General features: G+C 40.8%; 47 protein-coding genes, 1 pseudogene and 1 other annotated feature. Of the genes and pseudogenes, 26 read left to right on the forward strand and 22 right to left on the reverse strand.

Annotated features, from left to right (window positions below; translation table 11 throughout):
• The 3 genes from FCV43_RS04125 to FCV43_RS04135 form a co-directional block, all read left to right on the forward strand.
• The coding region (locus FCV43_RS04125) for a tyrosine-type recombinase/integrase (RefSeq protein WP_136994109.1) at positions 1-2,320 on the forward strand (2,320 nt) is incomplete at its 5' end.
• A gap of 2 nt (positions 2,321-2,322) precedes the next feature.
• The gene (locus FCV43_RS04130) at positions 2,323-4,359 is read left to right on the forward strand and encodes a hypothetical protein (protein ID WP_136994110.1); all 2,037 of its coding nucleotides are present in this window, start codon (positions 2,323-2,325) and stop codon (positions 4,357-4,359) included.
• Positions 4,359-4,838 carry a hypothetical protein gene (locus FCV43_RS04135; protein WP_136994111.1) on the forward strand — a complete coding sequence of 160 codons (480 nt, stop codon included), beginning with the start codon at positions 4,359-4,361 and terminating at the stop codon, positions 4,836-4,838. The genes FCV43_RS04130 and FCV43_RS04135 overlap by 1 nt, the downstream gene beginning before the upstream one ends.
• Before the next feature lie 31 nt (positions 4,839-4,869).
• Here the strand turns inward: FCV43_RS04135 and FCV43_RS04140 are convergent, their stop codons facing one another.
• Together FCV43_RS04140 and FCV43_RS04145 are read right to left on the reverse strand one after the other, a co-directional pair.
• Complete coding sequence (locus tag FCV43_RS04140) at positions 4,870-5,730, reverse strand: thymidylate synthase (RefSeq protein WP_136994112.1); 861 nt, start codon at positions 5,728-5,730, stop codon at positions 4,870-4,872.
• An 80-nt stretch (positions 5,731-5,810) separates the two neighbouring features.
• Positions 5,811-6,128 carry a helix-turn-helix domain-containing protein gene (locus FCV43_RS04145; protein ID WP_136994113.1) on the reverse strand — a complete coding sequence of 106 codons (318 nt, stop codon included), beginning with the start codon at positions 6,126-6,128 and terminating at the stop codon, positions 5,811-5,813.
• A gap of 114 nt (positions 6,129-6,242) precedes the next feature.
• On the opposite strand from FCV43_RS04145, the gene FCV43_RS04150 reads away from it, so the two are divergent.
• Together FCV43_RS04150 and FCV43_RS04155 are read left to right on the forward strand one after the other, a co-directional pair.
• Complete coding sequence (locus FCV43_RS04150; protein ID WP_276607063.1) at positions 6,243-6,755, forward strand: hypothetical protein; 513 nt, start codon at positions 6,243-6,245, stop codon at positions 6,753-6,755.
• Positions 6,749-8,128: a DEAD/DEAH box helicase gene (locus FCV43_RS04155; RefSeq protein WP_136994115.1), complete on the forward strand. Its 1,380-nt coding sequence runs from the start codon at positions 6,749-6,751 to the stop codon at positions 8,126-8,128. Before FCV43_RS04150 ends, FCV43_RS04155 begins: the two co-directional genes overlap by 7 nt.
• A gap of 96 nt (positions 8,129-8,224) precedes the next feature.
• Here FCV43_RS04155 and FCV43_RS04160 read toward each other — a convergent pair whose 3' ends face one another.
• Genes FCV43_RS04160 through FCV43_RS04170 form a run of 3 tightly spaced genes read right to left on the reverse strand, consistent with a single transcriptional unit; the run spans position 8,225 to position 12,118 of the window.
• Positions 8,225-9,091, reverse strand: a complete 867-nt coding sequence (locus tag FCV43_RS04160; RefSeq protein ID WP_136994116.1) for a transcription elongation factor GreB — start codon at positions 9,089-9,091, stop codon at positions 8,225-8,227.
• Entirely contained in the window at positions 9,091-10,863 is a 1,773-nt protein-coding gene (locus tag FCV43_RS04165) for a hypothetical protein (RefSeq protein ID WP_136994117.1), read from the reverse strand. The genes FCV43_RS04160 and FCV43_RS04165 overlap by 1 nt, the downstream gene beginning before the upstream one ends.
• Entirely contained in the window at positions 10,853-12,118 is a 1,266-nt protein-coding gene (locus FCV43_RS04170; RefSeq protein ID WP_136994118.1) for a metallophosphoesterase family protein, read from the reverse strand. Before FCV43_RS04170 ends, FCV43_RS04165 begins: the two co-directional genes overlap by 11 nt.
• 623 nt (positions 12,119-12,741) lie before the next feature.
• Here FCV43_RS04170 and FCV43_RS04175 point away from each other — a divergent pair.
• The 4 genes and pseudogenes from FCV43_RS04175 to FCV43_RS04190 all read left to right on the forward strand — a co-directional run.
• Positions 12,742-13,167, forward strand: coding sequence for a hypothetical protein (locus tag FCV43_RS04175; protein ID WP_240697123.1), 426 nt, complete (start codon positions 12,742-12,744; stop codon positions 13,165-13,167).
• Between the two features lie 637 nt (positions 13,168-13,804).
• Positions 13,805-14,281, forward strand: coding sequence for a hypothetical protein (locus FCV43_RS04180; protein ID WP_136994119.1), 477 nt, complete (start codon positions 13,805-13,807; stop codon positions 14,279-14,281).
• Positions 14,281-15,348 (forward strand): ParA family protein, encoded by a 1,068-nt coding sequence (locus tag FCV43_RS04185; RefSeq protein WP_136994120.1) that lies wholly within the window; start codon positions 14,281-14,283, stop codon positions 15,346-15,348. The genes FCV43_RS04180 and FCV43_RS04185 overlap by 1 nt, the downstream gene beginning before the upstream one ends.
• 258 nt (positions 15,349-15,606) lie before the next feature.
• Positions 15,607-15,903, forward strand: a pseudogene (locus FCV43_RS04190) (thymidylate synthase); the annotation flags it as partial.
• 138 nt (positions 15,904-16,041) lie between these two features.
• Here FCV43_RS04190 and FCV43_RS04195 read toward each other — a convergent pair.
• Complete coding sequence (locus tag FCV43_RS04195; RefSeq protein WP_216599552.1) at positions 16,042-17,190, reverse strand: Na/Pi symporter; 1,149 nt, start codon at positions 17,188-17,190, stop codon at positions 16,042-16,044.
• 396 nt (positions 17,191-17,586) lie between these two features.
• Here FCV43_RS04195 and nhaR point away from each other — a divergent pair, with 396 nt between their 5' ends.
• Positions 17,587-18,477, forward strand: coding sequence for a transcriptional activator NhaR (gene nhaR / locus FCV43_RS04200; RefSeq protein WP_113799362.1), 891 nt, complete (start codon positions 17,587-17,589; stop codon positions 18,475-18,477).
• A gap of 85 nt (positions 18,478-18,562) precedes the next feature.
• On the forward strand, positions 18,563-18,859 hold the full coding sequence (locus FCV43_RS04205) for an ArsR/SmtB family transcription factor (protein ID WP_017053674.1): 297 nt from the start codon (positions 18,563-18,565) through the stop codon (positions 18,857-18,859).
• Positions 18,860-19,043: 184 nt separating this feature from the next.
• Here FCV43_RS04205 and rpsT read toward each other — a convergent pair whose 3' ends face one another.
• The gene (gene rpsT / locus FCV43_RS04210; RefSeq protein ID WP_017053673.1) at positions 19,044-19,304 is read right to left on the reverse strand and encodes a 30S ribosomal protein S20; all 261 of its coding nucleotides are present in this window, start codon (positions 19,302-19,304) and stop codon (positions 19,044-19,046) included.
• Positions 19,305-19,566: 262 nt separating this feature from the next.
• Between rpsT and murJ the strand changes: the two genes are divergently transcribed.
• The 6 genes from murJ (at position 19,567) to ispH (ending at position 27,249) form a co-directional block, all read left to right on the forward strand.
• Positions 19,567-21,129 (forward strand): murein biosynthesis integral membrane protein MurJ, encoded by a 1,563-nt coding sequence (murJ, locus tag FCV43_RS04215; protein WP_113799360.1) that lies wholly within the window; start codon positions 19,567-19,569, stop codon positions 21,127-21,129.
• A gap of 107 nt (positions 21,130-21,236) precedes the next feature.
• On the forward strand, positions 21,237-22,184 hold the full coding sequence (gene ribF / locus FCV43_RS04220) for a bifunctional riboflavin kinase/FAD synthetase (protein WP_136994121.1): 948 nt from the start codon (positions 21,237-21,239) through the stop codon (positions 22,182-22,184).
• A 64-nt stretch (positions 22,185-22,248) separates the two neighbouring features.
• The gene (gene ileS / locus FCV43_RS04225) at positions 22,249-25,107 is read left to right on the forward strand and encodes an isoleucine--tRNA ligase (RefSeq protein WP_136994122.1); all 2,859 of its coding nucleotides are present in this window, start codon (positions 22,249-22,251) and stop codon (positions 25,105-25,107) included.
• Between the two features lie 84 nt (positions 25,108-25,191).
• Positions 25,192-25,692, forward strand: coding sequence for a signal peptidase II (lspA, locus tag FCV43_RS04230; RefSeq protein ID WP_017053669.1), 501 nt, complete (start codon positions 25,192-25,194; stop codon positions 25,690-25,692).
• A gap of 124 nt (positions 25,693-25,816) precedes the next feature.
• A complete protein-coding gene (gene fkpB, locus FCV43_RS04235) occupies positions 25,817-26,248 on the forward strand; it encodes an FKBP-type peptidyl-prolyl cis-trans isomerase (protein WP_017053668.1) in 432 nt (143 codons plus the stop codon).
• A gap of 44 nt (positions 26,249-26,292) precedes the next feature.
• A complete protein-coding gene (gene ispH / locus FCV43_RS04240; protein WP_017053667.1) occupies positions 26,293-27,249 on the forward strand; it encodes a 4-hydroxy-3-methylbut-2-enyl diphosphate reductase in 957 nt (318 codons plus the stop codon).
• A gap of 116 nt (positions 27,250-27,365) precedes the next feature.
• On the opposite strand, the gene btsR is transcribed toward ispH, so the two are convergent.
• From btsR to FCV43_RS04255, 3 genes are all read right to left on the reverse strand, one after another.
• Positions 27,366-28,097: a two-component system response regulator BtsR gene (gene btsR / locus FCV43_RS04245; RefSeq protein WP_113799352.1), complete on the reverse strand. Its 732-nt coding sequence runs from the start codon at positions 28,095-28,097 to the stop codon at positions 27,366-27,368.
• Positions 28,098-28,106: 9 nt separating this feature from the next.
• Positions 28,107-29,789: a sensor histidine kinase gene (locus FCV43_RS04250; RefSeq protein ID WP_113799350.1), complete on the reverse strand. Its 1,683-nt coding sequence runs from the start codon at positions 29,787-29,789 to the stop codon at positions 28,107-28,109.
• A gap of 174 nt (positions 29,790-29,963) precedes the next feature.
• A complete protein-coding gene (locus FCV43_RS04255) occupies positions 29,964-31,457 on the reverse strand; it encodes a carbon starvation CstA family protein (RefSeq protein WP_017053664.1) in 1,494 nt (497 codons plus the stop codon).
• A 316-nt stretch (positions 31,458-31,773) separates the two neighbouring features.
• Between FCV43_RS04255 and FCV43_RS04260 the strand changes: the two genes are divergently transcribed.
• On the forward strand, positions 31,774-32,151 hold the full coding sequence (locus FCV43_RS04260) for a DUF2799 domain-containing protein (protein ID WP_084654873.1): 378 nt from the start codon (positions 31,774-31,776) through the stop codon (positions 32,149-32,151).
• Between the two features lie 71 nt (positions 32,152-32,222).
• On the opposite strand, the gene murQ is transcribed toward FCV43_RS04260, so the two are convergent.
• Together murQ and FCV43_RS04270 are read right to left on the reverse strand one after the other, a co-directional pair.
• Positions 32,223-33,143, reverse strand: coding sequence for an N-acetylmuramic acid 6-phosphate etherase (gene murQ / locus FCV43_RS04265; protein WP_136994123.1), 921 nt, complete (start codon positions 33,141-33,143; stop codon positions 32,223-32,225).
• 9 nt (positions 33,144-33,152) lie between these two features.
• Positions 33,153-34,316 carry an anhydro-N-acetylmuramic acid kinase gene (locus FCV43_RS04270; RefSeq protein ID WP_136994132.1) on the reverse strand — a complete coding sequence of 388 codons (1,164 nt, stop codon included), beginning with the start codon at positions 34,314-34,316 and terminating at the stop codon, positions 33,153-33,155.
• A 121-nt stretch (positions 34,317-34,437) separates the two neighbouring features.
• Here FCV43_RS04270 and nagZ point away from each other — a divergent pair, with 121 nt between their 5' ends.
• From nagZ to tyrA, 3 genes are all read left to right on the forward strand, one after another.
• Complete coding sequence (gene nagZ, locus FCV43_RS04275) at positions 34,438-35,427, forward strand: beta-N-acetylhexosaminidase (protein WP_017053660.1); 990 nt, start codon at positions 34,438-34,440, stop codon at positions 35,425-35,427.
• Positions 35,428-35,673: 246 nt separating this feature from the next.
• Positions 35,674-36,741 carry a 3-deoxy-7-phosphoheptulonate synthase gene (locus tag FCV43_RS04280; RefSeq protein ID WP_113799344.1) on the forward strand — a complete coding sequence of 356 codons (1,068 nt, stop codon included), beginning with the start codon at positions 35,674-35,676 and terminating at the stop codon, positions 36,739-36,741.
• Between the two features lie 17 nt (positions 36,742-36,758).
• Positions 36,759-37,886, forward strand: a complete 1,128-nt coding sequence (gene tyrA / locus FCV43_RS04285) for a bifunctional chorismate mutase/prephenate dehydrogenase (RefSeq protein WP_136994124.1) — start codon at positions 36,759-36,761, stop codon at positions 37,884-37,886.
• A gap of 115 nt (positions 37,887-38,001) precedes the next feature.
• On the opposite strand, the gene FCV43_RS04290 is transcribed toward tyrA, so the two are convergent.
• The 3 genes from FCV43_RS04290 to ettA all read right to left on the reverse strand — a co-directional run bounded on the left by FCV43_RS04290 (position 38,002) and on the right by ettA (position 41,360).
• Positions 38,002-39,027 carry a M23 family metallopeptidase gene (locus tag FCV43_RS04290; protein ID WP_017053107.1) on the reverse strand — a complete coding sequence of 342 codons (1,026 nt, stop codon included), beginning with the start codon at positions 39,025-39,027 and terminating at the stop codon, positions 38,002-38,004.
• Positions 39,028-39,092: 65 nt separating this feature from the next.
• Complete coding sequence (locus tag FCV43_RS04295) at positions 39,093-39,464, reverse strand: PilZ domain-containing protein (protein WP_017053106.1); 372 nt, start codon at positions 39,462-39,464, stop codon at positions 39,093-39,095.
• 228 nt (positions 39,465-39,692) lie between these two features.
• Complete coding sequence (gene ettA, locus FCV43_RS04300; RefSeq protein ID WP_017053105.1) at positions 39,693-41,360, reverse strand: energy-dependent translational throttle protein EttA; 1,668 nt, start codon at positions 41,358-41,360, stop codon at positions 39,693-39,695.
• 400 nt (positions 41,361-41,760) lie between these two features.
• On the opposite strand from ettA, the gene sltY reads away from it, so the two are divergent.
• Complete coding sequence (gene sltY / locus FCV43_RS04305; RefSeq protein WP_136994133.1) at positions 41,761-43,656, forward strand: murein transglycosylase; 1,896 nt, start codon at positions 41,761-41,763, stop codon at positions 43,654-43,656.
• Between the two features lie 57 nt (positions 43,657-43,713).
• Positions 43,714-44,019 (forward strand): trp operon repressor, encoded by a 306-nt coding sequence (gene trpR, locus FCV43_RS04310; protein ID WP_017053103.1) that lies wholly within the window; start codon positions 43,714-43,716, stop codon positions 44,017-44,019.
• A gap of 162 nt (positions 44,020-44,181) precedes the next feature.
• On the opposite strand, the gene yjjX is transcribed toward trpR, so the two are convergent.
• The 7 genes from yjjX to FCV43_RS04345 all read right to left on the reverse strand — a co-directional run bounded on the left by yjjX (position 44,182) and on the right by FCV43_RS04345 (position 52,804).
• The gene (gene yjjX / locus FCV43_RS04315) at positions 44,182-44,709 is read right to left on the reverse strand and encodes an inosine/xanthosine triphosphatase (protein ID WP_136994125.1); all 528 of its coding nucleotides are present in this window, start codon (positions 44,707-44,709) and stop codon (positions 44,182-44,184) included.
• A 7-nt stretch (positions 44,710-44,716) separates the two neighbouring features.
• Positions 44,717-47,032, reverse strand: coding sequence for a putative bifunctional diguanylate cyclase/phosphodiesterase (locus FCV43_RS04320; protein WP_136994126.1), 2,316 nt, complete (start codon positions 47,030-47,032; stop codon positions 44,717-44,719).
• A gap of 135 nt (positions 47,033-47,167) precedes the next feature.
• Positions 47,168-48,256, reverse strand: coding sequence for an ABC transporter substrate-binding protein (locus FCV43_RS04325; protein WP_113799329.1), 1,089 nt, complete (start codon positions 48,254-48,256; stop codon positions 47,168-47,170).
• Positions 48,257-48,360: 104 nt separating this feature from the next.
• Positions 48,361-49,536, reverse strand: a complete 1,176-nt coding sequence (pheA, locus tag FCV43_RS04330) for a prephenate dehydratase (protein ID WP_017053099.1) — start codon at positions 49,534-49,536, stop codon at positions 48,361-48,363.
• Positions 49,537-49,549: 13 nt separating this feature from the next.
• Positions 49,550-49,667 (reverse strand) — a sequence feature (Phe leader region).
• 106 nt (positions 49,668-49,773) lie between these two features.
• Positions 49,774-50,106 carry a ribosome hibernation-promoting factor, HPF/YfiA family gene (hpf, locus tag FCV43_RS04335; protein WP_017053098.1) on the reverse strand — a complete coding sequence of 111 codons (333 nt, stop codon included), beginning with the start codon at positions 50,104-50,106 and terminating at the stop codon, positions 49,774-49,776.
• Between the two features lie 383 nt (positions 50,107-50,489).
• Positions 50,490-51,947: a lytic transglycosylase F gene (locus tag FCV43_RS04340; protein WP_136994127.1), complete on the reverse strand. Its 1,458-nt coding sequence runs from the start codon at positions 51,945-51,947 to the stop codon at positions 50,490-50,492.
• Positions 51,948-52,078: 131 nt separating this feature from the next.
• Positions 52,079-52,804, reverse strand: coding sequence for an outer membrane protein assembly factor BamD (locus FCV43_RS04345; protein ID WP_136994128.1), 726 nt, complete (start codon positions 52,802-52,804; stop codon positions 52,079-52,081).
• Positions 52,805-52,942: 138 nt separating this feature from the next.
• On the opposite strand from FCV43_RS04345, the gene rluD reads away from it, so the two are divergent.
• From rluD to clpB, 3 genes are all read left to right on the forward strand, one after another.
• On the forward strand, positions 52,943-53,917 hold the full coding sequence (gene rluD / locus FCV43_RS04350) for a 23S rRNA pseudouridine(1911/1915/1917) synthase RluD (RefSeq protein ID WP_136994129.1): 975 nt from the start codon (positions 52,943-52,945) through the stop codon (positions 53,915-53,917).
• Positions 53,917-54,648 carry a peptidoglycan editing factor PgeF gene (gene pgeF / locus FCV43_RS04355; protein WP_136994130.1) on the forward strand — a complete coding sequence of 244 codons (732 nt, stop codon included), beginning with the start codon at positions 53,917-53,919 and terminating at the stop codon, positions 54,646-54,648. Before rluD ends, pgeF begins: the two co-directional genes overlap by 1 nt.
• 142 nt (positions 54,649-54,790) lie before the next feature.
• Positions 54,791-57,367, forward strand: coding sequence for an ATP-dependent chaperone ClpB (gene clpB / locus FCV43_RS04360; RefSeq protein ID WP_113799318.1), 2,577 nt, complete (start codon positions 54,791-54,793; stop codon positions 57,365-57,367).
• Positions 57,368-57,671 lie beyond the last annotated feature (304 nt).

Genomic DNA, 57,671 nt, shown 5'->3' on the forward strand with positions numbered 1-57,671 from the left:
ATATCAGTTGACCACTACAGAATGTAAGGCGAATCCCGATTTGTTATGGGATATTAAGCTATCTATGAAAGGCATGAACTCGTCAAAGTTGACCGATGAAGAACAAGATAATTATTTTGAACAATTTGGGTTTGTATCTTCAACCTATTTAGCAAAAAAGCTTTCGTGTAAGGTAGAGCGTATTAATAAGCCACTTTTAATCGAACTTAGAAAACAGCTTAATCAATTGTTATTGAAAAACAAAGTTTGCTTGCCATATAGAGATGTCAAAAATAGCAGCGATTCAGTCGGTGCAGATCTTAATTATCGTAGAGTTTTTCTTAAGTGGAAATATAGCTTATCAGATGAGGAAAAAGTAGCCCTTCCTATGGTTGGTAAAGTAATTAAACAGGAAGTATTTGTTCATTTAATAAGCACAAAATGCAATGCCAAGAGACTTCCATTATTTAAATGTGAATTTGAAAGATTTTCTAGAGAGATTATAGCACTTAAAGGAATAGACTATAAAACAAAAAAGGAGCGTGATGAAATACGTAAAGAAAATCATTTAAATAAAGAGGAAGGTAAGTTATCAACATTTATTAAGCTACGAGATAAGAAACTTTCTTCTTTTGAGTGCTTTAACTCAGGTAAGGGATGTTATGAAGATGTTAAGCATGCTTTTGCTGTAGCATCTTTAAAAGCAACATCAGACTCTGGTATATCTAATTACTATCAAGCGTATATGCACTATTGTAAGTTCCTAGGTAGTAAAGGAATCTTTTCAGATAGTTGTATTAAGGAATGCTTTGACGCATGGTCTTTGAGGAGGGTTAAGGAGTATCTAGGTGAAAGAGTAAGCGAAGGTGTTCTGTCTATCTCATATGTCAATACAGTGTTGTCATCAATTCGAATGACGCTGAATCGACTGAAAACAATTCGAAACTTCGACTTCAATTACTTACCTGCCGATGGATTTGAAGCTGTCAGAGATTCGATAAGATATAAACCTTACTCACCATATGAAAGAAAACAAATTAATAAGATGCTAGATAAAGAACTAGCAATAGCAAAAATAAAGTTGGAGCCATACAAGAAGATAGATAGAAATCGAGTAAACTTAGATGATCCAAAGATCCAAGCTAGGGTGATTTTTGAGGATGATTGTAATTGTATACCCTTCCATTGGTACGTAATCGAGCCGACTAAAGGGCAAAGAAAACTTCGTCACTTTGTTCACTCGAGGAGACTTTCTTTGGTTGAGTTGTACGATGAATGGGGGGTGTTAACTCGAAACTTGAGAAGTAATGATCTGGGTGTATATATCTTAAAAATAGCACAAGTATTGGGCATGAATTTAACCCCTATTCTTGAACTTGAGTTAAATGATTACCAAAAGCATCACCCTTTAACGAATAGGCCTTGTTTGACGTATTGGAAGGAACGTTCAACAGGGGAAAAAATGGTACATTTAGATTTGTTTAATGCCAATTTTCAATGGTTAACAACGAGTCAAAATGAATTTGTAGCAACTGTATTTGATGAGGTAACTAAGTTGACATCAGAAGCAAGGAAGTTTGCTCATGATGGCATATCAAACAGGCTTTTTATAACGTTTTACAAAAAAAACAGTGTAATATCCGATGCATCTATGTCTAAGTTTTACTCCGATTTAGTCGAAAAATATCAACTAAAAGATGATGATGGAAAACCGTTAATACTTACAGTAAGCAGATTCAGACCCTCTCTTGTGAGTGAGTTAATTGATGCAGGTGTTTCAATTCGAGAAATCCAATATCTCTTAGGTCATTCGTCTATTTACACCACGATGAAATACTTAGATACACTAGATTTCGATAGAGTTATACAAGATAAAGTAAGGAAATCTATAGAGGGAATTTATAGTAACACTATCCCATCAATTAAGAATACTTCGAGTCAGAAACGTCAGCACAAATATGATGAAAGTCAGATTATTATGAAAACCCCTCTTGGTGGATGCAAAAATATATTTGACCCTCCCGATTTTATCAAAGAATCATCTTTTTATGTTAAAGGAAAACCATGTTCTCAGTATAATAAATGTATATCTTGTGAGAATGTGATGTTGACTGAAAATCATTTACCAGAACTTTATGCGATGCAAAGAGATTATTTAGCATCATTGGAAAATAGTGAGATTATAGACACACCCTACAATATGGTTGTGTTAGAGAGTCTATCTTTACTTGATGATATTTTGAATCCTGAAACATCCGAGTTTAGTAAAGATACTTTGATGCAAGCAAAGGAAGATTCGTTATTTATTGAAACTACTATTTTGGATAATTGGGTTAATTGATAATGGATGGGAAAAATTTAGAGGATTTGAGAAAGGTTAAATTTCATTGGGAAAATGTTTTTTCTAATATACTTGTGTTGAATGGAGTTAATAATCAAGAATCGACTGACGATATTCATCCATACGTAACCAAGCTAGCTTTAATTCCTGTGTCTCACAATAGTATATTCAGTGATATGATTTGGGACTATAACGAGGAAACAAAAAATAGGGCTGCTTCAGTATCTAAATCAAAAGTAAAAATAAACTTCGGTTTATATGAAAGGATTCCATTAGGGATTATTGTTGAAATAAAGTGCATGTTTTTGTCTGTATATTCATCACCACGAGATTTTGGCTATAAGAAAAGTGAGGTAAAACCAAACACATTAATCAGTGTGTTTAAAAAAGGATTGAGTTTTTTTGATTTTTTATTTTATGAGTTAGAGATAAGAGTCGGTAGAGAGTATGTTTTAAATAAGTGTAGTAAAATATCTGAAATTACATTATTAGACTTTGAAGAAGCAGCAAAAAAGACTAAATTAAAACTCACTGCAATAAATGGCCAGGTGTCTAGTTATAAGTCATTTTTCGACTTTTTAAATTGCCTTGAAACAAAACACTCCCTTGGTATTGAATGTAGTGCTGATTTCTATGCAATAAAGAAGTCTTTCGAGAAAGAGAACGGTGTACGAAGTGATACGAAAGACGAAAAGTTACCCTACCTAGAAACAGACATGTTCAACTTAGCACTTAATAGAGCTTCGTTTAACGTTGTGAGCTTTTTAAAATCGGTTGGCGAAAAAGTAAATGATCATATTATGGAAGATCACTATCAAATTCTAGCCATCAGGTATGAAGAGTTCCCATATACAAAACAGGAATTTGAAGACTATGGTGCTTATCGTATGTATCAACAAGGATATTCACGCACGGATATCAACACTACTTTTCCTGATAACAAAGTAGCTAAAACCCAATGCAATGTAGAGCATAAATGTCGAAGAAAACATAAGAAATTAATGCCTTTAAAAGATGCTTTTATTAAAGCGTATTACTCTGCACTTTGGGTTATAGGGACCCTGATGGGAGCAAGGCCAAATGTATATTCAGATCTAAAGGTCGATGGCTGCTTAGATTTAGAAAGTATGACTATCGTATCTGAGGAGCATAAGGGGCGAGATAACCGGTGGAACTTGTTTAATGATCGCTGGGTAGCGATACCAATTATGAATGATGCAATAAAAGTGATTGAGTTGATAGGTGGTAAAATATTTAAGAATACGTATATTTTTGCAAACACTTTTACATCAAAACCTGATGAAATCAACACTCCGTTAGAAGGTCTCTCTTGGACTACAAAACAATCCTTTGAGGTAATAACTGGGTTATCTGAAAAAGATATTAATAGCAAATTAAATGGTTATGTATTCAGGCACAGTTTAGCGCACCAAATGTATAGAGCTGATGTTGGCTTACCTGTCATTTCATATCAGCTAAAACATATCGTTACGGCAACAAACGAGCTTGCACGTAAAGGTAAAGTTAGCCAATCCACGCTCGGTTATGGCGGTATAGCAAATCAAATAACAAGTGAAGAGAGCAAATTACTAGATATCAGACATATAGCTGAGTTAGAAGCAGTTAAAGCTAACTTCGATCCGAATGCAAAATATATGGGTGGAAAAGCCGACGAACACTTATCAAAAATCAAAAAATTCTTTAATGGCTGTATGGAAGATGGCTATACGGAAGAAGAAATATATGAAGCAATGGTTAAACAAGGTTTGGCGATCATTAATGTGGGCAGTGGCTATTGCTTTGGTGGGGGAGAAGATTTTGATGAAACCTTGCCATGTATCGGTGGATTAAGGTGTAATCCTGTTCGTTGTGCTAATGCCATAGTGACTAAAGCTAATGCCCCGAAATGGCGTGAAATATATCTTTCGAATCTAAAATTGATCGGTGCTGAGGGATACGAAGACAGGCAAGATCAGATAGTGGAAGTAATAGAAGAGTCAAAAAGGGTTTTAGAGTATTTAGGTGAGGCATTGATCTGATGGCTGAGTATGATCAAAAGAACCAAGAGCAATACGATAAAAATACAGATAAGATTTGGTCTGCGTTAGATGTTATTCGACAAGAAAAAAAACTGAAGGCAACCAAAGCTCAAGTATCTAAGTTAACAGGGCTTCATCGTAATACCCTGGGTGGAAAAGGTTCGAGGGATTGGGTCGGCCTAGAGCTTGAGCTAATAACAAAGCAGCGCGAAGAAGATTCAAACCGAATCAAAGCTACTAAAAAGAAACAAGAAGAGAACTTGCAAGATTTATTGGATCAGTCAAAACTAGAGATCTTGCATTGGTTTACTAAATATTCTGAATCTGAAAGGGACTTAGAGAAGTTAAGAATTCGTTCTGCACGTGATTATGACAGTCTTGAATGGCATAAAACAGAGCTTAGAAAGGAGCGAAAATTAATAAAATCCCTTGAGGAAAGGATTGTACTACTAGAGAACATACTTAAGACAAGTGAGTAAATGGGGCTGAAGCCCCATTACCATATTAAAACTAAACTGAAAAAGGATACTTGATTGGTTCGTGGTGCTGGTAATTAACAACCTCAAAGTCATCCATGGTAACCCATGTTTCTAAATCTTCTAACGATTTGATTTTTGGATTAATGATAAGTTTTGGTGAAGAAAAAGGTTCTCTCTTAACTTGCTCTTTCATTAGCTCTATTTGGTCTTCATAGATGTGAGCATTTACGATCTTATGGAACGCTTTTCCAGCCTTTAATCCTGTAATTTGGGCTGTGATTTGAAGTAGCCAAGCTACTTGAATTTGATTAAATACTAATCCAAGTGGGACGTCACAGCTGCGTTGAGTGCTATTTAAATAGAGAGTGTCGCCAAGTATTGAGAAGTGATGGCTATACATACAAGGACGTAAACAACCCATGTGAAACTCACCAGGGTTGTAAAAATTAAGGATTTCACCTCTGTCATCAATACCTTTGCTTAGGTTATCTATGATCTTCTTGTATTGATCGACAAAACCACCGTCAGGCTTTGCCCACTTACGCCCCTGAACTCCATATACCCTGCCCATATCATCTTCACCTTTACGGTGTGGGTTGTTGAGCCATGATTCATTTTGGTTAGCGTTTGCGTCCCAAGTTTTAGTACCTAATTTACGAAAATCGGCTGCGTTATCATAGCCACGTAAGTAGGCTAGCATTTCAGCTATGGCGCTTTTCCAAAAGGCTTTTCGTGTTGTAACTAGAGGAAATTCATTCGCAGCAACATCATATTCTAAATCTGCATTAATAGCGGTTAAGCAGCGCTTGCCAGTCCTTTCGTTCTCAATCCAAACGCCTTCATTGATAACTCGTTTACACAAGTCTTCATACTGACTATGTTTATTTTTCATTGATTATTCTTTTCAATTTGAATTTTGATCATTGTTCCAAATGATAAGCTGTATCAGTGCACTTGTAAAACAGGGCATTATTAGGATTTTTCGAGTAACTGTGCGGCAACCTCTAGAACCTTTAATTGGTCGCTTGGTGACAGTTGACTAAAACTCACTGCTAATTCTGCCTCTACTTTAGTCTCACAAAAAAAGTAGCTTAAAGGGACTCCGAGCTTATCTGCAATTAACTTAAGGGTCTGAATATCAGGAGAGTGTTTACCCTTCTCATATTGATTCATTCTAGGGCTAGCTGAGCTTTCATCCATACCTATGCTCACTCCCAACGATTTTTGCGAGAGTTTTGCTTTTTTACGTGCTTCTTTGAGCCGTACTGGAATTGGGTTTTCGAATGGCACTTGAGTTTCATGTCTCTGATCTCATGGTAACTAAGATTTTCTTAGTTTTACCTATTTCTGTATACTAAGCAATTCTTAGTGTTTTGGTGGTGTAAGCTATACATGAAGCGTTTTTTGAAAATCAGTGATGAAATGCACAAGCTATTGATTGAAATGGAGATGGATGGTTTTTTGGTTGTAGAACTAAGAGATGCATTTGTTTCTATTGATGACTCCTACGTTGATCGAGATGATGCTCGTCGTAAGATTTACCGACAAATCTTACGCTTTATGAAGAACAATTGGCTCATAAGTGAAGGTACAGGGCAAAAGAAACGCTACTTTCAAACCGATCTATTCAAAAGTCTTCAGGCCGATACGGTGTCAGAAAACTCTAACATTACCATTTCCGCTTCGCCTGATTACTCGGTATTAAGGCATGAGCGCAACCAATACAAAGGTGAGCTAGAAATAGTCTTTGGGGAAATTAGTGAGTATCAATCGACCTGTAGTCGCTTTCCTGAGCTGGAACCAAAGCTAACGCCACTTCTTGAGCAAGCGAGAGACAACTCTGCGCAGCTATTAGGAAGAGTGAATGCACTAACGAACGTTCTTAAAACACTTTCTGAGAACATTTCGTCATGCTAAGGCAGTGGCAAGCAGAATGCTCAGAAAAGGCATTACAGAAATACAGTTCAAATCAACAGCACTTCTTCTGCCAAGCAACTCCAGGGGCAGGAAAAACGGTATTAGCAGCAACTATTGCTTCAAGGTTATTAGAAAAGAATATGATCGACCTTGTGTTGTGTTTCGCACCGTCTTTAACGGTCTCAAGTGGAATAAAAAAAACCTTTTCGAAGACCCTCAATTGTACCTTTAATGGTAGGTTAGGTTCTATCGGACAGGCTCTTACCTATCAGTCAATTCAATTTCTAAATGATGAATTTTGGCAGACATTACATAATCACCGAGTATTCGTGGTTTTTGACGAGATACATCATTGTTCTGGTTCTGAGATTGAAAATGCGAACGTTTGGGGGCAACAAGTCCTTACTAAGATTCAAGGGCTCGCAACGTATACGCTTGCAATGTCAGGTACCCCATGGCGTTCGGATTCTTTACCAATAGTGTTGGGAGAGTATAGCGACCCTGACGGAAGGCTATTGGTTGATTATCAATACATGTTGAAGCAAGCAATCGTTGATAAGGTTTGTAGATCCCCAAAGATTGTATTAGTTGATAACGAACATCTGACAGTGACAAACGATAACAAGGTTGAGTCGTTTTCTTCAATACTGGAAATGATTAGGCAAACAAAGATTTCTTATCAAAGCGTCATCCATAATCAGGATGCAATGGAGTACTTGCTTGGATTAGGTTGCAAAAAACTTGCAGAAATCCGCTCTCAATCCCCGAGTGCTGGAGGGTTAGTTGTCGCGGCTTCAGTTCAGCATGCACAAACCATTGAAAAGATACTTTCTGAAAAGTACGCTCAATCGGTTTCAATAGTGACCTATCGGCATGAAGAACCTATGGTAGAGATTGAACGTTACAGACGAAGCAATACTCAATGGATTGTTAGCGTTGGAATGATTAGTGAAGGTACTGATATTCCACGTCTTCAAGTATGTTGTCACATGAGTTCGGTAAAAACAGAACTGTACTTTAGGCAAGTATTGGGGCGTATCCTTCGAGTTAGTGGTGCAATTAACCAACAAGCATGGCTATTCACATTTGCAGAGCAAAGCTTGATAGAGTTCGCCGAGAGGATCGAACAAGATATTCCAAAGTCGTGTATATATGCAAAGTGGGATAAGTTTGCAGAAGCTGAATTGGTCATTAAGCGTGACTATATCTGTGAAAAAAGGTTTTTAGAGCCGCGAGAAGAGATAGATTCTAAGCTGGTATGGAATAACTCGTCTTGTCAGGCAGACAATATAGCTAGGTCACTTGGATCGTTCGATGAGCTTAAGCTTGGGAGTTTTAAGCAGAGGGTAATATCGGCTTTTTTGATTTCTTGATAGATGAAACAACATTTGTTGTCTAAAGTCGTCACCTGAAAACTCAGGAGACAACCTTCATCGTAGTTTACAAGCTTTTATAAGTAGTTCTCTGAATTACGTTCTAGCAGCTGATATGTCAAACCTGAACCCAATCAAACTAGAAGCGCTCCTATCTTGAGATGAGTCACCATCTCCACTTTCACCACTGACATACCATACTGACACTTCAGGGTGTGGTATCGATGAGAGTAGAGAAAGAGCGTAGAAAATCTTGGGTCCGAAAGGTAACAATACTATTTTATACTTATTTTTGTTCGCGCTTATAACTGTATCCAAGGAGTAAATAGCTTCTGTAGGTGATTCAAGTTTGTATATAAATCTGTTTCGTAAGCCAAATTGATCTAAGAGTTGAGCATTTTCATTTACAACATCATCAAAGTACTCTTCTTCATTGGATGTGGGTACATATAGAAAAGCTTTCGAACTTTCTAAATACTCAATAGCACCAATCGCTTTATCTTTCTCATACCCAAGTCCCACAACAGACAGAACAGGCATTCCTGGTTGGCTAGACCAACCTGAAAAGAAATGTGAAACTGGTTTTACAATACTATTCGGGTGTACATGATCTGATGGTGGAGCATATCGCGCAAGGGAGTATATAACGCAGATTTCATAATGGTGTTTTAGTGCAAGCTTAGCGATCATCGAGAAAAGGTCTGCTAATGACTTGCGATCTATTAACGAGATATCAATAGCTACCTTTGTCTTTTCGTTTTTTTCTTGGTAGGTATTGAGAACATTTTCTACATCATCTGAAAGTTCAATAACTGACTTATCAATGAACATCGATTCACCTAAGAAGGATATAGAATCTCTTAGTTTACCTCTCTTAGTGATGATTAAGTCACTAGACATCATTTCATCAATAATTGAGTCATCACTAATGTTGTCGAAATTTTTAATATTATAATTTAACATTATGAGAACATATCCCTTTGTTTGTTGGATAACTCAGACTTAGTCTTAGATGATTTCTTAGGACGTTTTGAACTGAGAATTGTGCTCAAATTAATAGCCGTTCCGGTAGTTAAATTCAGCTCAAATTTTGGCGATAGTAAATATGAAAGTCTGAACCTCATACCTTCAAGGCTGTCATATGTACCAAACGTATTTTCAGAATCAACGGATACTATCGCACCATAATTCCAAGCTATCATTAAGGCTGCTTCAACATCTTTAGTTACATTTTTATCTACAGTAAAAGTAGATCTAGCAGACATCTGGAATGGCTCATCAATCAGTTTTGAATTAAAGAAAGCACCTATTTTCTCTAACAACTCAAAAATAGGCTGTTTGGTGGATAGTCCCATATTGTTTGATAATGGGAGTGTTTTGAGCATCGCTGAATATGCATTGGTAGAAGCCTCTACTTTTGACATTTGAGCTGGCTCTGACACTTTATTTACTGAGATATTGGCAAGCAAAGGGCTTAGTACCGATAGAAGCCATCGAGGGTTTCCTTCACTTATAGTTGATATAGCCTCCCAGCCCGAGTAAAACTCGGGTAACGAACGTCGGCCTTTTCTCTTTCCATATTTGTTCAAGAATGCATTTCTAAAGGCAACAATAGGTGATATTTTTCTGACTAAGTTTGATACGGCTTCATCTGATGTAAATTCTTTTTTGTAATCTATATTTCTAGAAGTTATGAAATTTTTAAAAGTATCATCTTTCTCAAATAGGTCGTCAAATTCACCCACCCAATTTCGTGAATTAGAATTGAACCTAGAACCAAACTTAGTGGGACCTAATTTTGTAAGTGGATCACTTAACCCAAATTTGGACAATACTAAGTTTGAGCAAAATTCATTGCTTTCGCCTTTTTTTACATACCATAGTTCAACAATAGAGTAGTCATTGATGGCGCTTGTTTCTGACTTTATCTCTTGATGAAAACCACATGGAACTAGAGCGATTTTAAATACAACTTTTGGAGCTGAGGAACGCATACTGGAAATAACTTTGTTGAGAAGATATTTGGGAGCGATCTCAAATTCATCAAGTAAAAGTGCCCAGCGATGTTCTGGTCTTTCTAAAGCGCGATCGATCGATGTGAGCACAGCCTCGATTGTAAGTTTTAAATCTGAATAAGCGTAAGGTACTTTTTCTTCAAATTCGATTTCATTGAATTGTTCATTTCCAATTAGTGATATTTTTCTAGAGTACTCTCCTAGAACACTTAGCTTTAAAACAAGTTCGTGCCTGATACGCGATAGTGAAATTCTTTCAGGTTTTAGTTTAAGGATCTGGCATATATCTTTGTATGCGTCATACACGTTTTTGTGGTTTTCTTGCAAAAAATCACTAGGTACCTGAAGCAGTGAAGTTTCAATACTATCGATAGTATTAATCATCACGTGTGTAAAGAACGCGCTGTAAGAAAAGGACTCAGAAGTCCTCGAATCTAAGCCAACATCTTCTAAGGATCTAATCATTTCTCCCCAAACTAAATCCCCAGGAACATAAATACCTTGGTAATTAATGTTTAGTTGATCTGATTCTTTCCACTTTGATAGGGTATTAATGCTTAGCATCCGAAGAAATGTGGTTTTACCACTGCCTCTCGGGCCAACAAGTATGGTGTGTTCATTCTTTGCTGCTTCTAAGAATAATTTAGAAGAAACAAACGATTTAGCTATATCTTCACTGTTTAGGTGTTTTGCATTGAATGCGTCAAAATTAGACTTCATGCTTTACCTCTGATTTTTCTAATTTGGAAAATTCACCATCGGCGTTAGTTGTTATATCAACGTTGTAGGCTTGAAGGTTAGTTTCTAAATGTTCTAAATCTTTTGGCAGTCGGTACTTCAATTGTGGAAAAGCTAAGAGTAGGTCTTTCCAATCCAATCCTGTTACAGGATGAACTTCTTTAGATATCTCCTCAGCTAACTCTTCAAGACAGCCTAATTCACCAAAACCTACGCCAGTAAAAACACCATCTTTTTGTCTTTTGGATAGTGCCCAGTGATTCGCTTGCCAGGAGTAAACATCAAGCGTTCCCTTTGGTATCCCTTTAGTTTTTGTTGTATCTATATCTAATATATAAAATTGATTTGTGAAATTATCTCCCAGATGGTCTTTATGGTGAGACAATGTTCCAGCTGAAAATACGACCGTATTTTTACTACCATCAGCAAAATATGATAATTTAGCGTGGTGTTTATGCCCGTGTATAACTATCCAGTTTCCATACCTATTAAGCATCTGTAGGAGTTCATTACCTCCCTTCATGAAGTCATAAGTTCCAATACTATGATCTGAGTGTAGGATGGGATGATGATGACAGACTAAAAGGCCCAACTTTTTGTTTATCGGATCGTATTTTTCTTTAAGAGAAGCTTCAAGCCATTGATGAGTCGAAGAAGAAACATACCCTCGTTCGTACGAAGTAGGGTCACTTGTGTGACTGGCACAACTATTCAACAGAACTAAGTTGAATAGTTCATTTGCTGATGAATATAAGAAGTCCGCACCAAAGTACTGAATACGATTTGCATGACCAACTTGATTTGATGGATTCTTTAAATCTACAAGAGGGTATGCAGGGGTAAGTTGTTTCAGGTTTTCTACTAGGCTTTGGTCTTTATCTAAATCCCGAATGGTGTTCTCAATTGCGACCCCACGGCTGTTAACATCATGATTACCGGTGGCTGTTGCCAATTGGCTACAACTAAGAGCCTTGGCTAATTCATTTAGTTTGGACCATGCAAATTTTAAAGCGGAGCCTTCTGCATGAGTTGTTATATCGCCAGGGCACACCAAGATATCAGCTGTAATATTCTCTTTTTGTATCTTTTCTAAAAGACTGTTCCAAAGGCCATTCTTCATAGATCCATCGGGTTCAAAGATCAACCAAGAATGGTATTTACTGTCTGTGATTTTATCACTGCTTACAAAATGAAGATCACTTACAACTGCGATCTTTAATGAGTTTTGTATAACCAACTCCAATCTTCCTGTAATGATTAAAACCCTAAAGTGTAATTTATCACAGTAATCTAAATACTTATGCCATCATTGTCGTATAAATGATTAATAGTACATCTTAGGGTTTCTAAATTTGGAAACTGAATTCTATTGAGCTTGATGAAAACACTATGCACTAGTGAATAGGTTTTCACTAAGCATTACGTATGCTTACACACTTGTTTTAATCCATTTAAATGAGTTGAAGTGACTCGTTAACTCACATTCTTTCGTTCTATCTCAGGTTGTATGAAGTACCATTCACAGTTGTGAAGATGAACTATCTAATGTGCTAGTTCCTGCATTTACGAGACCAATGCCCCGCGAACGAATACATCCGAAGAATGGTGCACTATAGGTTAGATTCAAATTTTCCCTGTCCGAAAGCAACTAAATCTTGTACATGCCATGAGTAACATCTTGTACGTTGCTTCGTCACTCCAGGAGTTTGTAGGATCCAGAGTGCTTGTCTGAAAGTTGTAAATTGCAATTGATAGTTAAAAAAGGTTGGCTACTTCATTTTTGGCCCATGTGTGTTTTACGGCTAGTAATTCATTGTGCTATAAATTATCTAATGTCTTGGTCGAATAGAGAAGCGGACTATGGATAAAAAAAAATCATTAGAAAAAGAACGGCTTGAAAGGATTACATCTAATGCAACACATGATGATGAATTTGCCACTAGTCGTAAAGATATGGCTTCATTTACTGAGGAGCCTGTTAATGCATCTAACGAAACATTTAAGGTCTTAGTGATTGATTACTATGCGACTGGTGAAGGCAGACATGTATTAATCAAAACTGGTACCGAGGGACTGGTCAAAGAAGGTATTGGTGACTGGCTCTATCAGGGAGCTGATGTATATACTGTAGAACAATGGTTAAACATTGATAAGATTCCTCACAGTCGTAGCTATCAAAACTCTAATATAGAAACCCTTAAATCCTTTGCACCAGTATTGTGGGGCGCAATGAATGAGGGGGTATCAATGTTTGTTGATATAGAGTACCACTGGAGCAGAGGTTAGAAGGTTGATATTACAAAAATATCAAGACTTCAATAATGCAAAGTCTTAACCTAAAACCTAACAAACGACCACATCAACTTACCTTTGGTTACTATCTCTACAAATATTTTACCCTCTCCCTCTCCAGAGAATTAGTGAAACCACTTCCGGTAGCATATTAATGCCCAAAGTTGCTTAGAATAAAGATTTTTTTGAATTTTTGAGGCAACCCCCTCCTAATTAAAGTAATTCAATGTGACCTTTGACAGACTAATTTAGCCTACTAAAAACTATTAATTTATGGTTTGTTGTTAATGTGTGATTATTTATGGTTGGTGGGCGTGTGATTTGTTGTAGAAGCGTGAAGGTGGGGGGGCTTTTCTGTTGTATTTAGAAGGTTGAAAGTGTGCATAGGTGAACCTGTCCTCCAATAACCTTATACAGACATATTTCGTTTACTCTCTGTGTTAAGGATGGTTACACGGGAGACAAAAACGTGTGCGTTAGTTTGCAAGTACAACAGACAAAAAATATTTAAGTTGATATAATACAACAGATTAGCGACGCATGCTTTTATTGATCTAATGATTTAAGTTGTATAGCTGTTAAGCCTCCCTAAATTGAAAAGGAGAACATCAAAGCATGGTGGTACTTTTACATGACTAACAAAGTTGATGAAGGTAATCTTGAGTGGATTGCTGTAATAATAAAATTCATCTTTTCTTGGCTAATACTAATGCCAATCGCAGTAATAGTTTCTGGAAAACTACTTAGCAAGCCCATTAATTTTGGCTCTGATAGTAAGCAGGTATTGAAGATTCCTCTAAAAATATTCCAAATTGAGGCCAATGGAGGGGAAGTCATATTAGGCTTTGCTTGCCTGATTATTATACTTTTCACTGTTGCCATGTTTGGGGGGGCTGATGTTTATGCACTAGTAAAAGAAAATTTTGGCATAGACCCAGGCCAATTTCACTCAATATGCTTCTTTAGCTCGCTAGTTAGTGTTATTTTTTCCACTCTCCTTTTTATTACTCACTATTTGTTTACCAATGTATGGACAACATCCTTCGTTGATAATCAGAGTAAATATGAAAGCACTATTGAACGCCTAGCAGAAAGAGGAAATAAGTAATGGTAAATGACAAAAAATCAACCTCTTGCAAAGCAATAGCAATAGTTAGCGGGAAAGGTGGAAGTGGAAAAACTATGGTAGCTGCAACAATGGCTACTATTTTGGACTCATTGGGTCACAAGGTTCTGTTAATTGATGCTGATTATGGCACTGCAGGCCTAACTTACTATATGGGGTTAAATACCGTAGCCAATATCAGTGTTGGGTTAACAAACCTCTCCTCCCTAGAAAAATTGACTACTGAATCTTTAAACCGATACTCACAGAGTATGAAAGGGTTTGAGAATTCAGACTTTATCGGTGTTGGTGATCACAGAAGGTATTTGAAATCATCATCAAATACTGATGTTGGGACTCTATTTGAACGATTGATTGAAAAGGGTAAAGAAAAGTATGACTTTATTCTAATTGATTGTAGAGGGGGGATTGATACGGAATCACTAATGGTATGCACTGCTGCCGATGATATTGTCATCGTTGCTGAAACAGACACAACGTCTTTTCAGGCGACTCAGTTTTTAGTAGATACACTCTATGACAATAACATGTCAGATAAGCTATCAGGCTTTATGATTAATAAAGTCTTTGATGATCCAAGTTCGATTGCGCGAGCAGGCACTGCTAGCTTTAAATCTCAATATCTGGACTCTGTGCCTTTCGATTTAGACGCAACAAAAAGTTTTCTTGTTGGTGATCTACCTGCCCGGGCTAGCATGTTTTCCTCTCAAATATGGCATGTGATTTACAAACTCTATCCAGAGGTGATTACAAAGCCAAATTTGAGATCGTTGAATTTTAAAGATTACAGAGGTTTAAGCTTAAGGGATAATGATTCACTGATCGGTGGAATGATGATTTCATTTATATCACTAGCTCTTGGGAGTGCAATCTTTTACGACCAGATGTCAATCTTTAATTTTGAAAAAGTTACTATTCAATCATCTATCGCTTTACTGGTTGTCTTGTCTGTATTCTCTGGTATTGAGCCAGCTAGAAGAGCTATTGGAAGAGTGTTTTCAACTTATAGAAAATTAGTTCTTCGGGTTTTTTCTGGTAGTTCAAGATAGGTATTAACTTAGAGGGGGAGGTGTCTTAACCTCTTTCTCCACTTTACCTTTAGCTCTGTCGACTGAAAGGATTCAGAAGTTAGGCAACACCAAGTCTCTTAGCTAGAATGCTTTATTTAGCTCTCCTAATTAAGTTTTTTGGTTAGCATCTTAGCTTTGGGCTGTTATTGTGCACAATCGCAAGTGCATAGTAGAAAAATGCCGGTCAATCTACTTTAAAACATACGAATTATGCATAAAATTTGGGGCTTAAAAATCTTAGGGCTTAATTTTAATATGGTTCAAGTTTATGCATTTCTTGCCATCATGGCGCAGATAACCGGTAAGAAAGCGGGTGTGGCATATCATAAGATTGTAAATGCACATATTTATGAAGACCAACTTGCACCAATGCGTGATATTCAGCTGAAGCGTGAACCTTTATCGGTTCCTCGATTTAAAATTAACCCGAAGATCCAATCGTTAGAAGATCTAGAAACATGGGTGACTTTAGATGACTTTGAGGTTGAAGGTTATGAGTCTCATGAAGGTATCAAATACCCATTCTCGGTGTGATGTCACTGTAAACTCATATTGCCGTAAACGAATCTAATACTAAAAAGCCCCAATACCTTTCGGTGTTGGGGCTTTTTTACTATTCATAGAGAATTAAGCTCATAGTTAACTAAGCTCATCGCTAATTAAGCTGAGAAATTAAACCGTTAATGCGAGGATTGTACCTGGCATGATGATAAACACGCTGACTAAGTAAGCGGCCACAATACCTCTATTCTTAACCGCCATGTCTGAAATAAAGTCAGCACACTTAACAGGCAGTTCACGAAGGAACGGAATACCGAAGATAAATACCGTCGCCAGAATGTTAAAGGCTAAGTGAACCAAAGCAATCTGTAGTGCGAACACGGCAAACTCACCAGATACAGCCGTTGCAGCTAATAGGGCTGTAATACACGTACCAATGTTTGCTCCAAGGGTAAATGGGTACACATCGCGAACTTTAAGCACGCCAGTACCAACCAGTGGTACCATCAAGCTTGTCGTTGTTGAAGACGATTGTACGAGTACCGTAACGATAGATCCTGAAACAATGCCATGAATCGGTCCACGACCAATCGCGTTCTTTAGAATCTCACGAGCACGACCAACCATTAGGCTCTTCATCAACTTACCCATGACGGTGATAGCAACGAAGATGGTCGCAATACCGAGAACAATAAGCGCAATACCACCAGCGACATCCCCAAAGGTTGATAGAGGCTCTTTAAGCGCGCTGACAACAGGTTTAGTGATTGGCTTTATAAAGTTTAAGCCTTTAATGCTCATATCACCGGTTGCTAGCATTGGCGAAACTAACCAGTGTGAAATCTTTTCTAGAATGCCAAACGCCATCTCTAATGGTAAGAAAATAGCGACTGCGAGTAAATTAAAGAAGTCATGGATAGTGGCACTAGCAAAAGCTCGTTTGAACTCTTGATTACATCGAACGTGGCCTAGGCTCACTAATGTATTGGTGACTGTTGTACCAATGTTTGCACCCATGATCATAGGAATGGCGGTTTCAACAGGCAAGCCACCAGCCACAAGGCCAACAATAATCGATGTGACGGTACTTGAAGATTGAATTAAAGCTGTCGCAACTAAGCCAATCATTAAACCGGCTACAGGGTGTGAAGCAAATTCAAATAGAACTTTTGCCTGTTCACCTGTTGCTAATTTGAAGCCGCTTCCAACCATAGAAACAGCAAGTAAAAGTAGGTATAGCATGAACGCCAAGTTAGCCCAGCGTAGCCAACGAGTCGTGCTTGAAATCGGCGCTGCAGCAGCAGTTGCTTGGTTAATCATAGTTATCTCCGTTTGACCATTTAAAGTAGGTTTGGTCGATTGTTGAATCTGTCCGCGATGTTAGAGGTTAAATATTTCAGTAATATGACACTTATGTGGCGAAGAAATTTTTTTGTATGAATTCTCAGGAAATATTCATTTTGCCTGTGATTTGTGGTTTTAAGGTGCTGATATTAAAGGTTTTTAAAGCGTAAATTGTTTGAGGTGTCTAGATGTCTATCGAGTAATTAATTTCAATTAAATGGCATTCCTATTACTTTTTTATTTTAAATATGAACATCATTGTTCGGGAAAAGTATGGAATTAGTTTGAACTGGTCGTAATTTCCGATAGTTTGTTGTGTGATGTAACATTTGCTATAAAGGCATACTCAAATGACTAGCACGATGGCTAACAATGTCTCATTTAAACTATAACCACCTATATTATTTCTGGATGGTGTGTAAACAAGGCTCAGTAACGAAAGCGGCGGATGCGCTGTTTTTGACGCCACAAACAGTTACCGGTCAAATTAAAGCTCTCGAAGAGCGTATGGATGGGAAACTGACTAAGCGTAATGGTCGTAGTATCGAACCGACAGAGCTTGGGCAACTGGTTTTTAAATACGCTGATCGTATGTTCGGCTTGAGCTATGAAATGCTTGATATTGTTAACTACAGTCAGCACTCCAACATATTATTTGAGGTAGGGGTGGCGGATGCGCTCTCCAAGCGAGTTGTAAGTAAAATCTTAATGACTACGGTTCCTGATGATGACAGCATTCACCTACGTTGCTTTGAGTCGACTCATGAAATGTTACTAGAACGTTTATCTCAGCATAAACTGGATATGATTTTATCTGACTGTCCGGTTGATTCAGGCAAGATCCCGGGTTTATTTAGTAAGAAGCTTGGTGAAACAAATATGAGCTTCTTCTGTACGGGTAATGTGGAAAATGTGAGTTTTCCAGCTGTTTTGGAAGAACGCAAATTGCTCATCCCTGGGAGCCGAACATCAATGGGGCGGAAAGTTCTACAGTGGTTTGATCGCCAAGGGCTTCAGCCTAATATTTTAGGTGAATTTGATGATGTTGCTTTAATGAAAGCTTTCTCACGCTACCACCAAGATGTGATTTTCTTAGCCCCAAGCTTGTATATGAACGAGATAGAAGATGAGCGTACATTGCAGTTATTAGGGCATATGGATGAGCTAAAAGAAGAATATTATGTCATTTTTGCTGAAAGGATGATCCAACATCCAGCCGTAAAAAATGTATGTGACGCCGATTTTAGTCAATTGTTTAAATGATCGCTTTTATTATCGCCAGTAAATGGATTATCATCGAATTATTATAAAAACATATAAAGTTACACTTATTTTACAGGGGTAGTACATGAACCTTGAAGAGATGGAAAAAAACTCTGCGAATGCGGTTGTTTTGCTGAAGGCCATGGCGAATGAAAGACGCTTGCAAATCTTATGTTTATTGCACAATCAAGAACTCTCTGTCGGTGAGTTGTGCTGTAATTTAGAATTGAGTCAATCTGCATTATCACAACACCTAGCGTGGTTGCGTAGAGATGGCTTGGTTGATACTCGTAAAGAAGCGCAGACGGTTTACTACAGCTTAAGTAGTAAAGAAGTGAAGGCGATGATTGAATTGCTTCATGGACTTTACTGTCAGGACTAATTTTAGATAGTCGCCATAGAGCGTGATCAATGAGAGAAGGTTGGTATGAAAATATCAGCCTTTTTTATCGTTTAAATATTTAATGATGCAGTCTGAAGGTGAGGTTTTGTTTACGGCTATAAAATTTAGATATAAAAAAACCGGCAAAAGCCGGTTTTTTTCGTTCACTAGAATCAAATTTCTATTAAAGAGCTTTGATTGCAGCAGTGAAACGAGACTTATGACGTGCAGCTTTATTCTTATGAATAAGGCCTTTAGTCGCCATACGGTCTAGAAGCGGTGTAACTTCTACTAGTGCAGCAGTTGCAGCTTCTTTATCGCCAGCTTCAATAGCTGCGATTGTTTTTTTCATGTAAGTGCGCATCATAGAACGACGGCTAGCATTGTGCTGGCGACGTTTCTCAGCTTGGATAGCGCGCTTCTTAGCAGATTTACAGTTTGCCAAGGGTCTAACTCCCAAAAACTTTAGTTCGGTGACAATTTAAGGGCGAGGACTATCCCTCATAGGCGCTTAAATGTCAAATGATTTGTGCAAAAACCCACCTGAACCAAACAAACTTTGGTATGGAAAGGTTATCGCGGTTAAGATGGCGGGGATTCTAACAGCATTTTTATACCAATGCTAATAAATATGATAGTTGAACGACGATAGTCATCAACATGACGCAAACTCAATGACATAGCATTGATAGCATTCCGAGGTTTTTGTGAGTAAACGACTATTAAAGTCAGGCTTGATTGTAAGTGCGATGACTTTTATTTCTCGTGTTCTAGGCTTAGTTCGCGACGTGGTAGTAGCCAATTTAATGGGAGCAGGGGCAAGTGCCGATGTATTTTTCTTTGCTAATAAAATTCCTAACTTTTTACGTCGCTTATTCGCGGAAGGTGCGTTTTCTCAAGCTTTTGTTCCTGTTCTAACGGAATATCACGCCTCTGGAGATAAAGATAAGACTAGAGAACTTATCGCGAGGGCGTCGGGTACATTAGGTGTCATTGTCACTATCGTAACGTTAATCGGCGTTTTAGGCTCTGGGGTCGTAACGGCTATGTTTGGCGCGGGTTGGTTTATTGACTGGCTAAACGATGGACCGGATGCCGGTAAGTTTGAGTTAGCAAGCTTCATGTTAAAGATAACGTTTCCCTACTTATGGTTTATCACTTTTGTCGCGTTATCTGGAGCGATCTTAAATACACTTGGTAAGTTTGCCGTCTCATCATTTACGCCTGTTTTTCTGAATGTGATGATCATTGGCTGCGCGCTTTTTCTTGCGCCTAACTTAGAACAGCCAGAAATTGGATTAGCAATTGGGGTTTTTTTAGGTGGGTTAGTACAGTTTCTTTTTCAACTGCCATTTCTTATCAAGGCGGGCATGCTGGTTAAACCTCAATGGGGTTGGCATGATCCGGGGGTGGTAAAAATTCGCACATTAATGATCCCAGCGTTATTTGGTGTGTCGGTAAGCCAGATCAATTTGTTGTTTGATACTTTCATTGCCAGTTTTCTCGCAACGGGATCAATCAGTTGGCTTTATTACTCAGACCGTTTACTCGAATTTCCTTTAGGGCTATTCGGTATCGCGATTGCGACCGTCATACTGCCTGCGTTATCGCGTAAACATGTTGATGCTCAAAGTGAAGGCTTCTCCCACACGATGGATTGGGGGGTTCGAATGGTGACTCTTCTTGGGGTACCAGCAATGCTAGGGCTGATGGTATTGGCAAAACCCATGTTGATGGTTCTGTTTATGCGTGGAGAGTTTTCTCCTCATGATGTCCAACAAGCTTCTCTTTCTCTCCTTGCTTACGCATCCGGCCTACTTAATTTCATGCTGATTAAGGTGCTTGCTCCCGGTTATTACTCACGTCAGGATACGAAAACACCCGTTAAATATGGCATTATTGCGATGGTGACCAATATGGTATTTAACGCCATATTTGCATCACTCTATGGATATGTTGGACTTGCCATGGCGACGGCGCTCTCTGCTTTTGTCAATATGGCGCTCTTGTATCGAGGTCTGCATATTCAGGGCGTGTATCGCCTCACAAAGAGAACATTACTGTTTGTCGCGCGGTTAATGGTTGCTGGTGGTGTTATGGTCGCTACGGTGATTTGGTTGCTTGATGATATGTCCCTTTGGTTGACGTGGAACTTTAGCCAGAGAGTGCTCACCCTTGTTTATTTGATCGCAGCGGGAGCGGGTTCTTATCTATTAACCGTGTTACTTCTTGGTTTACGCTTGAAAGACTTAAAAGTGGGAACTGATTAAGCGTTTTTGGATGCTGACTGAGCAATAGTGGAAACGTAACAATTAGTATATAATCCGTCGGTTTCATACAGTGTTTAATGATAAATATAGGTTTTTAGTTAATTCAAATGGAATTGATCCGAGGCATTCATAATATAAAGTCGCAGCATCATGGCTGTGTACTCACTATCGGTAACTTTGATGGTGTTCATTTAGGGCATCAAGAAGTTTTAAGCCAAGTGTCTGAACAAGCAGATGTTTTAGGTTTACCTTCGGTAGTCATGACGTTTGAACCTCAGCCAATGGAATTGTTTGCTAAAGACAAAGCTCCGGCGAGACTAACTCGATTGCGTGATAAATATGTACAGCTCAGCAAGCTGGATATAGATCGTTTACTTTGTGTGAATTTTAATGCGTACTTTGCTAATTTATCGGCAGAAGCCTTTATTCGTGACTTGTTGGTCACTCGTTTGGGTGTTAGATTTCTAGTCGTTGGTGATGATTTTTGTTTTGGTAAAGGCCGAGAAGGCAACTTTTCTATGCTCAAAAAAGCAGGAGAGGAGTTTGGTTTTCAGGTCGTGAGTACTCAAAGTTATTGTTTTAAAAATAATGGCTTACAGAAAAGAGTCAGTAGCACCGCCATTCGAGAAGCATTAGCCGCAGATGACATGAAAGCATCGGCTGAGATGCTTGGCCGAGAATACAGTATTAATGGTCGTGTTTCTCATGGTCGAAAATTAGGTCGAACCATTGGCTTTCCAACCGCGAATATCCCATTAAAACGCTGTGTATCTCCAGTGTCAGGGGTGTATGTTGTTCAAGCATTAGGTCTTGGAGAACAGCCTGTCGGTGGGGTAGCAAATATAGGTCAAAGGCCAACAGTTGATGGCGTTCGTCAGCAACTAGAAGTACATTTATTTAATTTTAGCGCGGATTTATACGGTAAGCAGTTAGAAGTAACGCTTTTGCATAAATTACGCGACGAAAAGAAATTTGAATCATTTGATGCTCTTAAGCAACAAATAGAATTGGATGCTGAAGCCGCAAGGGTGTGGTTGCTTCAGCCTAAACGTTAATCGGACAATTCCACCGATTAGCATAATGTCTAAACTTCGCCCAATATAACGGAATTAAGAATCGATGAGTGATTATAAAGATACCCTGAACCTACCTGAAACAGGGTTCCCAATGCGTGGCAACTTAGCCAATCGCGAACCAGAAATGCTTAAGCGTTGGTATAAAGAAGATCTTTACGGTGAAATCCGTAAAGCAAAGAAAGGTAAAAAATCTTTCGTATTACACGATGGCCCTCCATACGCTAACGGTGATATTCATATTGGTCACGCGCTGAACAAGATTCTTAAAGACATTATTATTAAATCGAAAACGCTTTCTGGTTTTGATGCACCGTACATCCCTGGTTGGGACTGTCACGGTCTACCAATCGAATTGATGGTAGAGAAGAAGAAAGGCAAGCCTGGTCAGAAGATCACAGCCTCTGAATTCCGTGAAGAGTGCCGTAAGTACGCTGCTGTTCAAGTTGAAGGTCAGAAAGAGAGCTTTAAACGTTTAGGTATCATGGGCGAGTGGGATAAGCCATACCGCACTATGGACTTTGGTACAGAAGCGAACATCATCCGTTCTCTTGGTAAAATTGCTGATCAAGGTCACTTACTGAAAGGTTTCAAACCTGTTCACTGGTGTACAGATTGTGGCAGTGCGTTAGCCGAAGCTGAAGTTGAATATAAAGATAAAGTATCGCCATCAATTGACGTTAAATTCCTTGCGGCAGACGAAGCTGCAACAGTAGGTAAATTCTCTCTGGCTGGCGATCACGCTGGTGAAGGTGAGCTTTCTATTGTTATCTGGACAACAACGCCTTGGACGCTACCGGCTAACCGTGCAGTTTGTCTGCGTGAAGATCTTGAATACGTAATGGTTCAAGTCGAAGCAACGGAAGAGCAAGCGGCTCAACGTATTATTGTGGCTTCTGAATTAGCAAAAGATGTGATGGATCGTGCTGGTATTGCACACTTCCATAACCTTGGTTTTGCAAGCGGTGCGGATCTTGAGCTTACTCAATTCAACCACCCATTCTACGATTTCACGGTTCCTGCTGTTCTGGGTGATCACGTAACAACTGATTCTGGTACTGGTGTGGTTCATACCGCTCCTGGCCATGGTCAAGAAGATTTCGTGGTTGGTAAAAAATACGACCTAGAAATCGCAAACCCAGTTGGCTCAAATGGTGTTTATCTACCAGATACAGAGCTATTTGCTGGTCAGCACGTGTTTAAAGCGAACGATTCAGTACTAGAAGTATTGAAAGAGAAAGGCGCATTACTGCACCACCACGCTTATGAGCACAGCTACCCACATTGCTGGAGACACAAAACGCCAATCATTTTCCGTGCAACACCACAATGGTTCATCTCAATGGATCAAGCTGGCCTACGTGCAAAAGCACTAGAGTCAATTAAGAGTGTTGAGTGGTTGCCTGAATGGGGTCAAAGCCGCATCGAAGGTATGGTTGAAGGTCGCCCTGAGTGGTGTATCTCTCGTCAACGTACTTGGGGTGTACCAATTGCTCTGTTCGTTCACAAAGAGACGTCAGAACTTCACCCAGATAGCCCAGCGCTTATTGAAAAAGTAGCGAAGCTTGTTGAAGAGAAAGGCATTCAAGCTTGGTGGGATGTTGACACAGCTGAACTTATGGGCGCAGAAGACGCTGATAAGTACGAAAAAGTCATGGATACGCTAGACGTATGGTTCGACTCGGGTGTGACGCACTTCTCTGTTGTGGATTCTCGTGAAGAGTACAACTTCCCTAATGAAGAGAGAACTCACAGCGCTGATCTTTACCTTGAAGGTTCAGACCAACACCGTGGCTGGTTCCAGTCTTCACTGATTTCATCTATCGCGATGAAAGACGTAGCGCCTTACAAGCAAGTGCTTACGCATGGTTTCGTGGTAGATGGTAACGGCCGTAAGATGTCTAAATCTATCGGTAACGTTGTCGCGCCTAAAGATGTAACCAACAAACTAGGTGCGGATATTCTGCGTCTGTGGGTTGCTTCGACAGACTACACTGGCGAAGTTGCGGTTTCTGATGAAATCCTTAAGCGTTCAGCGGATGCTTACCGTCGTATTCGTAACACCGCACGTTTCTTCCTAGCAAACCTAAACGGCTTCAACCCTGAAACTGATTTAGTACCAGTTGAAGATATGGTTGCTCTGGATCGTTGGGCTGTGGGTCGTGCATTCGCAGCACAAGAAGAGATTGTTGCAGCATACGGTGAGTACAACACACACGGCGTAACACAACGTCTTATGCAGTTCTGCTCTATCGAAATGGGCTCTTTCTACTTAGACGTAATCAAAGACCGTCAGTACACTGCGAAATTGGGCGGACACGCTCAACGCAGCTGTCAATCAGCGCTTTACTACATCGTAGAAGCATTGGTTCGTTGGATGGCTCCAATCATGTCATTCACTGCTGATGAAATCTGGAACGAAATGCCAGGCACACGTGATAAGTTTGTATTCACTGGCGAATGGTTTGACGGTTTGGTTGCTCTATCTGAAGAAGAAGCTCTGAACAACGAATTTTGGACTGAAATCCAAGGCGTTCGTGGCGCAGTAAACAAACTTCTAGAAGATGCTCGTAAAGAGAAAACCATTGGTGGTTCACTTCAAGCTGAAGTGACGCTTTACGCTGATGATGCTCTAGCGGCAACCATTAACAAGCTAGAAGATGAACTGCGTTTTGTATTGCTAACGTCTAAAGCACAAGTGAAAGCGCTAAGCGAAAAAACAGACAGTGCACACGCTACTGATGTTGAAGGTCTATTCGTAGAAGTCGCGGCAACAGAAGCTGAGAAGTGTGATCGTTGTTGGCACCATACATCAGATGTCGGCACAATCGAAGGTCACGAGAAAGTATGTGGTCGCTGTGCAACAAACGTATCTGGTGAAGGTGAAGAGCGTAAATACGCTTAACCAATTCAATTATTTACGATTGCATTGAACTTTTAATCTATTTAGCAGCCCCAGTATTTACTGGGGTTGTTTTTAGGATTTGGAATGACAGAAGTAACATTGAAACAGTCTGGTGTTCGTTGGTTATGGCTTGCTGTGCTGATCTTTATTGCCGACATTAGCATCAAATTATTCGTGATGGATAACATTGGTTATGGCTGGGCGAATCGCATTGAAGTATTGCCCTTCTTTAATTTTTTGTATGTGCATAACTACGGTGCTGCGTTTAGCTTTTTGAGTGATCAAGCGGGTTGGCAACGTTGGTTGTTTACTGGTATCGCTTTTGCTGTAACGGCAATGCTCACCTATTGGATGAGTAAGTTACCTGCAAAAGATAAATGGAACAATATTGCTTACGCCATGATTATTGGTGGTGCAGTCGGCAATGTATTTGATCGAGTTGTTCATGGTTTTGTTGTCGATTATCTCGATTTCTTTTGGGGAACGTATCATTGGCCGGCCTTTAATTTAGCGGACTCTACGATTTGTGTTGGCGCTGCGATGATCATCCTTGATGGTTTTCGTAAAAAAGACGATGCAAAGTAACCGCCTCGCTCAAAATTAGAATAACCTTAAGCGCTGTCCGTTGATTCGGTCGGCGCTTTTTGTTATTTAAGTTAAACGTATAAAAACAATAACGAACATTAAATTGACCCAAGGAAGAACCAACGTGACAACAATACAAAAAGAGAGCGCAGTAACCCTGCATTTTACGATTAAACTGAGTGATGGTTCTGTTGCTGATAGTACACATAGCATGGATAAGCCAGCGAAACTTGTTATCGGAGATGGTAGCCTAAGTGACAGTTTTGAGCAGTGTTTAATCGGGCTTCAAGTGGGTGAGAAGCAAGCGATAGAGCTTAAAGCTGAAGATGCTTTTGGCATGCCAAACCCAGACAATATCCATCATATGGACAGAGCTAAATTTGTTGGTGATGCAGAGGTTGAAGTTGGCACTATCATGGCGTTTAGTGGGCCGGATGGTATGGAAATTCCTGGTATCATCGCCGATATTGCGGGCGATTCAGTGACGGTGGATTTTAACCATCCACTGGCAGGGCAAGATGTCACTTTTGAAGTTGAAATTTTGTCTGTTGAGTAACTCATCGTTTAACGTAAAATAGCCGACCAAATAAGATAATACCCATGAGCAATGAAATGAAAATCATGTTAGCCAATCCACGAGGTTTTTGTGCCGGAGTGGATCGTGCCATTAGTATCGTTGAGCGCGCACTTGAACTGTATCAGCCGCCGATTTATGTTCGCCATGAAGTGGTGCATAACCGTTTTGTGGTTGAAGGGTTAAAGCAGCGTGGTGCCATTTTTGTCGAAGAACTGAATGAAGTGCCAGACGATAATATTGTGATTTTTTCAGCTCATGGTGTATCGCAAGCGGTTCGACAAGAAGCCAAAGAGCGAGAGCTTACGGTCTTTGATGCGACTTGTCCTCTGGTGACCAAAGTGCATATGGAAGTGGCTCGTGCAAGCCGTAAGAATATGGAAGTGGTGCTCATTGGTCACGCTGGACATCCAGAAGTCGAAGGCACAATGGGGCAGTACGCCAGCCAAACGGGTGGGATGTATTTAGTCGAGAAGCCAGAAGATGTAGAGAAACTCGTCGTCAACGATCCGAGTCACTTGCACTATGTGAGCCAAACGACCCTATCTGTAGATGAAACGTCTGACGTGATTGAGAAGTTGCGTGAAGTGTTCCCTGAGATCCAAGGGCCGCGTAAAGATGACATTTGTTACGCGACTCAAAACCGTCAAGATGCGGTTCGTGAGTTAGCGGAAGATGTTGATGTAGTCGTTGTCGTCGGCTCTAAAAACTCATCAAATTCTACCCGTTTGAAAGAGTTAGCTGAAAAGCTAGGCACTCCAGGCTACTTAATTGATTGCCCTGAAGATATTAACCCTGAATGGTTTGAGGCTAAATTGAAAATTGGTGTGACGGCGGGGGCATCGGCACCTGAAGAGTTGGTGAAACAGATCCTAGATCGCATTCAAGAACTCGGCGCTCAGAGCATTGAAGAGGTCTCTGGTCGTGAAGAGAATATGTTCTTTGAAGTGCCAAAAGAGTTACAAATCAAGCAGATTGATTAATTGCATTTCATTATGATTGTAAAAGGCGACCCTATTTGAGGTCGCTTTTTTTATGGGTGTTAATTGACTGAATCTGATCAAAACGTATCAAAACGTATCAAAACGTATCAAAACGTCTACTGGATCCCTAAGGTCTCTTTCAGAGCTTTTAAAAACCGTCGACTGACTGGAATTTCATAATCCGTCAGTGTGAGGATCTCGGCCAATCCATTTTCCAATAGTTTGATCTCTTTAATCGCTTTTATGCTGACCAAATACTGGCGGTGACATCGGATCAAGTCAGTTTTCTCTTCCAAATTTTTCAGCGTTAACTGAGTCGATGCGGTTTGGTTTTGCGTTCTAACATGCACACCACTGATATCACTATAGGCACATTCAACGTTTTCTGTAGCAATGATCATAATACGATTATGTCCAACACAAGGAATCTGGTCTAAGTGCGTGGGGGCAATCGCAGCGATGTTTTGTGGCTCGGATTGAGCGTTAAAACGGGCAACTTTAACGAGACGAGAAACGGTTTTCTTTAGGCGGCAAGGATCGACAGGTTTCAAAAGATAATCAAAAGCATTATCTTCAAAAGCTTGTATTGCGTATTGATCAAAAGCCGTCACAAACACTACCGTTGGCATGGTGTCCGGATCCAGCATGCTCAACAGTTCGATACCTGAAATCTGAGGCATCTGAATATCGAGAAAAACCACATCAGGTTTCAAACTGTTGATCTTCTGTAGGCCTTCGATAGCGTTGCTTGCAAGATCGACGACATCAATTTCGCCCGTTTGTGCCAGTAACTCTGCAAGCTCTTCCCGAGCAAAAAGTTCATCATCTATGACAAGTGCAGTTAACATTCAATCGCCTTAATGGTCAGCTTGATTTGAAGGAAGAATGATAAAGCTCATTCGAGTGTAGTGCTGTGGTTTTACTTCTATTTTTAGTGTTATGTCACGGCCCAACTTATTGGTGAGGCGTTTACTTACAATATCTAAGCCTAACCCCGAGTGATCAGACTCCGGTTTAACATAAGCTCCCGCATTATCCTCCACCACAATTTGATAGCCCTGCTTACATTGTTGGCTATAAATCTTGACGCAGCCACCTTCCAGTAAATTTGAAATACCGTGTTTAATCGCGTTTTCGACTAAAGGTTGCAGAGTAAAACTAGGGATTTTGACTTCCAGTAACCTAGGCTCGATATCAAATTCAACCTCTAACCTATCGGTAAATCTCGCCTTTTCTATGGTTAGGTATGCATTGACGTGTGCCAACTCATCTTTCAGCGTCACCGTCTCGATATTCTGCTTTAAGTTGCTACGGAAGAAGTGTGAAAGGTGCTGTATGAGTTCTCGTGCTTTGTCTGGATCTCTGCGCGTGATCGCACTGATGGTATTAAGTGCATTAAACAGAAAATGCGGGTTAACTTGTGCGTGCAGCAATTTGATCTCTGCTTGAGTGAGTAAGGTCTGCTGCTGTTGATAGTCACAATAAAGGATCTGGCTTGAAAGAAGTTGGGCGATCCCTTCTGCCATCGACATATTAATCGTCGAGAAGAGTTTCCTACGAGGTTCATACAACTTAATGGTTCCAACCACCTCGCTTCCTGCTCTCAGAGGGATAATGAGTGCTGAACCAAGTTTACATTCAGAAGAAATTGAGCACTGGTAAGGATTTTCTGTCCCATCTAAATAGATAATATCGTTTTTCTCCATAGAGGAGAGGGTGCATTGAGAAGATATGACAGTATTGGGTTTATGGTGATCATCGCCAATGCCTACAAACGCGAGAATTTTCTCTTTATCTGTGATGGCGACAGCGCCGACGTTGGTCTCTTCGTAAACGATACGAGCAATTTTTTCTGCATTTTCGGAGTTGAACCCGGTGTGCAAAATGCCGACAGAGCGATCTGCAATCGAGAGTGCTCGACGTGAGAAAGTGGCTGAATATTTTTCAAAAATGGTTTTCCTGTCCTGAAGGATACTCATGAAAAGGGCTGCACCAACGGAGTTTGCGATGATCATTGGTGCTGCAATATCAGAGACGAGAGCATAAGCTTGGTCGAAAGGTTTAGCGACCAATAGAAGCAGCAGCATTTGAACAATTTCCGCAACCAGAGTGATGCTAAATACCACCACCGGATTAAACAGTTGCTCGCTCTTATCTTTACGTACTAAGTAAATATGCAGTAGTCCGCCAATTAAGCCTTCAGCTGTCGTTGAAATGGCACAAGCTACATCGGTAAATCCACCTAATGTATAACGGTGTATTCCGCCAGTTAGACCGACAGCAAATCCGACAATTGGGCCTCCAAATAGCCCGCCCATTACCGCGCCAATGGCTCTGGTATTGGCTATCGCATCGTTGATCTGCAAACCGAAATAGGTGCCCATGATACAAAAAAGGGAGAATAAAACGTAGCAACTGAACTTATGACTGAAACGAGATGAGATGTTCAGTAGAGGCAAAAAAATGGGTGTTTTACTTAGCATGTAGGCCAGTACAAGGTAAACACACATCTGCTGAAGCAGAGATAAAACCAATTCCATAATTGTCACCTAGGGGAGATATAGGGTGTATTTTAAAGCAAACTACTAGGATGTGTTGAGCTTTCGTGATTAAAACTGACTGAATCGATCTCCTTTTGTTTTTAAGAGATAAAATAAAACCCATCACGGAGATGGGTTTTTTCTTAATTTAGCAAGTGAAGGTAACGTTGACGCTTACGCTGTTTCAGTGACAGCTTTAGTTTTATCGGATGTTTCATCTTCATCAGCAAAGTCGTCACCTTTGCCTTTTGAACGTTTAATCACATAAGCAGTAACGGATAGTGCCGTCACAATCCCTGCAATGGTTGAAACCGTCATTGGTAAGCCGAAACCGAGTTGGCTATTGCTTAGAATAAAGGTCACACAAACAGTGGTCATAAATATCGCTGGAACCGTCGCAACCCAATGCAGTTTATTGTGGCGTAGTAGGTAAGCTGAAGCCGTCCATAGCATCATCACTGCTGTCGATTGGTTAGCAAAACCGAAGTAGCGCCAGATGATACCGAAATCAACTTGAGTTAAGATTCCACCAAGAACAAACAGAGGCAGTGCCATAAATAGACGGTTACGCAGTGTTTTCTGTTCCATGTTGAAGTATTCAGCCAAAATCAAGCGGCTTGAACGGAAAGCGGTATCGCCAGAAGTGATAGGCAAAATAACCACACCAAGGAAAGCCAACACGCCACCAAATACACCAAGCAGACCAAATGAAGCGCTGTACACGACGTTACCCGGACCGCCATTCTTAATCGCTTCTGCAAGAGAATCTACTGAGCCGAAGAAAGACAAGGCAAGTGCACACCAGATCAGCGCGATAATGCCTTCACCAATCATTGCTCCGTAGAAGACAAAGCGACCATTCTTTTCGTTTTCCATGCAGCGCGCCATCAAAGGAGATTGGGTAGCGTGGAAGCCAGAGATTGCACCACAAGCGATAGTGATGAATAGAGCAGGCCAAAGTGGCAGATCGTTAGGGTTCATATTAGTGAACATGTCGCTCACTTCATAGCCGCCTAAAATTGTATGTTCATCTGATAAGCCAATTGCAGTGATAAGACCGACAGACATGAAAATCAGCAGTGCACCAAAGAATGGGTAGAAACGGCCAATAATTTTGTCTACCGGAACCACGGTAGCGAGAATGTAGTAAGCGAAGATAATGATGACCATCGTTGTCATCGACATAGCGATATCAGTTTGATCGTTAACTAAAGTAGTGATCATGCCAGCAGGCGCTGAAACGAAAACCACACCAACAAGTAGAAGTAGAATAATGGCAAAAATGTTCATGAAATGTTTTGCGCCATTGCCTAGGTATCGACCTGTGATTGTAGGTACTGATGCGCCGCCATTTCGAATAGAGAGCATACCGGAGAAGTAGTCATGAACGGCACCGGCAAAGATACAACCAATGACAATCCATAGCATTGCCGCGGGGCCGTAAAGCGCACCCATGATAGGGCCGAAAATTGGACCAACGCCTGCAATGTTGAGTAGCTGAACCAAATAGACTTTCTTGGTCGACATTGGTACGTAATCCACACCATCTTGTTTTGTTATTGCTGGTGTAGGGCGGTTTTCATTAATACCAAATACTTTCTCAATGAAAGCACCGTAAATAAAATAGCCACCGATTAGTGCGGCCACACAAGTTAGAAACCACATCATAATTTGTTATCCCTTCTATTTGTATTCCGAATTCAGGTTAAGTTTATCTGTCGTATGAGATAGTAAAACTGCCACTCGCTCACGTCATGCGCTTCTAAGGTGAGTGGTGGAATAGCGAATTAAGTGGTAGCCATTAACGTTAAGTGGTTTTGGCTATTTCGAGAAATCGTCAGTGATATGAAAGTGGATTATTATTATGATTGTCTGCGAAGAGTTTTGGTAAACTAACCTTATTCTGAGCGGGTGAACCTCTTAGATATTAAACGTCTAAGTTTGGCTAAAATACGGTGATTCTGTTGAGCCTAATTGAAAATTAATGTGCACCATAAATGAGTACTACAAAGGATTGAGTGTGAGAAAAACAATAGTAGTTGGCCTGTTAATTGGTTTGGCGGGATGCGCGGCATCGACACAGCAGTTAGCAGAAGATGGGGACTGGTCTGAAATTGGATATCGTGATGGGTTAAGAGGCCAGACTCAACGCAGTTATAGTGCGTTGAATAAGTTTGGGCAGGCAAATCAAGCCGATTATGACCAAGGTTACTTAAAAGGTGTGGCGGAGTATTGTAATCCTGATCATGCTTATCAGATTGGTTTGTCGGGTTTTAATTATGAGGGAGTATGTGAAGGGACAGAGGAAGCTCAACGGTTCCGAATGGAATGGCAACGTGGCTGGGCAGATTCAAATAATTAGAGCCGGTCATTCTGAATCATCCATAGCCAGATCCATAGCCAACATTACTGCTGAACTATGGATGACTGATGTTATTTAGATTGCTCTACCGCTTTACGTAAGAACCCTTGTTGATGGCTTAATTGTTCTTTCGCTTCGTCTAAGTTGAGATCCGTTAAGATCATCAATATTGCCAGTTTTACATCATAGTCTGTGTGTTTCAGCGTAATCACGGCTAATGATTTTGGGCAGTCGGTCGCTTGCATGACAATTCTGACGGCGCGCGCAACTAACTTTTCATTTGTTGCCTTCACGTCGACCATCAAGTTCTGATAACTTTTACCTAAGCGGATCATACTGGCGGTCGTGAGCATATTCAGTACGAGTTTTTGTGCGGTTCCAGATTTCAAACGTGTCGAACCTGTCAGTACTTCTGGGCCTACGACTGGGCAAATCGCGATATTGGCGATATCCGCGATAGGAGAGTTTGGGTTGCAAGAGAGTGCAACGGTTGTGGCTCCAATGTCATTCGCGTACTCCAAAGCTCCTATTACATAAGGTGTGCGACCACTTGCCGCGATCCCAACCACCACATCATTGATATTAAATTGGATGTTTTTGAGATCTTGTTCACCGAGTTCCAGTGAATCTTCCGCCCCTTCTTGCGCTTTTAGAATGGCTTTTGGACCACCGGCAATTAAACCGATCACCATTTGATCTGACACGCCAAAAGTGGGTGGGCACTCCGAAGCATCGAGCACGCCTAAGCGGCCACTGGTTCCGGCTCCCATGTAGATCAAACGCCCGCCAGACTTGAAAGCAGCAGTAATTTTTTCAACGGCTTGCGCGATCTCTGGAATCACTTTTTCGACCGCTATGGGAACTTGTTTATCTTGTTGATTGATCCGTTGGATGATTTCATGCGCCGAAAGCAAATCGATATCCATGGTCTCAGGGTTACGTCCTTCAGACACTAATTGTGAAAGCGCTGAAAGTAGAGCGTCGTTTGTCATTAAATATCCTTAATCCACATGACAGGGATCGATAGGGTAAATTACCCCGAGAGAAGCAAGTCGGCTTGCTCCTGTTACTTGTGGCAAGTTGCTTGGTAAGCCATGAATGCGTTGATGAGCTAACCATGCGAAAGCCATCGCTTCCATATAGTCACTATCAATACCTTTAGTTTGTGTCGAAGCTACTATCCAATTTGGAAGCAACTGTTGCAGGCGAGCCATGAGAAACGTATTTCTTACGCCACCGCCACAAACTAACAGTTCGGGCTTATTTCCTACTTGATAACGCAACACTTCATTGGCAACTGAAACCGCAGTGAACTCCAGTAGTGTTGCTTGTACATCTTCACCCGTAAGTGAGTGGTGGGCTAATTGTAATTCTAACCAAGGTAAATTAAACCGCTCTCTTCCGGTACTTTTGGGCGCGGCTTGAGTGAAATAATCATCACTTAACAGTTGGTTTAGTAATGGTTCACTGACTTGCCCACTTTGAGCATATTGCCCATCATGATCATATTGCTCCCCGAGCTGCTTTTTAATCCATGCATCCATAAGCATATTGCCAGGACCTGTATCATAACCAATAACGCTAGGCTCAAAATTGATGTCACTCGGATGTTCAGGGTTTAATTGCGCTGGAAGTACGGAAATATTTGAAATACCGCCGATATTCAGAACCACGACCGTTGAATCTTGTGTGCTGAAAATATGCTGATGAAAGGCCGGAACCAGTGGAGCACCTTGCCCTCCTAAGGCCATATCTTTACGGCGAAAGTCAGCCACAGTCGAAATATTTGTCCGTGCCGAAATAATATTGGCATCACCGAGTTGCATGGTAAATGGAGCATCACCCGTTGGCTGGTGAAACACGGTCTGCCCATGGTTACCAATGGCAGTGACCGCAGAGGCCAGAGTGTTCGATTTTTCGAGGAGTTGCAGTACGGCATCGGCAAATAGGTGACCAAGCTGGTGGTCCAACTCGCCAATCGCAATCAGATCGGTTTTTTGCCCAATACAGACTTTAAGAAGACGTTCTTTCAGTTCGCTTGGCATAGGAAATTCATCATGCGCGAGTAGAGTGATGTTAGTACCCTCAATGGAAACTAAAGCGGTATCAACACCGTCCATACTCGTTCCAGACATCACGCCAATATAAAGTTCTTTATGATCTATTCTTAAGCTCTTGAACCGCATTCCTAAACTCTTCCAAAGATTGGTTTAAAAACATTGTAAAGCAAATTCAAAGGGAATAATCTCGTGAAGTGTATGAAATTTGGTTTAAAAAGGGATAAATATGGGACCGTTGTGGGTTGATGTTGCAGGCTACGAGCTGACCGCTGAAGACAGAGAAATTTTAGAGCATCCAACGGTTGGGGGCCTCATCCTATTTGCTAGAAATTATCACGATAGCAAACAACTGTCAGCGTTGAATAAAGCGATCCGCAAGGCTGCAAAACGCCCAATACTGATCGGGGTTGATCAAGAAGGTGGTCGAGTACAGCGTTTTCGCGACGGTTTTTCGATTATCCCAGCCGCTCAAGAATTTGCGACAAAGAATAATGGTGAGCAATTAGCAGAGCAGGCTGGCTGGTTGATGGCTGCGGAGCTGATTGCCCACGATATTGATCTGAGTTTTGCGCCTGTATTGGACAAAGGCCACGACTGCAAAGCGATTGGCAATCGAGCGTTTGGTGAAGATATTGAGACCATTGTTCGTCATAGTAGTGCATTCATTAACGGTATGAAGTCGGTTGGAATGGCGACAACAGGAAAGCATTTTCCTGGACATGGCGGTGTGATTGCGGACTCCCACTTAGAAACCCCTTACGATCCAAGAGACGACATCTTCGAAACGGATATGGCAATATTTAAAGCACAAATTGAAGCCGGGATATTAGATGCAATGATGCCTGCTCATGTGGTTTATTCTCACTACGATGATCAGCCTGCGAGTGGCTCTCAATATTGGTTACAGAAAGTGTTGAAGCAACAGTTAGGTTTTAAAGGCTTGGTTTTCTCTGATGACTTAACGATGGAAGGTGCCGCTATTATGGGCGGGCCGGCTGACAGAGCAAAAGCGGCCTTGAATGCGGGTTGCGATATGGTGTTGATGTGCAATAAGCGAGATGCACAAATTGAAGCTCTTGATCACTTAGCGATACAAGACGTGCCTTTAGCGCAATTATTGCTTAAAAAACACAGCTTTGATTTATCTACACTTCACTCAGATACTAGATGGAAAGAGGCCTCAGAGACAATTAAGCGAATGCTTGGCAGTGAGTGATAAATAGACACATTATAATTTTAGATAAGGCGATATGTTGAGTATTGCCTTTTTTGTATGTATGAACCTTACTCTCATCCTATTTTCATCATAAAGCGAGTTAAAATATGAGTGTAAATTTAATCTTACACTTAATGTTTTTTATTGTTTACACTTGCAATCGTTTTTGTAGCTGTTATTGTGTTTTTAAAGATAGTTAGCCCAAATGGAAATATTGGGTGTAAAAATAAATATACAGGTTGAGTTATGCAAAAAAGTGAATTAAGCAATGTCAATATCATCGACGAACAGGTACTGATTACTCCTGAGGAGTTAAAAGCAAAACTACCTTTGAGTGATAATGCTCGTCGTTTCATTCAAGAGTCTCGTCAAACTATCGCAAACATCATTCATAAGAAAGATCACCGCATGCTTGTTGTATGTGGCCCATGTTCTATTCATGATATTGAAGCCGCGAAAGAGTACGCGAAACGTCTAAAAGCCTTATCGGAGCAACTTAGCGACCAACTGTATATTGTTATGCGTGTTTACTTTGAAAAGCCTCGTACCACTGTTGGTTGGAAAGGTTTGATCAATGACCCTCATCTAGACGGTACTTTCGATATTGAGCATGGTTTGCATGTTGGTCGTGAGTTGCTTGTTGAACTTGCTGAGATGGAAATCCCACTAGCGACAGAAGCGCTTGACCCGATTAGCCCACAATACTTGGCTGATACTTTCAGCTGGGCTGCGATTGGTGCTCGTACAACTGAATCGCAAACTCACCGTGAAATGGCAAGTGGCCTTTCAATGCCAATTGGTTTTAAAAATGGTACTGACGGTAATTTAGGTACAGCAATCAATGCTATGCAAGCCGCTTCTTCTAGCCACCGTTTTATGGGGATCAGCAGCGAAGGACAAGTTGCACTACTGACAACTCAAGGTAACCCTAATGGCCATGTTATTTTGCGTGGCGGCAAGCAGACCAATTACGATTCGGTTTCAGTACACGAATGTGAACAAGAGTTGGCGTCAACAGGGCTAGATGCTTCGTTAATGATCGATTGTAGCCATGCGAACTCACGCAAAGATTTTCGCCGTCAACCGCTTGTCGCTGAAGACGCGATTCATCAAATTCGTGAAGGCAATAAATCGATCATTGGGTTAATGATTGAGAGCCATATTAACGAAGGAAATCAGCCTTCAGATATTCCTCTGAATGAGATGAAGTACGGGGTTTCTATCACGGATGCATGTATCAATTGGGATGCAACTGAGGCACTATTAAGACATGCTCATACTGAATTAGTACCGTTTTTAGAAAACCGTCTATAAAGATAAAAGGGACGTTAATGGCTGTTGAATTAAACGAATTACGCGATCAAATAGATGCCGTCGATAAACAGATGCTTGAGCTTCTTGCTCGTCGTTTAGCTTTAGTTGAAAAGGTTGGGGAAGTAAAAAGCGAGCATGGTTTGCCGATTTATGCACCTGATAGAGAAGCGGCAATGCTGGCTTCTCGTCGCGAAGAAGCGGCTAAGCAAGGAGTGCCACCACAACTGATTGAAGATATTTTACGCAGAACAATGCGTGAATCTTACGCCAGCGAAAAAGATTCAGGCTTCAAGTGCTTGAATCCACAGCTTCGCTCGGTAGTGATCATTGGTGGTAATGGTCAGCTTGGTGGTCTTTTTGGTCGAATGTTTAGTTTGTCAGGTTATGACGTCAAAGTGCTTGGCAGCCAAGATTGGCATAAAGCGGATGAACTACTTAGCAATGCAGGTCTTGTTGTCGTGACTGTGCCGATTCATTTGACTGAAGGTGTGATTGAAAAACTGGGTAATTTGCCTGACGATTGTATTTTATGTGATTTAACCTCTATCAAATCGAAACCCTTGCAGAGCATGTTAGCTGTGCATAACGGCCCTGTTGTTGGTTTGCACCCGATGTTTGGCCCTGATGTACCAAGCTTAGCTAAGCAAGTGATTGTTTACTGTGACGGACGTGGTGAAGAGTCTTACCAATGGTTGCTGAAACAGTTTTCGATTTGGGGCGCAAGTTTATGCCAAATTGAGGCGGGTGAGCACGATCATGGTATGACGTTAATCCAAGCATTACGCCACTTCACCTCTTTTGCTTACGGCTTACACCTAAGTAAAGAGAATCCAAATATTGATCAGTTATTGAAACTGAGCTCTCCGATTTATCGTTTAGAGTTGGCAATGGTAGGGCGGTTGTTTGGTCAAGACCCGAATCTGTACGGAGATATTATTCTCGCGTCACAAGATAACATCGACATGATTAAGCGTTTCCATCAAAGTTTTGGTGAAGCCATTAAAGTACTCGACGGGCATGATAAAGAAGCGTTTGTTGATAACTTTAATCAAGTCAGTGATTGGTTTGGTGATTACTCTCAGCAATTTTTGGAAGAGAGCCAGAACTTATTAAAACAAGCGAATGATGCGATTCATCGAGCTTGATTCGACCTTAAGCCTCTATAGAATAATAAGGTTATATAGAAAAGAAATATCGACAAAAAAAAGAGCTGTGAAATACAGCTCTTTTTTATTGTTTAAAATAACGCATTATTCAGCATTAGCGAGTGATGCTTGATTTATCATTTGCGTCATCACTCAATACCGTTTCGATACTGCTGTCAGTATACGGAGCATTAGTTAAGTTGATCTGTAGGCGAACCATGTTATCAATCAATTTGACCAGCGGAGCCCATTTCAGCTTCTTCTCTTTTTCAAATACGTAATTGAAATTTTCTGGTGTCCAATCCATAAGGTATTGTGGATTGAGTGAGCGACCTAGAAATCGTACTTCATAATGAAGGTGTGGGCCTGTTGAATTGCCAGAGTTACCACATGTCGCTAATACATCGCCCTTACTGACAAACTGACCACTCTTGGCTTTGAAGCTTTTTAAGTGAGCGTAAGAGCTCATGAATCCGAATGAGTGACGAACAGTTAGGAAGTTTCCAAACCCTTTTTTGCTTGGTCTAACGGTTTCAACGACACCATCCGCAGGGGCTAAAATCTGCTCTCCGCGCTTACAAGTCAGATCTATACCAGTATGAGTATGGCGTTTTCCGCTAATGGGATTGGTTCTGCGTCCATAAGAGGAGGAGATGCGCTGATAGGTGACAGGGCTATCATTTGGAATCAACCTAAACATGGTTGCGCGAACGGCGGAATCAATGGCAGCGGCATCGATTCTCTCTTCTAAAGAGCTATCATTGGTCAGTAAGTCTTCATCCGCCAAGCCTAATACGGATTCCACATCATAAACGCGCTTTCCTAAAATATGGATTTGCGAATTTTTTTGTTCAAGTGATTGAGATAATGAGTGGCTAGTATCAACTTGTTCCTCATAAAGCGCTTCAATAGCCTTTTTTTCAGTTTTTAGATTTGAAATGGCGGCTTCGAACTCTTGTTGAGTCGTATGCATTTCAGATTGCATTAACTGGCTATCGTTGTATTGCTGGTACAAAAAAGTACCGAGTAATGCAGGCACGGTCGTTAAAGTAGCCAAAATAGCTAATATTGATCTCTTACCGAAATGAAACGCTTGATCCCCGCTTTGTGCAGGGATAATGATGGAAATTTTTTTGGACATATTAACTTTTGTATATATTAACTAATGTGACTACGTAATTGGCAGACAATAGCAAAATCGTTTGATTAAGCCTCTTCGCCTAGATCTGATAAATGTTCTATTTCGCGGTGCAGTAAATGATCATCGCCCACGTTGAGTTCAACCAATCTTTTTAGGTGGCTGATACTATCAATATCAATATTATCAATGATTAGACGAATTATATCGTCTTGAGTGTTTAGAACTTTCGCTTGAAGATGAATAGTTATATCACTTTCAGGCAGTGTAAATGAAACGGTGACCGCCGAATTCATCTCTAGATCTGGAGTTTGCTCTGCTGATAACAGTAGTCCATGTAAAGATAAGTCTTTAATCGTGGTTTTTAATTCATACTCACCGTGTGAAATAAGCGCAGGTGCTTGATAAATAATGCGTGAAAAACGACGTCGCTCAACCATAATATTTCTCTCTGTATCAGTAGGTTGATTGCATTTCATCAATCAACATTATTTGGGTTTATACTCATCATAGCAAATAATGATTATGGCAATTAATCGGATATCAAAAAAGCCCACATGAATAACGAATTAATCACGTATTCTTATTTATGCCAAACGTACCAATACACAAAGGCCGCTGATCATAGCGGCCTTTGATTAAAATACAAGCTCTATCGTAATGGTTTATTACTTAGTCATACGTTTGTATTTAATACGATGAGGTTCTGCCGCTTGAGCGCCTAAAGTCTTTTTCAGCCACTCAGTGTATTCAGTATAGTTACCTTCGTAGAAGTTCACCTGACCTTCATCACGGTAGTCTAGGATGTGAGTAGCAATACGGTCTAAGAACCAACGGTCATGCGAGATAACCATTGCACAACCTGGGAACTCAAGTAGAGCTTCTTCAAGTGCACGCAGGGTTTCAACATCAAGGTCATTGGTCGGTTCATCGAGTAGCAGTACGTTGCCGCCCGCTTTTAGCAGTTTAGCTAGGTGAACACGGTTACGTTCACCACCAGAAAGCTCACCGATGATCTTCTGTTGGTCGTTGCCTTTGAAGTTGAAACGAGAACAGTAAGCACGCGCAGGGATTTCGAAGTTGTTGATCTTAATAATATCAGCGCCTTCAGAGATCTCTTGGAATACGGTTTTCTTGTCGTCCATGCTGTCACGGAACTGATCAACAGAAGCAAGCTTAACGGTTTCACCTAGCTCCACAGTACCGGAATCGGGCTGTTCTGCGCCACTTAGCATCTTGAATAGTGTTGATTTACCCGCACCATTGGCACCCACGATACCCACGATCGCGCCTTTAGGCATGCTGAACGATAGGTCGTCGATAAGAACTCGATCACCAAACGATTTAGTAAGGTTGTTCACTTCAAGTACTTTATCACCTAAACGCTCACCCGGCGGGATGAACAGTTCGTTGGTTTCGTTACGCTTCTGGTATTGGCCAGTGGTTAACTCTTCAAAACGCGCCATACGAGCTTTAGATTTAGCCTGACGGCCTTTAGGATTCTGGCGAACCCACTCAAGTTCTTTCTCGATGGTTTTTTGACGAGCGCTTTCGCCTGCTTTTTCTTGCTTCAGACGCTCATCTTTCTGTTCTAGCCAAGAGGTGTAGTTACCTTCCCATGGAATGCCTTCTCCACGGTCAAGCTCTAGAATCCAGCCAGCAGCGTTGTCTAGGAAGTAACGGTCATGGGTGATTGCCACAACAGTACCGCTGTAATCAACAAGGAAGTGCTCAAGCCATGCAACAGATTCAGCATCCAAGTGGTTGGTTGGTTCATCAAGTAGTAACATGTCTGGTTTTTCAAGAAGTAGACGACAAATCGCAACACGACGACGTTCACCACCAGATAAGAATTCAATCTTCGCATCCCATTCAGGAAGACGAAGTGCATCAGCAGCACGCTCTAGAGCGGTTTCTAGGTTGTGACCATCTTTCGCTTGAATCAGTGCTTCTAGCTCACCTTGCTCTTTAGCAAGCGCGTCGAAATCGGCGTCTGGTTCTGCGTATGCAGCGTATACCGCATCAAGACGAGTCAGTGCGCCTGCAACATCAGAAACGGCTTCTTCAACAATCTCACGAACGGTTTTAGATTCGTCCAGTACAGGTTCTTGTGGCAGGTAGCCGACTTTCAAGCCAGTTTGCGCACGAGCTTCACCATCAATGTCTGTATCAAGGCCAGCCATGATGCGCAGTAGGGTGGATTTACCTGAACCATTGAGACCTAAAACACCGATTTTAGCGCCAGGAAAAAAACTAAGGGAAATGTCTTTTAGAATTTGACGTTTAGGTGGCACAGTTTTGCTCACCCGAGACATGGTATATACGTATTCAGCCATTGCCGATCGTTCCTAATGTTTGCAAATTATGAAGCGGACATTTTATACCAAACGCTACCATTTTGTTACCTTCTGGCGAGACTTTACGGTTTATGAACCGAGACTTTATGGTGAAAATTTGCGGGTATACATGCCTAGGTGGTGAAGTTGTATGCAGAAATAGTGTGTTTTTTCTGGGACCGATTGCACTAAAAGCCAATCGATATGCAAGTTTGGATATATTTACAATTTCTAGCTTTACATTCGAATGTGTATGAGTTGTTAATAGAGGCTACCTAATAACAATTCGCACAAGGGAATTGAGCGTATGACGCAAAACAAAGCGCGAACAATAGGGCCACACTCAGTATTGAGAAATACGCTAACGACGATAGCGAAAGTGATTTCTTCAAGCCTTCTTATGAGTGTCATGGTCAGTCATGGTGTCGCAGCAAAAACCGTTTCTGAACGGGAATTACAACGAGTGAACTATGAAAAAGCACAAGATTTATTAGATAAGAAAAAGGTGGAAGAGTACCAAGCTTTACGCAGTACGATTGCGACTTATCCTCTGACCCCTTACACCGACTATCGTGCATTTTTGGCTCAGCTGAGTAATAAGACACCCCCAGAAGTCGACAATTTTATTGAGAAAAACCGATTACTGCCGTTTTCATCTAGAATTCGAGCTCCTTACTTGGAAGTTTTAGCCAAGCAAGGCCAGTGGCAAACATTATTAACTTTTCAAACTCAGGAGCCTAAGGGCGAGAGTTACCAGTGTATTTATTATCATGCATTGTGGATGGATAACCAGAAAGAGGCCGCGTTTTCAGGCGCTGAGAAACTGTGGCTAAGTGGGCAAGGTATTGCAGACCAATGTGATCCTCTATTTGAGCAATGGGAAGAGGCAGGGCTTCGTAGTGACGCATTGATTTTAGATCGCATGTTGCTTGCGTTTGAAGCTCGGAACGGAAAGTTGATGACTTATTTGATGAAGTTACCAAAGTCTGATGCTGCTAAGAAACAAGCGGAAGCGATGAAAGCTCTGTATAGAAAGCCGGAGCGCGTCACTCAGTTTGCTAAGCAGCATGAGGCGTCGGATTTCTACCGTTCACAAACGGAATTCGCCTTTAAAAAACTTGCCCGTAAGGATGTCTCCGCAGCACAAAAAGCATTACCTCAAGTGGTTAACGCTCAGAAGTTCTCATCCCTAAAATCACAGCAACTCGCAGAATATGTGGCATTTCGATTAACCAATACTGATTCCGATGAGTTAGCGAAATGGAGAGATCAGGTTCTATTAAAAACAGAGCGGGTTGTCTTGCTAGAGAGAAGAGTTCGCTTAGCGATTCAGCATGCAGATTGGCAAGGTGTCCAGCGCTGGATTGCACGATTACCTGAGGTGAAGCAGAGCGCTATTCGATGGCAGTATTGGCAAGGGCGATCTGAGATTGAGCTTGGTGAGAAGGTAAAAGGGCAGCAGCGTTTAAAAAAGCTCGTTGGAAAACGTAACTTCTACAGTGTGGCTGCTGCAAACGCTATCAAGCAGTCGATAAACTACCCTACGACGACTCTTGTGTTAGATAAGGCGATGGTCAATCCTCATCGAATGGCGTTAGAGCGAATTCGAGAGCTTATTGATCTCGATAAAATTGCGGCCGCGAAAAGTGAATGGCGCTGGCTGCTTAGTTATGTATCGAGTGAAGAGAAAGAGATGTTAGCCGCGTATGCAGCAGTACAAGGTTGGCACCACTTAACGGTAACGGCCACGATCTCAGCTCGGATGTGGGATAACACGCATTTACGTTTCCCTATTGCTCACCGCTGGTGGTTTAATTTCTATGGTGAAAAGCACGACATAAACCCGATAACACTTATGTCATTAGCTCGTCAGGAGAGTGCGTTGGATATTGAAGCTCGTTCTCCTGTAGGTGCAAGAGGAATCATGCAGATTATGCCTGCAACGGCTAAATATACTGCGAAAAAGTACCGGATAAATTACCAAGGAAAAGATGACCTGTATGAAGTCGGTAAGAATATTGAAATAGGAAGCCACTACTTAGATGGTTTGCTAGAGCAATATGACCATAATAGAATTTTTGCTCTTGCGGCCTATAATGCGGGCCCTCACCGAGTGAAAACATGGCGAGCTCGAACGGGGGGAGAACTTGACGCTTACGCGTTTATTGAAGCGATACCGTTTAAAGAGACTCGTGGGTATGTGCAAAATATTTTGATGTTCGAGACCTACTATCGAGATATTTTAGGGGTAGAGGGAACCTTCTTGAGTGATGAAGAGAGTAACGAAAAATATTAATTTAAAAGTGGCGCTAAAACTTTACAATAGAGATAAGTAAGTAAAGGTGAAAACAATATGGCATCAGAACCAGAATATAGTGATTGGCAACAGTTAATGAGCTTAGTGAAAGAGGCGTCTGAGCAAGATCAGCAACAGATGTTACTTACCATGATGATGACTCCAGATGAAAGAGATGCTTTAGTGGCGAGAGTAAATATCTTCTGTGAGCTGTTAAAAGGAGATCTATCTCAGAGACAGATTAGCCAAATGCTCGGGGTGGGTATTGCAACAATCACTAGAGGTTCTAATGAATTGAAAAGTAAGTCAGAGGAAGAAAAAACGAAATTAGCAGAGTTGATCTTAACCAACAAGAACGCTTAGTTTTATCTTTCTATGATATAAAGTCTAAATATAAAAAGCACTCGTCAAGCGGCGAGTGCTTTTTGCTATCTTCCATTTGCTAGCATCTGTCTAACATCGTTTGTTCGTTTGCAGCATATTGTGGTACGAAGAATAAACGTGTATCGAGAGTTGCGAACTCGCTTACAGATTCGCAGGGAAGTGAGTAGGATTAGTGAACGGGATCAGTGCCAATATGAGCGCTTGGTGATAAACAGAGCTGCGAGTCAATTGGTCTTGAGTCAGCAAGCTAATTGCCCCGCCTTTCTGCTTAATATTATCCGTTGAAAACACTTCATCCATTACGTCGCCTAGCTCATTTGCTGTTTTTAGTTTCTCAATGACTTCAGGCGGCAACATCAAACTGGCTGAGCGAGACTCACCTCGATGAGTCGCTGATTCAATCACCATCCACGCAAAAGTTACACTGCCCTCAATTCCCGCTTCTAAACCAACAAAGTAGTCAGCATTCGAATTAATTTGTTTCGCATTGCGTACTCGATTAAGGGCTCCATCATGAGTCTCTTGATCCGTCATTGGTTGATCAGCCACTTCGCTTGCTACGCTGACACCTTCAAACTCAAAAGTTTCAGTAGGGAAGGCGGCTTGAAATGCACTTTTGACCGCATTGATTTTTGCAGGGTTAAGAGAGGTGATAATTACGGTTTTCATGACAGGTTTAGAGTCCTTTTAGCTGTTGATACCAAATCGATAGCTGATCAATATCCATTGGTTTTCCAAAATAGTAGCCTTGCATAAAGTCACATTGTTGATCTGCAAGCCATTCATGCATCTCTTGGGTTTCAATGCCTTCAGCCGTTACGGTTTTAGACTGCGCATGGCACAACTCAATAAGTGGTTTGATTACGTTCTGATTATTCGTTGCGACTAACGTTTCTAAAAAGAGTCGATCGAACTTAATCTTTTGTACAGGGTATTGCACAAGTTGAGTTATCGAAGTATAGCCTGAACCAAAATCATCAATGGCGAGGTTGTAGCCTAATTTGGATAATTTATACAGTAGTGGGAACCCTTTTGAATCTGCTGCAAAAGTTTCCGTTATTTCAAAGTCGATCAAATGGCGTGGAATACCATATTGTTGAGCGTGCTCTTCGATAAACATGGCTAGTTTTGTACTACTAAGCTCAGCTGAAGATAAGTTAATCGACAACTGAACAGGAGTATCAAACGCTGTTTGTAATTGATCAAAGCGAGCAAAAGATTGTGCGATTACCCAGCGGTCAATCTCTTCAAATAACCCCGTTTGTTCTGCAATGGGAATGAATTCATCAGGTGAAATGAACCCAAGTTGTTCGGAATGCCACCTCAACAGAGCTTCAACACCAATCACTTCAGTACCTTGAGTATTTAGGTAGGGCATAAATACGAGGCTGAACTCATCGATATATTGATGAGCTCTTAATGCTCGTTCGATATTCGAGCGTCGCTGAACTATTTTATCGAGGTCAAGAGAGTAGTGAGCGAATTGGTTTTTACCCGCACGCTTCGCTTGATACATGGCAGTATCAGCATTCGATAAGAGTTTTTCAATATGGTCACCATCCAAAGGATAAGTGGCGACGCCAATACTTGCGGTGATCGGAAAACTACCAAATTCAGATTTAAACCCGCCCTGAAGAGGCGCTAAAATTTGCTCAGCGAAGGCTTTTGCGGCATCTTTAAAGTTATTTGGTGAGCAGATAAAGATGGCAAATTCATCACCAGATAGGCGTGAAGCAAGGCTCTTGGTCCCATATTGATGGCTAAAATCATCACATAAGCGAGTCACTTGTTCAGCAAATTCAACCAGCAAAGAGTCACCCACCTGATGTCCATATTGGTCATTAACGAACTTGAAGTTATCCAAATCAATATACAGGACCCATATATTACAACTTGCTAATGGGGAGCTAAGTATACTATTCGCGTAATTCTGAAACTGATGACGGTTCGCAAGCTTGGTTAGGTGATCGTTTTCAGCTAATGTTTTGGTTTTTCGATACGTATTATCGAGTTCGTTATACATGTCATAGAAGCGTGTGGATAACCGTCCCATCTCATCATTGGTATTGAGTGGTTGGATATTGTCACGCTGTTTTTTTTCAACTTGTTGGAGTTGCTTATCTAAACGAGTTATTGGATTTATCACATAACGGTAGAGAAGAATAAGTAGCAACAATACCGTTATTAATGCCGAAATCCCAAAAGATAGAATAAGTTGACGCCAAATATCTTGCAGCTTGTTATTGAGAATAAATTGAGCAGGATCGACCGTGATGTATAAATCATTGGCGAGTTTAATAGACTGAGTGAGTCCTTTGTTGGTATTAATTGGCTCGGAAGATGCGAAGATGCTGGTTTGGTTATCAAACTCGATCTGTCTTCGAAGCGTATTGAATTTGTCTAATGAAACGGATACGACGACGAAAAAAATATCGTCTTGTTGTTTAATCAGTGGACGAGCAATGGTTCTTTTGTCTAGTACTTCATAGCGAACTAGCATACCGTCACCTTGAGAACTTAAGACATAATTGATGTTCGAAGCGGCCAATGATGTTTGGTATTTCTGTTTTACATGGTGAAGTATCGCAGGATCAATTTCAGCGAAAGGATCGGTGCTATTTTCAGCATAATAAAGGAGATCTTGATTGCTATCTAGGATCGCCAAAGAAGAGAAGCTACTGTCTCCTGCTTGCAATACTTTTATGGTTTCTTGCAAATTTTCTATGAGCTCAAGCTCACGATATGGATTTTGTGCATTAAGAAAGTATTGCCGAATGATGTCACTCTTGGTCAAGGTGTAGGCGTAGCTGTTTAGAAATGAGCGAGCTTGACGAAAATGACCTGCCAACTTTTCCATATTGAGCTGTAAATAACTGTCTTCTCGTTTAATAAGAGCATCCTTTTGGCTAGCGTAAATAATATAGCTAGAGGCTGCGGCACTAATGATTATTACAGGTGCGATTAAAAGAAGTATACGTTTACTTAACTTCATAACGAATAAATACAAGTTACCTTATTTGGGGAATGTAATACCATGCTGTTGGTAGGTCTTAGCACTTGGTTTATAAAATAATAGCACTCTAAGCTAATGAAAGTACGGTTTTATTCTCATCTGAATGGTGAATACTTATTCTATTTGGCTACTATGTTCTTTGATTATGGCGTTGCGTATCCGGCTTCTAAGCGTCATCGATGCATTGTCCTGTGTTGAATAAAATTGTGAGCGTTGGATGATGCTCATATCTGGATAGAGTGATTGAGAGTGGTCACCTTCGGCTTCTAGTAATGTGATTGCTTTAGAGTTTGTGGTGGAATTGCCAAGTTCTCTCGCATTTATCGCTGCAATGTTTGGACGATGCAAAAAATTAATAAATGAGAGCGCCAGTTGAGGTTTTTTTGATGACTTCAAAACCGCTAAGCAATCGACCCATAATACTGTTCCCTCTTTTGGAACGGTATAGCCCCACTGGTAGTGAGAACCTAAATGATTGAGTACCTGCGTATCCCCGCTATAGGCGAGAGCTAAATGAATGTTCGCCATTTCTTGGGGGTTATGCATTAAGTAAGTCAAAATATACTCATAGGTTCTGACGAATGGAATTTGCTGTTGAAGCTCAGCATAGACTTGAGTTAAGTCTTCCTTATTGGATTCATGGATAGACAAGCCTCTTAAAAATAGAGAGGGCATCAACATATCGCTATAGTCTGCCAGCATGCCAATATTCCGCTGTTGCATATTTTTGGAATAAGATTGCGGATAGAGTAAAGCACGCCATGTATTCGGTGGTATCGGGTAGATGTCTTTACGGTAAATTAACCCTAAAGTCCCCCAGAAATAGGGCACGGCGTTGGAACTGCACTGATTCTTCCAAATTTTTGGTACGTAGGACAAATTGGTTAAACTGTCCGTGGTTGTTAGGTCTAATAACTTGTTATTGCGGGTAAAGTTACGAGTCGCGACTTCATCGAGTACAGCAATATCAACCTCATTCCCTTGCAGTTGATTGATAATTCGATCTCTGTCGGTGTCACTATCAAAATAGATCTGCTTTATTTTGACATTGGTTTCCTGTTCCCATAAATCAATCACCGGTTCAGATAGGTAATATTGCCAGTTAAAAATGGTGAGTGTTTGTGGATCTTCTTGAGCGTAAGCTTTACCAGTATGCAAAAATATGACAAGCAAACAGTTGATTGCTGTAAAGAATGATTTCATTTAGTTCCCTATATCAACACGGTTCGTTACAGAAAAAATTGTCTGCTTATCTCGTTATTTACGTTTTTATTATTTACGTACCTACGAAAGTTACGTTGTGTAGGCTACGCAAGTTTCACCTGAGTCGGTTTTACATTTTCGCTAGGGTAGCAGCCTAAAACTTTCAGGTGGCGAGTTATTTTGGTTAACTCCACAATCGCTTGTTGCATCTCTATAGAGTCTAGGTGAGATTCTAAATCGACATAAAACATCTCTTCCCATGGGTTGCCCATGATTGGTCGTGACTCTAATTTATTCATGTTAATGCCATAACGCTGTAGCACCAGTAGCGTCTCAACTAGAGAGCCCGCCTGTTGTGACGTCGACATGATGAGCGTTGTCTTTGCCGGGATCTGCGGTGAAACTTCAACGGGTTTACGAGCAACCACAATGAATCGTGTATGGTTTTCAGTTTGATTGGCGATGTTGCCTTGAATGGATTGCAATCCATACAGCTTGCCACTTGATGAGTTTCCAATCGCGGCCACATCGGTGCGATTTAACTCTTTTACTTTTTGCATCGCATCGGCTGTGCTCACGCATGACTCTAATTTCACGCCTTTCATCCTGCTCAAGAACTCACTGCATTGTTGGTGCGGCTGAGGGTGTGAGTAGAGGGTTTTAATTTGTTCGATTCGGATCTCTTCTGTTGCAACAAGGCAGTGCTCAATGGGTTGGGTGAGTTCGCCAACAATATACAAAGTGGTGTGCTGCAGAAGGTCATAGACTTCATTAATTGAGCCTGAGCTGGTGTTCTCTATTGGCAACACTCCGTAATCAGCGTGGCCAGACTCTACGGTATTGGCGACATCTTTAAAGTGATCGCAATTGAGCTCAACAAGCTCCATATTTTTACGGCTGAAATATTCACGGCTTGCAAGGTGTGAATACGATCCTTTTGAACCAAGAAACGCTACTCGGGCTAAAGGTTTTCTATTTTGAGGATTCGCTAAATTTTGTAAGTAAGATTGTTGCAGCAATACGGAGTCTTCAATAATGGTATGAAAAAGCTTAGTGATGTATTGAGCATCAAGATCATACTTATTTTTGCCGTTGTTGATTAATTTGACTAACAGTTGCTGTTCGCGAGAAGCGTCGCGTACTGGTTTGGATGTTTCTACTTTGCTTTTAGCAACTTCAATACTGAGTTTACGGCGTTCTGAGAATAGGCTCAGAAGTTGGTCATCAAGTTCATTGAGTCGTAAACGGATCTCATCAAGAGAGATATGGCTGTCAGTCATTAAAATTGTCCTTATAAAAAAGCCCCCCATTTTGGGAGGCTTCTGTTCGTTTTTGACTTTTCTTTCGAAAACGAGTTCGCCCCCAGTTATGGAAGAAAAAATAAGTCAAAAAAGAACAGTTGTTTGGTATGCATAAATAGTAATTTATCGCTGAATGTTTAAACACAATAAGCAAGCAGGGATAAGGCGTCAAGCAAAAAAATAGCGCCCGTAGGCGCTATCTTAAATCCTTATTTTTTATTCGACTTCTTCAGCTTCTTCTATCTCAGGTTTTTCAGAACGACGAGCTTCTGGTTTGTGGCGTAGTTTATTCAGTTGGCGTTCTAGTTTTTGTTCTACTTCATTAACCGCTTTATATAGATCTTCGTTTACAGCGGAAGCAACAAGTTGTCCTTTAGGAACCGTGATAATAGCCTCGAATTTTTTCTGTTTATTTGGCTCTTCGCTAAAGCTTGTTTGACAACCAATGATGTCTACTTGCCACTTCTCTAGTTTCTTAAATTTAGCTTCAATGTGCTCACGAATTGCAGAGGTGATGTCGATGTTTTTACCAGTGATTTGTACTTTCATATTGAGTTTTCCTCTGTGTCATCCCTCATGGGTTAACTCCAGATTACGGATATAAAGCTAAATAAATGTGATGTAGATCACTCTTTGGTGCGGATTATAGGGCGGTGAAATTAAATGTGATCTTACGCAAATCTTTCTTTATTTTCTGCTGAAATACCTTGTTATCAAAAAAAAACAAGATAGATTGGTAAGGGTAATACGCTGAAAACTCATCATTTTTGGGGAGTTTTTACAGCCTGAATATTTTGATGATGAATAAACGCTCAGAGCCTAAATGTGATACAGATTCACTGATGCTCATAAGTTATACATTTGAATGTTAAAATGCCGCTCGTCATTTGATTGAGCGGCATTTTTGCATTTCAGTCATTGTAGCTTGATTACTATGGAGACATGTCCATAAACCTCACTTGGTTATCCTTCAAAAGTACTGCATTTCCTTTATCTCGTACTTTTTGAATGGCAGCGAGTTGTTTGTATACCACGTAATATCGATTGATGTTGGCAACATAATGAACGGGCTCCCTTCCGATGTTACGTCGGGCAATCACTTCTACATTTTTAAACCACACATTAGGATCATAACCATGCTTTAGAGCTAGTTTGCGGATTCGTCTAATTTGAGCTGGCCCCGCATTATAGGCTGCTAACGAAAAATAGATTTGATCATCAACACTCATGTCATTATCTGAAAAATAGCGATCTTTAATAAATCTCATATATTTCACCCCAGCATGAATATTATTCTCTAATTGATAGATGTCTGGAATGTTGACATAAGGATCTTTTGCGGTACTTGGGAGCACTTGCATAATACCGACTGCGCCTCGGTGCGACACTTTACTTTGGTCTAACCCGGACTCCTGATATGCCTGTGCTGAGATCATTAGCGGTTCAAATTCATATTGACTTGAGTATTGGCTGAAGAGCTCTGATATATGATTAAGTTTGGCGATTTTCTTTGGATTTAAAGCACGACTTAGCCATCGAGTGTTGTCTATATATTTGTCATAAATAACGTTGCCCAGAAGTGTGCCCGATTTTGCAGTCTTGATGTATTTATTGAGTGTCGCTTTGAGCTTTGGGCTGTTTTGGCGTAGTGCCCATGCTATCTCACCATTTTCTCTTAGTGGGAGTTGCGGATGAATTTGGATATTTTCCATCACATTAAGCCATAACTTAGTTTTATGACTATCTAAGATAGTGGCATTAATGTACCCCTGGTTCACCATTTCGATAAGTTCATAATCCTGTAGCGTCTCTTCAATGAACTGAACGGTGACAGGGGCCAAACCTTGCTGGTCGAGTTTTTGATTGATAACTTGAAGGCTTTCAAAATAACTAGAGCTGGCTCGCACCCAAACCTCTTTACCACTGAGTTGTTCGATAGCGGTTATTTGAGGATGATCTTTGTTGGTAACGATGATCTCTTGGATATTGTTGATAACAGGGTTACTGAAATCGATAATTTCTAACCGCTTGTCGGTGATGGTTAAATTGGCGACTGCCACATCACCGTAGCCGCTAGTCAGTGAGGGTAATAAATCATCACGTTGAACTGGAATAATTTGAACATTTAAATATTGAGACTGTTTTTTAAGTTGTTTCTCAAAGTGGTATAGCATTTCAGCAATGATGCCTTTCGGCTTTCCTGCTTCAACATAGTAAAAACCTAGATCAGCAGAGACAAGAACTCGTATGACATTCCGTTTTGATAGACGATCAAAGTCGCCCACATACGGTTCTTTGCTCAAAGGCGATAGCTCTAAAGCGAGTCCTTTGGGAGGAATGAATATCGTGATAACGAGCAGTAAAAGTAATTTTTTCACATCAACCTCCATGTTGATACTTTGTTAAATCATTACATTTATCATACGTATTGAACAACTATCCAGCAAGTTTGTCAGTCGATAGACATAAAAAAGCCGCTTAATAATTAAGCGGCTTAACAGTGTCATTCAACGAGTTTAAGTTAAATTGGATTTAATTCTATCAACGCTTCTGTTCGTGCTATGGCGTCTTCCAACCCTAACTCTTTATAAGCTTGAAGCTGAATATTGAGTGATTTTCGGGCAGCTACTGTATCTGGATAGGTTTTTTGTAGCTCTTGGCAGCGATTGATCGCAGCAATCCATGCTTCACGGCGTAAGTAAAAATCAGCGGTTGCTAAATCATATTCAGCAAGACGATTTTTTAAAGCGAACATGCGTTTTTGTGCATCTTCTGCGTAAGGGCTTTCAGGACTACGTTGTAATAGCTTTTTAAAATCAGCAAACGCTAATTTCACTGGCTCTGGATCGCGATCTGAACGGTCAATGCTAAATAGGTCATGCATGAAGTTTCGGTCTTGAGCCATGTGTGTCAAACCACGCATGTACAGTACCCAGTCCGCCTTCTCATGTGTCGGGTTTAGGCGAAGGAAGCGAGAAATCGTGGCTAAACCTAGAGCGAGATCATCGTTTTTGTAATAAGCATAAATAAGATCAAGTTGAACCTGTTCAGAGTATGCTCCAAATGGATAACGAGAGTCTAACGCTTCAAGTTTTTCTATTGCAGTAAACCAACTACCACTTTGTAATGATATTTGCGCTTCTGAATAGAGCTCTGATGGTGGCACATCAGGTACAATTTCTTCACTACTAGAACATCCAGCCAGCAGTGATATAGCTAATAAGCCTGATAAAGTTTGGCGTTTCATGTCAGGAGTCGATTCCTTGAATTTAAATATTTCGTAAGCTTCCGTTACTTTCTTATCAGTAACAGATACAATGATGCAATTGTCCTATTCTATCCATAGTCATGGGTATTAGTCTCACGGTTTTTAAAAAAGTTCGATATGGCTCAGCAGATCACACTAACAGATACAGTAAAAGACAGCCAACTTGGTCAACGTTTAGACCAAGCAGTAGCTGAACTTTTCTCAGATTTTTCCCGCTCGCGTGTAAAAGAGTGGATTTTAGACAGCAAAATCCAAGTCGATGGCGTTGTTATAACTAAACCACGTATCAGAGTTATGGGCGGTGAAGAGATCATCGTACATGCTGAACTTGAAGACGAAGAGCGTTGGGAAGCACAAGATATTGCACTAGATATTGTTTATGAAGATGACGACATCTTGGTAATCAATAAGCCTCGTGGTCTTGTCGTTCACCCTGGTGCAGGTACTCCTGATGGTACGGTATTAAATGCGTTGTTATTCCATTATCCACAAATTGCTGAAGTGCCACGTGCTGGTATTGTGCATCGTCTGGATAAAGATACGACAGGTTTGATGGTGGTTGCGAAAACCGTACCAGCACAAACTCGTTTAGTTCGTGCTTTGCAGAAACGTCGTATTACCCGTGAATATGAAGCGATTGCGATTGGTAAAATGACCGCTGGTGGCATGATAGAAAAGCCGATTGGCCGTCATACTACGAAACGTGTTCTTATGGCCGTTAATGAAATGGGTAAACCTGCGGTAACTCACTACCGTGTTGCGGAGCATTTCCGTGAGCATACTCGTATTCGTTTACGTCTAGAGACAGGTCGTACTCACCAAATTCGTGTACATATGTCTTACCTTCAATATCCTTTATTAGGTGATATTGCTTACGGCGGTAGAGCTCGCATCCCTAAAGATGCCTCTCAAGAGTTGACTGACATGATCCGTGGGTTTGATCGCCAAGCGTTACATGCGGTCATGCTTAAGTTTGATCATCCAGTAACGGATGAGACAATGGAGTTTCATGCTCCCGTGCCTGACGATATGATCGAAATGGCAGAAGCGTTACGTGTTGATGCGAAAGAAAACTTCTCTGAAGATATTTAATGAAGTTAATCATCCCTCAGTGGAGTGCACCTAAAAATATTAAAGCTTTCAGTTCGACTCGCTTCGATGGCGTGTCGAATGGGGTATATAAAGGCTTAAATTTAGGTACTCATGTGGGGGATGATGAATCTATCGTTATTCAGAACCGTAATAGGTTAGTTAAGCACTCGAATATGCCGTCTAACCCAATATGGTTGAATCAAACACACTCGACAACCGTATTGAATATAGGCTCTCCTACTGAGTCAATTTTAGATGCTGATGGGCTATTTACCCAGCAGCCTAATGTTGTTTGCTCTGCTATGACGGCAGATTGCCTCCCTGTGTTATTAACGAATACTCAAGGTTCACAAGTCGCAGCTGTTCATGCTGGTTGGCGTGGATTAGCTAATGGTATTTTAGAAAATGCAGTAGAAAAGTTTGATGGTGAAGTTATTGCTTGGCTTGGCCCTGCGATAGGAAAAAATGCGTTTGAAGTTGGTGATGATGTTGTGAATGCATTCGTTGAGTTTGATGAGCATGCTATTGAGGCTTTTCAACCTCAATCTCAACCTCAAGCAAATAAATATTTAGCGGATATTGGGTTGCTTGCTACGCAAAGATTAAATCGAGCTGGTGTTCAATCTGTCTTTAACAGCAATCTATGTACGTATCGCGACGCAGATAGTTTTTATTCTTATCGACGTGATGGTATTACCGGTCGCCAGGCCGCCTTTATCTGGATTGAATAAAACGTCATTTCTCAGAATTTAACCTCCAAAATTTGATTGCCAATAACTTATTGCTGAAAGGCACTCTTTTCCTCTTGAAAATCTCCATTATCGTATCCATCTTTGTTTATAAGAATTATCTCATTGAGGTATGGAGATAGATATGCGCCTTGATCGTTTTACAAGTAAATTCCAAATAGCAATTTCTGATGCTCAGTCATTGGCCTTAGGTCGAGATCATCAATATATAGAACCTGTTCACCTTATGGTATCGCTGCTTAACCAAGATGGTAGTGCGATTCGTCCACTCCTAACGATGTTAGACATCGATATTGTTCAGCTTCGTTCAAAATTAAGCGAAATGCTCGACAGAGTGGCAAAAGTGAGTGGTATCGGTGGTGATGTTCAGCTGTCTAGTGCCATGGGTGTGCTATTTAACCTGTGCGATAAGGTAGCCCAGAAGCGACAAGATAGTTTTATATCTTCTGAAATCTTTCTTCTAGCAGCCATTGAAGATAGAGGCCCGCTTGGCAAGTTACTAAAAGAACTAGGACTCACAGAGTTAAAGCTTTCTCAAGCGATTGAGCAGATCCGTGGTGGTCAAAAAGTCGATGATCAAAATGCCGAAGATAAAAGACAAGCATTAGAGAAATTCACGATAGATCTTACTGAGCGTGCGGAACAAGGAAAACTTGATCCTGTAATTGGTAGAGATGATGAAATTCGTAGAACGATACAAGTATTACAGCGCCGAACTAAGAATAATCCGGTCATTATTGGTGAACCTGGCGTGGGTAAAACTGCGATTGTCGAAGGGTTAGCGCAACGCATTATTAATAATGAGGTTCCAGAAGGTCTTCGCGGTCGTCGAGTACTTTCTCTTGATATGGGTTCATTGGTTGCTGGGGCGAAATATCGAGGTGAGTTTGAAGAGCGCCTAAAATCGGTACTCAATGAGCTATCAAAAGAAGAAGGTAACATCATTCTTTTCATTGATGAGCTTCATACCATGGTCGGTGCAGGTAAAGGCGAAGGCTCTATGGATGCAGGGAATATGCTAAAACCTGCACTCGCTCGTGGTGAACTGCACTGTGTTGGGGCGACAACCTTAGATGAATATCGTAAGTACCTTGAGAAAGATCCTGCATTAGAGCGCCGTTTTCAAAAAGTAATTGTTGATGAACCGAGCGTAGAAGATACCGTCGCTATTTTACGTGGTTTAAAAGAACGTTATGAGCTTCATCATCATGTGGAAATCACTGATCCAGCCATCGTATCGGCAGCAAGTTTATCGCATCGCTATGTGTCGGATCGCCAATTACCAGATAAAGCGATCGATTTAATCGATGAAGCAGCATCGAGTATCCGAATGCAAATAGACTCAAAACCAGAGTCACTCGATAAATTAGAACGAAAAATTATTCAACTGAAGATAGAGCAGCAAGCACTATTTAACGAACATGATGACGCAAGTGAGAAGCGTCTAAACACGATTAACTCTGAGTTGAAAGTGAAAGAGCGTGATTTTGCTGAACTAGAAGAGGTGTGGAATGCAGAAAAAGCCGCTCTTTCTGGAACGCAGCATATAAAATCTGAGCTCGAACAAGCTCGAATGGATATGGATTTTGCTCGTCGTGCGGGCGATTTAAATCGGATGTCTGAGTTACAGTACGGGAGAATTCCAGAGTTAGAGAAGCAACTAGATTTAGCGACTCAAGCTGAAATGCAGGAGATGACGCTACTCAGAAATAAAGTGACAGACGCTGAAATTGCAGAAGTATTATCGAAACAGACTGGCATTCCTGTCTCTAAGATGTTGGAAGCGGAAAAAGAGAAGCTTCTTCGCATGGAAGAGGTATTACATAAACGAGTTATTGGTCAGGTTGAAGCGGTTGAGGCTATATCTGATGCGATTCGTCGTAGCCGTGCAGGTTTGTCCGATCCAAACAAGCCAATAGGTTCATTTTTATTTTTGGGGCCAACAGGGGTAGGTAAAACTGAACTTTGCAAAACATTAGCCAACTTTATGTTCGATAGTGAAGACGCCATGATTCGAATTGATATGTCTGAGTTTATGGAGAAGCACTCTGTTGCGCGTTTAGTTGGAGCACCTCCAGGATATGTAGGATATGAAGAAGGCGGCTATATAACCGAAGCCGTTCGTCGTAAACCATATTCTGTCATTTTACTTGATGAAGTAGAGAAAGCTCACCCTGATGTCTTTAATATATTACTCCAAGTATTGGATGATGGTCGATTAACTGACGGACAAGGTCGTACCGTTGATTTCCGAAATACTGTGGTGATCATGACATCGAACCTAGGTTCAGATCGTATTCAAGATAATTTTTCGGTTCTAGATTATTCAGGAATAAAACACGAAGTTATGGAAGTGGTTAATAAACATTTCCGACCAGAGTTTCTAAACCGAGTAGATGAAACGGTCGTATTCCATCCGTTAGGCAAAGAGCATATTAAATCTATCGCTTCTATTCAGCTTGATAGATTGGCTCATCGAATGGAAGAGAGTGGATATGAGCTTGAAGTGTCAAATAAAGCATTGGAATTAATTGCTGAAGTAGGGTTTGACCCAGTATTTGGTGCTCGTCCACTCAAGAGGGCGATTCAACAGAGTGTCGAAAATCCATTGGCTAAGGCAATATTGGCTGGAAAAATAGATTCAGATAAAAAAGTACAGCTCTTAGTAAGCAAAGATAAAATTGTAGCTCATCAAGCATAATTAATATTACGGCATTAAATAAAGGGGATTCTTACCCATTTATGGCCTATTTTTCATCGCTCTGGTTGAATTCTAGCCGAACCGACTGTGGGGAATGATTTATTTGGTTTTTACCCTTGCCTTTGATGACCAACTGCCTATAATGCGCCTCCGTTGACAGGGAAACTTATCTTAGTTTCAATGTTCAACTGAGGCAGCCAAGTTAAGATAAAAAGTGTTTGACACAATGACTTATCTAGCTAAAATGGCCGTCCGTTTTGAGCAAAGCTCGAAACAAGCTCTTTAACAATTTAGACCTATCAAT

Source organism: Vibrio genomosp. F6, assembly GCF_005146325.1.
In the GTDB taxonomy this organism is placed as follows: Bacteria; Pseudomonadota; Gammaproteobacteria; order Enterobacterales; family Vibrionaceae; genus Vibrio; species Vibrio cortegadensis.

Bases quoted from the DNA above. Each gene is read 5' to 3' on its own strand.
- FCV43_RS04140 (WP_136994112.1), bottom strand. From the start codon at position 5,730: ATGAAAAATAAACATAGTCAGTATGAAGACTTGTGTAAACGAGTTATC.
- hpf (WP_017053098.1), bottom strand. From the start codon at position 50,106: ATGAAAGTACAAATCACTGGTAAAAACATCGACATCACCTCTGCAATT.
- btsR (WP_113799352.1), bottom strand. From the start codon at position 28,097: ATGTTAACTGCACTTGTCATAGATGATGAACTTTTTGCTCGGGAAGAG.
- FCV43_RS04155 (WP_136994115.1), top strand. From the start codon at position 6,749: ATGCTAAGGCAGTGGCAAGCAGAATGCTCAGAAAAGGCATTACAGAAA.
- FCV43_RS04165 (WP_136994117.1), bottom strand. From the start codon at position 10,863: ATGAAGTCTAATTTTGACGCATTCAATGCAAAACACCTAAACAGTGAA.
- FCV43_RS04135 (WP_136994111.1), top strand. From the start codon at position 4,359: ATGGCTGAGTATGATCAAAAGAACCAAGAGCAATACGATAAAAATACA.
- FCV43_RS04295 (WP_017053106.1), bottom strand. From the start codon at position 39,464: ATGGTTGAGCGACGTCGTTTTTCACGCATTATTTATCAAGCACCTGCG.
- pheA (WP_017053099.1), bottom strand. From the start codon at position 49,536: ATGACTGACAGCCATATCTCTCTTGATGAGATCCGTTTACGACTCAAT.
- sltY (WP_136994133.1), top strand. From the start codon at position 41,761: ATGAGTGTCATGGTCAGTCATGGTGTCGCAGCAAAAACCGTTTCTGAA.
- FCV43_RS04130 (WP_136994110.1), top strand. From the start codon at position 2,323: ATGGATGGGAAAAATTTAGAGGATTTGAGAAAGGTTAAATTTCATTGG.
- ispH (WP_017053667.1), top strand. From the start codon at position 26,293: ATGAGCAATGAAATGAAAATCATGTTAGCCAATCCACGAGGTTTTTGT.
- FCV43_RS04255 (WP_017053664.1), bottom strand. From the start codon at position 31,457: ATGATGTGGTTTCTAACTTGTGTGGCCGCACTAATCGGTGGCTATTTT.
- ileS (WP_136994122.1), top strand. From the start codon at position 22,249: ATGAGTGATTATAAAGATACCCTGAACCTACCTGAAACAGGGTTCCCA.
- FCV43_RS04175 (WP_240697123.1), top strand. From the start codon at position 12,742: ATGGATAAAAAAAAATCATTAGAAAAAGAACGGCTTGAAAGGATTACA.
- ettA (WP_017053105.1), bottom strand. From the start codon at position 41,360: ATGGCTGAATACGTATATACCATGTCTCGGGTGAGCAAAACTGTGCCA.
- yjjX (WP_136994125.1), bottom strand. From the start codon at position 44,709: ATGAAAACCGTAATTATCACCTCTCTTAACCCTGCAAAAATCAATGCG.
- FCV43_RS04185 (WP_136994120.1), top strand. From the start codon at position 14,281: ATGGTAAATGACAAAAAATCAACCTCTTGCAAAGCAATAGCAATAGTT.
- FCV43_RS04340 (WP_136994127.1), bottom strand. From the start codon at position 51,947: ATGGAGGTTGATGTGAAAAAATTACTTTTACTGCTCGTTATCACGATA.
- FCV43_RS04205 (WP_017053674.1), top strand. From the start codon at position 18,563: ATGAACCTTGAAGAGATGGAAAAAAACTCTGCGAATGCGGTTGTTTTG.
- nagZ (WP_017053660.1), top strand. From the start codon at position 34,438: ATGGGACCGTTGTGGGTTGATGTTGCAGGCTACGAGCTGACCGCTGAA.
- FCV43_RS04345 (WP_136994128.1), bottom strand. From the start codon at position 52,804: ATGAAACGCCAAACTTTATCAGGCTTATTAGCTATATCACTGCTGGCT.
- FCV43_RS04280 (WP_113799344.1), top strand. From the start codon at position 35,674: ATGCAAAAAAGTGAATTAAGCAATGTCAATATCATCGACGAACAGGTA.
- tyrA (WP_136994124.1), top strand. From the start codon at position 36,759: ATGGCTGTTGAATTAAACGAATTACGCGATCAAATAGATGCCGTCGAT.
- rluD (WP_136994129.1), top strand. From the start codon at position 52,943: ATGGCTCAGCAGATCACACTAACAGATACAGTAAAAGACAGCCAACTT.
- pgeF (WP_136994130.1), top strand. From the start codon at position 53,917: ATGAAGTTAATCATCCCTCAGTGGAGTGCACCTAAAAATATTAAAGCT.
- ribF (WP_136994121.1), top strand. From the start codon at position 21,237: ATGGAATTGATCCGAGGCATTCATAATATAAAGTCGCAGCATCATGGC.
- clpB (WP_113799318.1), top strand. From the start codon at position 54,791: ATGCGCCTTGATCGTTTTACAAGTAAATTCCAAATAGCAATTTCTGAT.
- trpR (WP_017053103.1), top strand. From the start codon at position 43,714: ATGGCATCAGAACCAGAATATAGTGATTGGCAACAGTTAATGAGCTTA.
- FCV43_RS04180 (WP_136994119.1), top strand. From the start codon at position 13,805: ATGACTAACAAAGTTGATGAAGGTAATCTTGAGTGGATTGCTGTAATA.
- nhaR (WP_113799362.1), top strand. From the start codon at position 17,587: ATGTCTCATTTAAACTATAACCACCTATATTATTTCTGGATGGTGTGT.
- FCV43_RS04325 (WP_113799329.1), bottom strand. From the start codon at position 48,256: ATGAAATCATTCTTTACAGCAATCAACTGTTTGCTTGTCATATTTTTG.
- murQ (WP_136994123.1), bottom strand. From the start codon at position 33,143: ATGACAAACGACGCTCTACTTTCAGCGCTTTCACAATTAGTGTCTGAA.
- FCV43_RS04320 (WP_136994126.1), bottom strand. From the start codon at position 47,032: ATGAAGTTAAGTAAACGTATACTTCTTTTAATCGCACCTGTAATAATC.
- FCV43_RS04260 (WP_084654873.1), top strand. From the start codon at position 31,774: ATGTGCACCATAAATGAGTACTACAAAGGATTGAGTGTGAGAAAAACA.
- FCV43_RS04195 (WP_216599552.1), bottom strand. From the start codon at position 17,190: ATGATTAACCAAGCAACTGCTGCTGCAGCGCCGATTTCAAGCACGACT.
- lspA (WP_017053669.1), top strand. From the start codon at position 25,192: ATGACAGAAGTAACATTGAAACAGTCTGGTGTTCGTTGGTTATGGCTT.
- FCV43_RS04250 (WP_113799350.1), bottom strand. From the start codon at position 29,789: ATGGAATTGGTTTTATCTCTGCTTCAGCAGATGTGTGTTTACCTTGTA.
- FCV43_RS04160 (WP_136994116.1), bottom strand. From the start codon at position 9,091: ATGTTAAATTATAATATTAAAAATTTCGACAACATTAGTGATGACTCA.
- FCV43_RS04290 (WP_017053107.1), bottom strand. From the start codon at position 39,027: ATGTCCAAAAAAATTTCCATCATTATCCCTGCACAAAGCGGGGATCAA.